Below are 57671 nucleotides of genomic sequence, written 5' to 3'. Positions count from 1 at the left end.
CCACGACGCCTATCATGAGCGGGTCGGCGCGCGGCTCGATATCGCGTTCTGTCAGCTTATTCTGTCGCTCCATAGCTTCACGCCTGCCATGAAAACGGGCGAAGCCGCGCGCCCTTGGGACTGCGGCGTTCTCTACGACCGCGATAATCGTGCACCAGAAATCGCCATACCCTGGCTGCGTGCGCAGGGCCTGACCGTCGGCGACAACGAACCCTATTCCGGTGCCAGCCACGGCTACACGATGCAGCGCCACGCCGAGCCCCGCAATCTCCCCTACCTGTTCTTCGAGATTCGCCAGGATCACCTGGAAACCGCCGACGGGCGAGAGCACTGGGCGGCGCTGTTGGATAAGCTGGTCGAGCACATGGTCGAGGCGCTTCCATGACCGCGGGCGCGATTCTTACTGCCAGTGAGATGAAAGGCTTCGAACAGGACGGGGCGCCAGGGGACGAGGGGGGCTGGTCGCTGATGTGCCGCGCCGGTCAGGCGGCTGCCGACCGCATTGCCATCCGCGCGGCGGGCCGCGAGATTCTGATTCTCTGCGGACCGGGAAACAACGGCGGCGACGGTTATGTGGCGGCCGCCCGGTTGCGTGACCTCGGTCTTCGGGTACGGGTTGCCGCGCTGATCGAGCCGGAAAGCGAACTGTGCCGCCGCGCGCGCGATTTGTGGGTTTCCGAGGTCGAATCGCCGGAGGTTGGGGCTCGGGCGGGCATATTCGTCGATGCCGTTTTTGGCAGCGGCCAGGACCGCCCGCTGTCCGACAAGATAGTGGCAGCGATAGGCCGTCTGGCGAACGCTGCTGAGCTGCGGATCGCGCTCGACCTCGTCAGCGGGTCAGGCTGCGATGATGGCGCCGACCTCGGTGCGCCGTACCATGCCGAGGAAACTCTGGTTTTTGCAGCGTGGAAACCGGCGCACGCGCTTTACCCGGCGGCCGGCTTCATGGGCCATCTCGACATGATCGATATCGGACTGGGGGAGCCGAAAGCCGAGCTTCGTTTCAATTCACCGCCCGAGGCGATCCCATCCCCCGCGACCTCACATAAATTCGATCGCGGCACCGTTCTCGTCGCGGCTGGCCATATGCCGGGTGCGGCGTGGCTGGCGGCGCGCGCCGCGCAGCGGGGAGGGGCGGGTTATGTCACCCTGGCCGGATATACCGACGCCTTTCCGCCCAGCTCCGTCGTTCAGATGGCTGCCGGCGAGATCGATGCGGACCGGCAGGACGCTGCGGTGATCGGCCCTGGACTGGGCCGCGGAGAGGAAAGCAGGGCCCTGGCGCAGCGGATCATCGACATCGGCTGCCCGCTGGTGCTCGACGGCGACATTCTGTCCTGGATGAAGCCCGACGACGTACCGCCTGCGAGCGTCCTAACCCCGCATGAGGGAGAGTTCAGGCGCATGTTCGGCAATCTGCCGGGCTCGAAGGTCGAGCGCGCGCGAACCGCGGCCAGCCGCTGCGGGGCGGTCGTCTGCCTGAAAGGCCGCGACACCGTCATCGCGTCTCCCGAAGGCGCGGCGGTCGTCAACGATCACGCCCACCCCCGATTGGGTACGGCAGGCTCGGGAGACGTTTTGGCGGGTCTTGTTGGCGCCGAACTGGCGCGCGGGCGTGCCCCTTTCGAGGCTGCCTGCGCCGGAGTCTGGCGCCATGGGGATGCGGGCTGCCGCGGCAGGGACGGACTGATCGCAGAGGATTTGCTGGACCTCATCCGATGACAGCCCGCCGCGTGGCCCGACTTGCCGCAAGAGGGGACGGGGTAACGGAGAGCGGCACGTTCGTACCCGGCGCCGTTCCGGGCGATCTCGTTCACGAGGATGGCCGGATCGAGCCCGGTCCGCATCGGCGGGAACCGCCTTGTCGCCATTTCGGAACATGCGGGGCCTGTCAGCTTCAACATGCCGATGACGAGGTGCTGGGCGCCTTCGCACGCGGTCGTATCGAAAGCGCACTCGCAAAGAGCGGCATCGCCCCGGGGGCGGTCGCTCGGACACACATCTCGCCTCCGCGAAGCCGCCGCCGCGCATCGCTGCGCGCGCAAACGCGCGGAGGCCGCCTGTCACTCGGTTTCAATGAGGAAAGCAGCCGCACCGTCGTCGATATCGAGGAATGCCATGTCCTGACGCCGGGACTTTTCTGTTTGCTCGGCGCCCTTCGCGAACCGCTGAGTGCGGCGCTTCCAGCGGACTGGATATCTTCCCTGACGCTGACCGAAACGCTCAACGGTTACGACATGCTGATGACCAATATGTCGCCAGAGCGCGCGCGCAGGGCTTTCAGCCCGGTTTGGATGGAACGCGCCGGAGTCGCGCGGATTTCCGTCGAGGACCGGGGGGCCGCAGAGCCGCTGTTCCAGCGAGACCTGCCCATGGTGGCATTCGACGGTCAGGGGGTCGCCTTTCCCGCCGGATCGTTCCTGCAGGCCACGGCGGACGGGGAAGCGGCACTGCAAGCCGCTGTCCTGGACTTCGCAAAAGGAGCGGGGCGTGTCGCGGACCTCTTCTGCGGCCTCGGCACGTTCGCACTGCCTCTCGCCAGACGTGCAAAGGTGACGGCGGCGGATGCGGCAGGGCCAGCGATCGAGGCCTTGAAGCAGGCCGCCGGGGCAGGCGGCTTCAATCTGGGCGCCGACCATCGCGATCTCTTCCGCCGTCCGTACACGGCGAAGGAGTTGAAATCCTTCGACTGCGTCGTGGTCGATCCCCCGCGCGCGGGGGCTCGTATCCAGTGCGAGACAGCCGCCGCGTCGAACCTGGAGAGGTTCGTCTACGTATCCTGCAATCCCAGCACCTTCGCGCGGGATGCCGAAATCCTGGTTGCCGGCGGCTTTCGCCTGGAGGAGCTGCGACCGGTCGCGCAGTTCCGCTGGTCCACACATGTGGAGCTTGCCGCCAATTTCGTCCGGTAGCGCACGCGGCCCCCACCGAGGCTTGCAACCGGCGCCGCGCTCGCTTATGTGCGCGCGCATCCCACAGATGCGGGCACATATCCGGTGGGCGGGGTTGTCTCGCCTTCCCTCCGCATCGAGGTCTAACCGGAAGGAGACTATCCATGGCTGCACCCAATGTGCAGATGTCGGCGCTGCTTGAAGCCGGCACCCACTTCGGCCACCAGACGCACCGCTGGAACCCGAAGATGAAGCCGTATATCTTCGGCGAGCGTAACAACGTCCACATCATCGATCTGTCGCAGACCGTGCCGCTGTTCCAGCGCGCGCTCGACTTCGTCCGCGCCACCGTCCAGGCCGGCGGCAAGGTGCTTTTCGTCGGCACGAAGCGCCAGGCGCAGGAACCGATCGCCGAGGCGGCACGCCGTGCGGGGCAGCATTATGTGAACGAGCGCTGGCTCGGCGGCATGCTGACCAACTGGAAGACGATTTCCAATTCCATCAAGAAGTTCAAGGAACTGGAAGAAACTCTTTCGGGCGACACGTCGGGCTTCACCAAGAAGGAAGTCCTTCAGATGACCCGCCAGCGCGACAAGTTCGAAAGCTCGCTGGGCGGCATTCGCGACATGGGCGGTCTGCCGGACCTGATGTTCGTGATCGACACGAACAAGGAAGACCTTGCGGTCAAGGAGGCCAACGTTCTTGGCATTCCGGTCATCGCGATCCTCGACTCCAATTCGGACCCGTCCGGCATCGCCTTTCCGGTTCCCGGCAATGACGATGCCAGCCGTGCCATCCGGCTCTATTGCGACCTGATCGCAGAGGCCTGCACCGGCGGCGAAGACATGCGCCAGGAAGATTTCGGCAGCGATCCCGGCGCGTCCGAGACTCCTCCGGCCGAACCGGCAGTCGCCGAAGCCGAGGAAGCGGGCGAGCAGCAGACGGCCGACGCGGCGGCCTGAGGGCCTCACGAAACTGTCATGGTCCGGTGGCAGGCGGCGCACGCAAGCGCTGCGCCCGCTGCCGGATCGCGCGCTCCCAGAGATGCGCTCCGATATATGGAAGGACGATAAGACATGGCCGAGATTACGGCGAAAATGGTGAAGGACCTGCGCGAACGTTCCGGCGCGGGCATGATGGACTGCAAGAAGGCGCTGAACGAGACCAACGGCGACATGGAAGCGGCGGTCGACTGGCTGCGCACAAAGGGTCTCGCCGCGGCGCAGAAAAAGTCCAGCCGCACCGCGGCTGAAGGCCTGATCGGCGTTGCCGCAGAGGGAACAACCGGCGCAGTCGTCGAGGTGAACTCGGAGACGGACTTCGTCGCCAAGAACGAGAAGTTCCAGCAGTTCGTCGCGAATGTGACGGCGATCGCGCTGGAAAAGAAGATCGAGGACGTCGAAGCGTTGAAGACGGAAAGCATGGCCGACGGCAAGACCGTGGCCGACCGGCTGACCGACAACATCGCGACGATTGGCGAGAACCAGCAGCTGCGCCGCGCGGCGGTCGTTAGCGTCTCCGAGGGCGTGGTATCGTCTTACGTCCATAACCAGATGGCGCCCGACCTCGGCAAGATCGGCGTTCTCGTCGCCCTGGAATCGACCGCTGACAAGGCCGAGCTCGAAGCTTTCGGCAAGCAGCTTGCGATGCACATCGCGGCAGCGGCGCCGCTCGCGCTGGACGAGAGCCGCGTCGACGACGAGACCATTGCTCGTGAGCGCGCCATCGCCACCGAGAAGGCGAAGGAAAGCGGCAAGCCCGACAACATCGTCGAGAAGATGGTCGAAGGTTCGGTCCGCAAGTTCCTCAGCGAGAACACGCTGCTCGGTCAGGTCTATGTCATCGACGGCAAGGCCAAGGTGTCCGACGTGGTGGCCGCGAAGGGCAAGGAGCTCGGCGCGGAGATTAAGATCTCCGACTATGCCCGCTTCCAGCTCGGCGAGGGTATCGAGCGCGAGGAAAGCGACTTCGCTGCCGAAGTGGCTGCCGCAGTCGGTCAGTAAGGACGAGCGGGGCCCGAATTTCCGCCTGGGAGTTCGGGCTCCGCGCGACAACCGCGTTGACACGCGGACGCGCGTGCGTTCTTGCCGCGCAGACGGGCGCTGCGTAAGGTCGCGCCATAATTTCCGAATAGTCGGCGGTCTGGGGAGACGGTGGCGCGCATGCCGCAGCGAAACTTCAAGCGTATTCTCCTGAAGCTGTCCGGCGAGGCCCTGATGGGCGATCAGCAGTTCGGTATCGATACGGAAACGGTCACCCGCGTTGCGGAAGAGGTGAAGCTGGCGCGCGAGGCGGGCTTCGAGCTCTGCCTCGTCGTCGGCGGCGGCAACATCTTTCGCGGCCTAGCGGCTGCGGACCAGGGCTTCGACCGGGCGAGTGCAGACTATATGGGCATGCTCGCGACCGTGATGAACGCGCTCGCGGTGCAGAACGCCCTCGAGCAGCAGGGCGTCGACACGCGTGTCCAGTCGGCCATTCCGATGGCCAGCGTGTGCGAGCCCTATATCCGGCGGCGCGCGATGCGCCACATGGAGCGCGAACGTATCGTCATCTTCGCCGCTGGCACAGGCAATCCCTTCTTTACCACCGACACCGCTGCGGCACTTCGCGCCGCCGAGATGCAGTGCGACGCGCTGTTCAAGGGAACAAGCGTAGACGGCGTCTACACGGCGGACCCGAAACAGGACCGCACCGCCAAACGCTATGACAGCCTGAGCTTCGACCGTGTGCTGTCGGACAATCTGAAGGTAATGGACGCCTCGGCAGTGGCGGTGTGCCGCGACAACGATATTCCCATCGTCGTCTTCAACATTCGCGAGCGCGGCAATCTGGCCCGCGTGCTCGCCGGCGAAGGCGTTTCCACGATCGTAGAGAACCAGAAGGACCAAGGGTAAAGGCTATGGCAGAAGGTTATGATCGCGGCGATATCGAACGCCGCATGGATGGTGCCGTCGAATCGCTGAAAAGTGACCTTTCGGGTCTTCGCACGGGCCGCGCGAATACGACGCTGCTCGATCCGGTACAGGTGGAGGTTTACGGGTCGAAGATGCCGCTGAACCAGGTTGCCACCGTCACCGCGCCGGAGCCGCGTCTGTTGTCGGTCAATGTCTGGGACAAGTCGAACGTGCAGCCGGTGGAAAAGGCAATCCGGTCGGCCGGGCTCGGCATCAACCCGGTCGTCGACGGACAGACTATCCGGCTGCCGATTCCGGACATGACCGAGGAGCGGCGCAAGGAGCTGGTGAAACTCGCGTCGCAATATGGCGAAAAGGCGAAGGTTGCCGTGCGCAATGTACGCCGCGACGGCATGGAGGCGCTGAAGGCCTCCGAGAAGGCCGGCGATATCAGTCAGGACGACCAAAAGCGCGGCGAAGGAGAGGTCCAGAAAATGACCGATGCCCGCATCGAGGAAATCGACAAGGTCATGGCGTCCAAGGAAAAGGAAATCATGGGGCAGTGACGGCCAGACCTGCCCCTGGCGGTCCGGCGGAGCAGTCGGCACCGCGGCACGTCGCCATTATCATGGACGGTAATGGCCGCTGGGCGACCGCGCGCCGACTGCCGCGGGCGGCAGGTCACAAGGCAGGTGCCGATGCGGTTCGGCGGGCGGTCGAGACCGCACCGCGGATCGGCATCGAAGTTCTGACGCTCTACGCTTTCTCCTCCGAAAACTGGAAGCGTCCGGAGGAAGAGGTCGGTTATCTGTTCGGCCTGCTAAAGCAATATTTGCGCAGCGAAATCGCCGAACTCGACCAGAACAATGTTCGGTTGCAGCTGATCGGCGACTGGCGCGCCTTGCCGGCCGACGCGGTGTCCCTCCTGGAAAGTGCGCTGGAGCGGCTTTCGGGCAATACCGGACTGACGCTGGTCATCGCGCTCAACTACGGCGCCCGCGACGAACTGGTTCGTGCGGCAAGACGCCTGGCCGAACGCAGCCGCGACGGCGAGCTCGACCCGGCGGACATCGACGAGGATGTCCTAGCCGCCGAACTGTTCACGGCGAGGCTTCCCGACCCCGATCTTGTCATCCGTACCTCCGGGGAGGAACGGCTGTCGAACTTCCTCCTTTGGCAGGCCGCCTATTCCGAACTCGTCTTCACACCGGTGCTTTGGCCCGACTTCGGCGCCGAGGACCTGAGACAGGCCTGCGCAGAGTTTACCGCGCGGGAGCGGCGTTATGGCGGCCTCTGAGAAACCCTCTCTTCGCGTTCGGTACAAGGATCTTCAGCCGCGCGTTATCGTAGGACTGGCGCTGATCGCGATCGCCCTGTTGGGCGGCTGGCAAGGCGGGCTGGTATTCAATTTCATGATCGGCCTCGCGGCGCTGCTGATGTTCCGCGAATGGACGCGAATGCATCTCCTCCGGCGCGCGCTGCGGCTGGGAGGGTTTGTCGGATTGGCGGGTGCGGTCGTGCTGGCGAACGAGGGCTTCTTCCTTTACGCCTTCGCGGCGGTCGGTGTGACCGCCCTTGGCTATTTCCGGCGGCCCGCGGCCGGCGTCGGCGCACTATACTGCGGTATTCCCGCCATCGCGCTGGTCTGGCTGCGCGCTCAGGACCAGGGCTACGAACTCCTCATCTGGACGCTTGCCATTGTCTGGGCGACCGACATCGGCGCTTATTTCGCCGGACGCACCATCGGCGGTCCAAAGCTTGCGCCCAAGATCAGCCCCTCGAAGACATGGGCGGGCCTGTTCGGCGGCATGGCGGCATCGGGTCTGACCGGAGCCTTGCTCGCCATCATCTTTCCGTTGCCATTCGCCGTCTCTCTGTCGGCGGCACTGGCAGCCGGCCTTGCCGTCGCCGCCCAGGTCGGCGACTTCTACGAAAGTCATGTGAAGCGGAAAGCCGGCGTGAAGGACTCCGGCAACCTGCTGCCAGGCCATGGCGGCATTCTCGACCGGCTCGACGGTCTGGTTCCGGTTTCGGTCCTGGTTGCTGGCGCAGTCTGGGCGGCGCAGCAGTGACGCGAAGCCTGTCGATCTTCGGTGCCACGGGGTCCGTTGGCACATCGGCGCTCGAACTGGTCGCGCATCAGCCTGAACTGTGGGCGGTCGAGGTCCTTACCGCGAACCGGAATGTGGACGCGCTGGCCAGTGCTGCGATCAGCGTTGGTGCCAGTCTCGCGGTCATTGCCGAAGAACATCGCTACGGCGAGCTGAAGGCGGCGCTTGCCGGTACCGGGATCGGCGTGGCCGCGGGCGCGGACGCACTGGTCGACGCGGCGGATCGCGAGGTGGATGTGACTCTGGCCGCCATCGTTGGCGCGGCGGGGCTGTTCCCGACGTTAAGGGCGGTCGAGCGCGGCGGGATCGTGGCCGTCGCCAACAAGGAAACGCTCGTGTGCGCCGGGCCTGTGATCCTGGCCGCTGCCAAGGCATCCGGCGCGACGCTGCTGCCCGTCGACAGCGAACACAATGCGATCTTCCAGGTTTTTGATTTCGAACAGGCGGATAGCGTCGAACGGATTATCCTTACGGCCAGCGGGGGGCCGTTCCGGCAGAAATCGCTGGAAGAAATGCGGACGATGACCGCTCGCGAAGCCGTGGCGCATCCGGTCTGGTCAATGGGCGCGAAAATCTCCGTCGACAGCGCCACCCTGATGAACAAGGGGCTGGAAATGATAGAGGCGGAGCGCCTGTTTCCGGTCGGGCCGGAGAAGATCGACGTAGTCGTGCATCCCCAGTCGATCGTGCACTCCTTCGTCGAATATCGTGACGGGTCGCTTCTGGCCCAGCTCGGGTCGCCCGACATGAAAACCCCGATTGCCTATGCCCTCGCCTATCCCGAACGGATCGAAACGCCCGCGCGCCGGCTCGACCTGGCCGAAGTCGCGCGGCTCGATTTCGAAGAAGCGGACCCGGTCCGCTTTCCCGCTCTCAGGCTGGCGAGGGAGGCCATGGAAGCAGGCGGTTCAGCTCCCATTATACTGAATGCCGCCAATGAGGAGGCCGTGGACTTCTTCCTGAACGACCGGATCGGATTTCTCGAGATTGCCGAGACCGCCGAGCGTGCTCTCGACGCCGAGCCGTGGTGCGCGGTCGATACGCTCGACGCAATTGTGGCCTGCGATGCGAGGGCGCGCCGTCGTAGCCGCAACCTGATGAGCGAGATGATCGACGCATGAGCGATACAGTGACCCAGCCCGGCTTCCTGTTCACGGTAGCCATGTTCTTCCTGATGATCGGCCCCCTCGTCACCATTCATGAGCTGGGCCATTATCTGGCGGGGCGGGCGTTCGGCACGCGCATCGACAGTTTTTCCATCGGGTTCGGGCGCCGCGTTGCCGGCTGGACCGACCGTCGCGGTACCACTTGGCAGCTCTCCTGGCTTCCACTCGGCGGCTATGTGAAGTTCGCCGGGGACGCCAATGAGGCCGGAGCCGGGAGCGAAGGACTCGACGAAATTCCCGAGGCCGAGCGTCGCCATTATTTCGCGTTCAAGCCGCTTTGGCAGAGGGCGTTGATCGTTGCTGCGGGGCCCGCCATCAACCTTGTTCTGGCGGTTTTCATCTTCGCCGGTCTCAATTTTGCCTATGGCCAGGTCGTGCGCCCGCCTGTCGTCGCAGCCGTAGGCGAGAGCACGGCGGCAGCCGAGGCAGGACTGCAGCCCGGCGACCGCTTCATTTCCGTCGACGGGAGTGACATCGAGGCCTGGGACGATCTGGTTTCCGAAGTGACGATGAATCCCGGCCTGCCGATGCGCGTCGAGATCGAACGCGGCGGTGAGGCGCGCACGCTTACGATTACGCCTGACGTGGTGGAAATCGAAGATCGCTTTGGCAATCGGGGCCGCATCGGCCGGCTCGGTGTCCAGTCCAGCCCCGAAGCCGAGGTTCGCGAAGCCGGTCCCCTTCGCGCGCTGGCGCTCGGCGTGAAGCAGACCGGCGATACCATAGAGTCCATGGTGAAGCTTATCGGGCACCTGATCGCGGGTTATCGGACGATCGACGAACTTGGCGGGCCGCTGAAGATCGGCAAAATTTCGGGCGAAGTCGCGACGTTGGGACCGCCGGCGTTCATCGGTCTGATGGCGCTCATTTCCATCAATCTCGGCTTCATCAACCTGCTGCCGATCCCTATGCTCGACGGCGGCCATCTTGCGCTCTATGCAGCCGAGGCTGTACGCGGGCGCCCGCTTCCCGAACAGGCGCAGCAATGGGCCTTCATGGCGGGGTTCGCACTCGTCGTCTCCTTCATGCTGGTTGTCACGATCAACGACCTGGCATCCTTTGGAGTGTTCGACCGTGCGGTGCAGATTTTCGGGTGATCGGCCTGCTGGCGGGCGTAGGGCAGTAAAAAGGGTTAAGGTCTCTTGAGTAACGGGTTTTCTGCAGCACGCCGCAGCGCGCGCACTTTCCTCCTTCTTGCCGGTTCGGTCAGCGGCTTGGCCGTGGCGGCCGGCGCGCAGGAGTTGCCCGAAGGTGCGCAGTCCGATCCGCTGTTCGGCGCCCAGTCCGAGGCGGAAGTGCCCGCCGCGGTCTCGCAGCCGGAGATTTCCGGCATCGTACGCTCGATCACGATCGAGGGGAACGAACGTCTCGAGCCGGAAACGATCGTGTCCTATCTCGGTCTGTCGGCCGGCCAGCAATATGACCGCTTGATCCTCGATCAGGCGCTGAAGTCGCTCTACGCCACATCGCTGTTCGCCGACGCGACGATCACCGATCGTGGGGACGGCGATCTTCTCGTGCGCGTGCAGGAAAACCCGGTGGTCAACCGGATCGTTCTGGAGGGCAACGAGCGGGTCAAGGACGACAAGATCGCTCCTGAAATCCGCTTGGCGCCCCGGCAGATCTTCACCCGCGCCAAGGCGCGCAGCGACGTCGAACGGATCGTCGAGCTTTATCGGCGTCAGGGACGCTTCGCCGCCTCGGTCGAGCCGTTGATCGTTCCGCTCGACCAGAACCGCGTCGATGTCGTGTTCGATATCGAGGAAGGGCCGAAGTCGAAGGTCCGGCGCATCAACATCGTCGGCAACGAGGAGTTTTCGGACGGCCAACTGCGCGGCGAAATCGCAACGCGTGAGGCCAAATGGTACCGTATTTTCACCTCGAACGACACCTACGACCCCGACCGCTCGGCTTACGACCAGCAGGTCCTGCGGCAGTTCTACCTGACTGAGGGCTTCGCCGATTTCCGCGTCGTGTCGTCCGTGGCGGAGCTTGCGCCGAACAAGGAAGACTTCCTGATCACCTACGTCATCGACGAGGGTGAGCGGTATAATTTCGGCGAAATCGAGCTTGAATCCGAGATTCGCGACATCAATGCCGATACCTTCCGCAGCCTGATCGGCATCAAGGAGGGCGATGTTTACAACGCCCGCCGCGTCGAGGACACGATCGAGCAGCTCCAGGAAACCGCCGGCTTGATCGGCTATGCCTTTGCCGACGTGCAGCCGCAGTTCACGCGCAACCGCGACGACCTGACGATGGACATCATCTTCGTCATCCGCGAGGCGCCGCGCGTCTATGTCGAACGGATCGACATCAACGGCAATGTGATTACGCGCGACAAGGTCGTGCGCCGCGAATTCCGCCTCGTCGAAGGCGATCCGTTCAACAGCTTCCTCGTCAGCCGGTCCGAGGCCCGTATCCGCTCGCTAGGCTTTTTCCAGGAAGACCTGTCGATCGAACAGCGGCCGGGTAGCGGGCCGGACAAGGTCGTTCTGGAGGTGAATGCGCAGGAGCAGGCAACGGGCGAGTTGCAGCTTTCGGCGGGCTTTTCCAGCTTCGAGCGCTTCCTGGTCTCCGGCTCCATCCGGCAGCGGAACTTCCGCGGGCTCGGGCAGGAACTGCGCGCCACGGTAAACTGGTCGAGCTATTCGCGCTCCGTCGATCTCGGCTTCACCGAGCCTTACCTGTTCAACCGTAACCTCGCGCTGGGCGCGGACATTTATCGCCGGGACATTAACAGCTTCTCGTTTACGTCCTCGGGCGATCGCCGCACGACCTACGAGCAGGTGTCGACCGGTGGGCAGATTCGCACCGGCTTCCCCATCACCGAATTCTGGTCCTCGTCGGTTCGTTATCTTCTCCAGTTCGACGAGATCTCGCTCGACCGGTCGACCTACTTCAGCGACACGAACGGAAATGGCGAATTCGACGACGACGAGTGTAATCCGCTCGCCGCCGGCCGCTTCCTTTGCGATGCAATCGGCGACCGCACCACGTCCGCCGTCGGCTTCAGCCTCGCCTACGACAATACCGATAACCGTATCCGCCCCAGCCGCGGTCACCGGTTCGTGCTGAGTCAGACGCTGGCGGGGCTCGGCGGCGTCAAATATATCCGCTCGCAGGTGGACGCCGATAAATATTGGCGGCTCTTCGGATCGAACTTCATCTTCAATGTCGGCGCCGAAGGCGGCTTCATCACCGGCTATGGCGGCGACGAGATCAGGATCAACGACCGTTTCTTCCTGGGCGAGCCGCGCATGCGCGGGTTCGACATTCGCGGTGTGGGACCGCGAGTGATCCGCCGCCGCTATGTGCGGGTCAGCGGAGACTATGAGGGCGAAGGCGAACTGATCCCGGTAACCGACCTGATTACGCAGAACTCGGATGGCTCGATCTCGCTCGAAGACGGCTTTGTTGTCGCCGACCTCGACGAGGATAACCGTCAGGACGACTCGCTCGGCGGCGAAGCCTATTATCTGGCGAAGGCCGAGTTGCAGCTACCGCTGAGCCAGGGCCTGTCGGAACTGGGTATCCGGCCCTCGATCTTCGTCGATGTTGGCGCGCTGTGGAATGTGGACTTCGACGAAGACAGCGATCTCATCGACTTGCCGACGATCGACAGCGCCGTCATCATCGACGGCGAAACGGTAACCGGCCAGGTCGCCGGCGTTCAGGAGCGTTTCCTCGGTGACACGCCGAAGCCGCGCGTTTCGATCGGTATCGGAACGAGCTGGAATTCGCCGTTCGGGCCGTTCCGGTTCGATCTGGCCAAGGCCATCGTCAGTCAGGATGGCGACGATGAGCAACTCTTTCAATTCAACGTAGGGACGAGCTTCTAACCATGTTCAAGACGATGACGACGGCAGCCGCGCTTGCGGCGCTGACCGCGGCAGCGGCGCCGGCATTTGCCCAGGCCAATACGGTGGGTGTTCTCGACGCGCAGGGCGCCATCCGCAGTAGCCAGGCCTATCAGGCGGCCGTGCAGCAGCTGCGGACGCAGTATGCGACGCAGATCCAGCAGCGCGAACAGCGTGCCCAGGCCCTGCAGACCGAGCTGCAGCAGCTTGCACAACAGCTGCAGACCGCCGCCCAGCAGCCCAACGCCGACCAGAACGCTCTGCGTCAGCAGCAGGCACAACTGCAGCAGCGCCAGCAGGCCGCACAGCAGGAACTGGCCCAGTACGACCAGCCGATCGCCCGCGCCGAGGCCTATATTGCGGAGCAGGTGCAGGTGCAGCTCGATGCGTCCGTTCGTGCAGCGATGCAGGCGACCGGCACCGAACTGGCCGTGCGTCCGGAAGCTGTGCTTCTTGCGCTTAACCCGGATGCGGCGAACATCACCGACGATACGGTTCTGCAGCTGAATCAGCGCATTCAGTCGGTACAGATCACGCCGCCGGAAGGCTGGCAGCCGGGCCAGACGCTGTCGGCGGCCCGGCAGGCGGCCCAGCCGCAGCAGCAGTAGCTCCGGGCATGGCTGACGATCAGCGGCAGGGCGCGGTTGCGCTCGACATAGCGGGCGTGCTCGCTGCCCTGCCGCACCGGTTCCCGATGCTGATGGTGGACCGGGTGGCAGAGCTCGCCCCCGGCGAGCAAATTCATGCCGTGAAAGCCGTCAGCATGAACGAGCCCTTCTTTCAGGGACACTTTCCCTCCCGGCCGATCATGCCGGGCGTCTTGCAGGTCGAGGCGCTGGCTCAGGCTGCGGGTATTCTGGCGATAAAGTCTCTGGGCGCGGAGGCCGAGGGGAAGCTCGTCTATTTCATGGCGATTGAGAATGCGAAGTTCCGCGCCCCTGTAGAGCCTGGCTGCCTTCTCGACCTGAACGTCGAATTCAAACAGCAGCGCGCCCGCGTCTCGAAGTTCAGCGGGCGCGCGTCTATCGATGGCAAGGTGACGGCAGAGGCGGACTTCACCGCCATGATCGCCGACAGCTAGGTGCTAGCGGAGCACCTGCGCTTAAACTGCTAGGCTACCTTGAAGCCCTCCCGGTTCATGCGGTTGGTCAGCTTCTGGTTCTGCTCGTCTGAGAGGCGGTCATGCAGGCGGGGGAGGATCTCTTCTTCCTCCTCACGCATGTGTGCCTCGATATGGCTGCGGAATTCGCGGACCTTGACGATCCATAACGGATCGGACTTGTCCATCTTCTCTAGGTCGTAGAGAAACTGCTTCACCACACCATGATCGTGCACCAGCTCGTCGGCATTCTCGTCGGCACCATGGTCGCGCACCGCGCAGTAGATCACATCCTCTTCCTCGACGGCGTGTTTGCCGAGCGCATGCTGCAACTGAAGCAGCAAAGCGGCACGCTTCTTAGGCTCGCTGGCGTCCGTTTCCTCAATGGCATCGAATAGTTCGAGCGCCATTTCATGCTCGCGTTTGATCCCGTCCAGCCAGTCGCCGGCGAAATATGTCGGGGCTTGAACGGCGGCGCGGCGGCCCGCCGCTGCCAGAATTCCGAGTCCGAAGCCGGCGGCGCCGGCAGCGATTACCGCGCCGCTCGTTCCGCTGAACAGGTCGCCGGCAGTCGAACGAATTTCACTGATATTATCGGTCATTAGGTTTAAGTCCTCCTTACCCCTATGAACGGGCGGGGAGGCTGACCGTTCCGACTAGGCGGTTTCGTCGAACAGTTCGCGGCCGATCAGGAAGCGCCGAATCTCGCTTGTGCCCGCTCCGATTTCGTAGAGCTTGGCGTCGCGCAGCAGGCGGCCGGTCGGATATTCGTTGATATAGCCATTGCCGCCCAGAGCCTGGATGGCCTCGAGCGCGCATTTCGTTGCCTGTTCGGCCGAATAGAGGATCGCGCCTGCCGCATCCTTGCGCGCGGTCTCTCCGCGGTCGCAGGCCGCCGCAACGGCGTAGACATAGGCGCGCGAGGTGTTGAGCGCGACGTACATGTCGGCGATTTTCGCCTGCATCAGCTGGAAGGTCCCGATCGGCTTCCCGAACTGTTCGCGCTCGTGAACATAGGGGAGCACCACATCGAGGCATGCCTGCATGATGCCCAGAGGACCGCCCGAAAGCACCACGCGTTCATAGTCGAGCCCGGACATCAGGACCTGTGCGCCGCGGCCTTCCTCGCCGAGGATGTTCTCATAGGGAACTTCGCAATCTTCGAACACGAGCTCACAGGTGTCGGATCCGCGCATACCGAGCTTGTCGAGCTTCTGTGCGGTCGAGAAGCCGCGCATCCCGCGTTCGATCAGGAAGGCGGTGATACCGCGCGGTCCGCCGTCGGGATCGGTTTTGGCATAAACGACCAGCGTATCGGCTTCGGGCCCGTTGGTAATCCACATCTTGTTACCGTTGAGAATGAAGCGGTCGTTGCGCTTTTCGGCGCGCAGTTTCATGCCGACGACATCGGAGCCCGCTCCCGGTTCCGACATGGCCAGAGAACCGACATGCTCACCCGACACGAGCTTCGGCAGATAGGTCTGCTTCTGTTCGTCGGTGCCCCAGCGATGGATCTGGTTCACGCACAGATTGGAATGCGCCCCGTAACTGAGGCCGACCGACGCGCTGGCGTGGCTGATCTCCTCCATGGCGACGGTGTGGGCCAGATAACCGAGTTCGGAGCCGCCATACTCTTCCGCCACGGTGATGCCGTGGAGGCCGAGCTCCCCCAGCTCGGTCCACAGCTCACGGGGGAAGCGGTTGCTCTCGTCGATGTCCGCAGCTCGCGGTGCCAGTCGGTCGGTCGCCCACGCACGCACGCTGTCGCGCAGCATGTCGATGGTTTCGCCGTGGGCGAACTGAAGCGTCTTCATTGCCTCGGTATCCTAGTCTTGCGGTTCGATAGTGAGGAGCACGGCGCCCTCGGCGACCTGGTCTCCCTCGGCAGCTGATAGGCCGGTGACCACCCCGCCGATCGCCGCGGTCAGCCGGTTTTCCATTTTCATCGCTTCCAGCACCAGAAGCGGCGCGCCGGCTTCGACAGACTGTCCGTCCTTGACGAGAAGAGAGAGAACGCGGCCGGGCATCGGCGCCACCACGGCGCCGTCGCTCGGTGACGCCGCCGCCGCCTCGGCCCGGCGCAGGAAGCGGTAGGCGGCACCGTGCAGGCGCACCTCAACGAGGTCGTCGGAGAGGATCGTGACTGCAGACAGGCGGCCCTCGGCGGTCACGATAGTCAGCTTACCGTCCTGCGACCATTGAACCGAGCGAAGGTCGGCCGAGGCTGCGCCCTCAAGCGTCCAGCCTTCGCCAGCGCGTGTCAGCGTAAACCGCAGGGCTTCGCCGTCTGCGCCGAACAGGTCTGCGAAGCGCGTCTCGGGAAGGTTCATGCGCCAACCCGAAAAACGCGCGAACATCGTTCCTCCGGCCTTCGTTTCGGGCGGGACGGCGCTCGCTACCGCCGCCAGAATGAGCGCGTTTGCGTCGGGCTGGGGCGTCTCGACCAGATTATCCAAGCGCGCCCCGATGAAGCCGGTCTCTACATCTCCTGCGCGGAAGGCAGGTTGGTCGATCAGGCGTGCGAGAAATTCGCGGTTCGTCTTCACACCGGTAACGACCGTCCGGTCGAGGGCGCCGATCAAGCGGTCGATTGCCGTTTCGCGGTCCGGACCGCAGGCGATCACCTTGGCGATCATGGGGTCGTAGTGAACGGTGACCTCACCGCCCTCCGCAACGCCGGAATCTATCCGGACGCCGCCCGTCTCGGCAGGAAAAGCGAGCGTCGTCAGCCTACCTGTGGATGGGAGGAAGCCGCTTTCCGGATCCTCGGCGTAAAGGCGGGCTTCGACGGCATGGCCCTGAACGGCCAACTCTGCCTGCGCCAGGGGCAGGGGTTCACCGCTCGCCACGCGAAACTGCCATTCGATCAAGTCCGTCCCGGTGACAAGTTCGGTGACCGGATGCTCGACCTGCAAACGGGTATTCATTTCCATGAAGTAGAAGGGCGGCTCGCCGTCCTTGTCCTTCGCTTCGGTATCGAGGATGAACTCGATGGTGCCGGCCCCGGTGTAGGAAATCGCCTGCGCGGCCCTGACCGCGGCGTCACCCAGTCGTTCCCGGGTGCGTTCGGACAGGTTCGGGGCGGGGGCCTCCTCGATCACCTTCTGGTGGCGGCGCTGCAGCGAGCAGTCACGTTCGAACAGATGCACGACATTTCCGTGCGTGTCGCCGAACACCTGCACCTCAACATGGCGAGGCCGGGTGATGAACTTCTCGATCAGAACCGAGCCATTGCCGAAGCTGTTCTCACCCTCGCGTTTCGCCGCGATCAGTTCGGCGGCGAAATCCTCAGGATCGTCGACCCGGCGCATGCCCTTGCCGCCGCCGCCCGCAACGGCCTTGATCAGGAGCGGGTAGCCGACCGCCTGCGCCGCCTTTTCGAGTCTCTGGAGCGACTGGTCGTCGCCCTGATAGCCGGGCGTTACAGGAACCCCGGCCTTCTTCATCAGCGCCTTCGCGGAGTCCTTCAGGCCCATTTTCTCGATCGAAGCCGCCGTCGGCCCGACGAAGACGATGCCTTCCTGCTCCAGGCGGCGCGCGAACGCGGCATTTTCCGACAGGAAACCATAGCCGGGATGAATTGCATCGGCGCCGGTGTCGCGTGCGGCCGCGACGATCCGGTCGATGTCGAGATAGGATTCGCGCGCAGCGGCAGCGCCGACGAACACGGCCTCGTCGGCAGCAGCGACATGCAGCGCGTCGCGGTCGGCTTCCGAATAGACGGCTACCGTTGCGATGCCCATGCGCCGCGCGGTGCGGATGACGCGGCAGGCGATCTCGCCGCGATTGGCGATGAGAAGCTTGTCCATCAGCGCTACATCCGGAACACGCCGAAGCGCGTTTCTTCAACGGGTGTCTGGAGGGCCGCTTCGAGGCCGAGGGCCACCACGGTCCTGGTTTCGGCGGGATCGATGATACCGTCGTCCCACAGGCGCGCGGACGAGTAATAGGGGTGGCCCTGCTCCTCATATTGCTCGCGGATGGGAGCCTTGAAGGCTTCACGGTCGGCGTCGGACTCGAACCCGCCGCGTTTCACCTCTGCAAGCACGCTCGCCGCCTGTTCGCCGCCCATGACGGAAATCCGGGCATTGGGCCACATCCAAAGGAAGCGCGGGTCATAGGCGCGGCCGCACATGCCGTAATTGCCTGCTCCGAAGCTTCCGCCGATGACGACGGTCAGCTTCGGCACGGCCGCGCAGGCGACCGCGGTCACCAGCTTTGCCCCGTGACGGGCGATGCCCTCATTCTCATAACGCTTACCGACCATGAAGCCGCTGATATTCTGCAGGAAAAGGAGCGGGATGCGGCGCTGGCAGCATAGCTCGATGAAGTGCGCGCCTTTCTGCGCGCTCTCGGAGAACAGAATGCCGTTATTGGCGATTATCCCCACGGGAAGGCCCTCGATATGGGCGAAGCCCGTCACCAGAGTTTCCCCGTAAAGCGGCTTGAATTCGTCGAAGGCGCTGTCATCGACGATGCGCGCGATGATTTCCCGCGCATCCATCTGTTTGCGCGAATCCTCGGGGATCAGGCCATAAATATCCTCGGTGGGAAAGCGCGGGGGCAGCGGCGTTCTGCGGTTTACCTCGGCAGGACTACGCGGCGGCAGGGTGGCGACGATGTCGCGCGCCAAACGCAGCGCATGCTCGTCGTCGGCGGCCAGATGATCCGCCACGCCGGAGAGGCGTGTATGGACGTCGCCGCCGCCAAGCTCTTCCGCCGTGACTTCCTCGCCGGTAGCGGCTTTCACCAGAGGCGGACCGCCCAGAAAGATCGTACCCTGTTCCTTTACGATGATCGTCTGGTCGGACATCGCGGGAACATAGGCGCCGCCTGCGGTGCAGGAGCCCATCACGACGGCAATCTGCGGAATTCCGTCCGCGCTCATCGTCGCTTGGTTGTAAAAGATACGACCGAAATGCTCGCGGTCGGGAAAGACCTCGTCCTGGTTGGGAAGGTTCGCGCCGCCGGAATCGACCAGGTAAATGCAGGGAAGGGCATTTTCGCGTGCGATCCGCTGTGCGCGCAGGTGCTTTTTCACGGTCAGAGGATAGTAGGTGCCGCCTTTCACCGTGGCGTCGTTGCAGACGATCACGCATAGCCGACCCTCGACCTGACCGAGGCCCGTGATGATGCCCGCTGCAGGTACGTCGTCGTCATACACATCGTGAGCGGCGAGAAGCGAAAGTTCGAGAAAGGCGGTGCCGGGGTCTAGCAGGCGTTCGACACGCCCGCGTGGCAGCAGCTTGCCGCGGCCCACATGCTTCTCCCTTGCGCGCTCAGAGCCGCCTGCCGCGATCTGCGCCGACAATTGCCGCAGGTTAGCCAGCTCAGCTTCGCGGGCGGCGATATTGGCTTTGACCTCGGGGTCCGATGCGGAAAGGGGTGTGCCGATATGGCGGGACATGGGCGCGCTATAGGGGAGGGGGGTCGCCCCCTCAAGCGGTTGCATTCGTTACGATCGCGCTTGGCGCGTCAGAAGGCTGGCTCATTGGCCCGGTGCGGCCTTGCGCCTATGACCGTTTTTCCCTATGTGCCCGGCACTTCGCGAACAGGCGATCCAATCCTCGCGCCGCCGGTCGGTAACCGGCGGAGCCCAAGAGGCAGTTTGAAAGACGATCCGATGAAGAACGAGATCCATCCCGACTACCACACCATCACCGTCGAGATGACCGATGGAACGACTTACCAGACGCGCTCCACCTGGGGCAGCGAAGGCGATACGCTGAAGCTGGAAATCGATTCCACGTCGCACCCGGCCTGGACGGGCGGCAACCAGAAGCTGATGGACGCCGGCGGACGCCTGGCGAAATTCAACAAGCGCTTCGGCAAGATTTCTCTCAAGAAATAGCCGGCTTGGGCAGGGTGCGGCTGACGTTGCGCCCGCGCCTACCTCAGCCTGCCTCCTCGAACAGTTCCTTGGCCGTCTTGTAGTCGGCCTTGCCATTCGGCGCGCGCGGCACACGCGGCACGATGACGATCCGTTTAGGTGCCTTGTAGGCGGCGAGGGTCGAGCGCACGTGCGCGGCGAGGTCGTCCTCGTCGACAGGAGCGTGCGCCTCTGCAATCGCCGAGACGGCGCTGCCCCATGTCTCGTCGGGAATTCCGAAGACCAGGGCATCGTCGATGGCTGCGTGCGTCTTCAGGGCCTCTTCAACCTCCTCGGGGAAAATCTTCTCGCCGCCCGAATTGATGCACTGATTCCCGCGGCCCATCAGCGTGAAGGTACCATCGGTTTCCATGCGCGCATGGTCGCCGGCCAGCGTATAGCGCTTGCCGTCAATTTCGAGGAAGGTCGCGGCGCTTTTCTCCGGATCCTTGTAATAGCCGATCGGTCCCAGACCGCCGCGTGCGATTCTGCCGGTCCGTTCGTCGCCGGGAGGGATCGGCTTCAGGTCTTCGTCGACGATGATCGTGTCCTCGTCATGCTCGAAACGGGTGGGAGCGCCGGCATTCTCCTTGGCCGTCACGGAAACCCCCATGCCGAGGCTTTCCGAGGACCCTAGCGAGTCCATCAGCATGAGTCCGTCGTTGTGGCGCAGCAGTCCGGCCTTCACTTCGGGCGACCACATGGTGCCGGATGAGATCATGATCTGCAGCGACGAGATATCGCCGCCCTTCGCGTCGAGCTGCTTGAGAAGAGGGCGGGCGAAGGCGTCGCCGACGATCACGGCCCAATTCGGGCGGTGCGTTTCGATCAGGCGCAGCGCTTCTTCGGGTTCGAAGCCGCCGCCTTCGCAAATCACCGTCGTGCCGCCGAGCGCGAGCGCGTAGATTCCCATGAGAAGGCCGGTGCCGTGCATGAGGGGCGGGAGGACGAGGACGCGGCGGACCGAGCCGTCCTCCTGCATCGAGCGCGCCTGCGCCGTCAGTGCGTCGTGGCTTTCAGCAGGCGCTGCGCCCACCATCGGCGCGCCGCCGCCCAGTAGCTGCCAAAGGTCGCCCTGACGCCAGATGACGCCCTTCGGATAGCCTGTCGTTCCGCCCGTATAGATGAACAGTTCGTCATCGGGCTGGTGATCGTCGGGAAGCTTGCCGGCCTCGCCCGACGCGGCCGTTTCGAAGTCCGCGGCGAAGTCTGGCGCCGAACCGCCCACCTGCAGGAACAGCTTCACCTTCGAAAGGCGCGGCCGGAGGCTGGCGATCGTCTCGGCAAAGGAGGCATCGTAGACGAGCGTGGTGGCATCCGAATTGTCCAGGATGTAGAGCAGCTCTTCGCCGGTATAGCGGTAGTTCACATTGACGTGGACCAGCCTCGCCTTGAACGCCGCCCAGCAGGTTTCGAGATATGCGGGCGAATTCCGCATCAGATGCGCGACTTTATCGCCCCGCTGGGCGCCGCCCGCGATCATCGCCGACGCCAGCGCATCGGTGCGGCGGTCGAAGTCGCGCCAAGTGGTGACCGCGTCACCGCAAATGATTGCGGGCGCGTCGCCATGGACGCCTTTCCCAAGGCGGGCGGCGACACTGCCGAAACTAAAGTCCATACCGGGCGGCCCCTTGATTGAAGGATGAGCCGCCATCCTGCCTGTTCTCGGCGCCGCCCGCGCCCGCTGCAAATAAGAGGGCGGCTAGTCTTCGCGCAATTTCGGAGCGATGAAGCCGATCGACTGCGCGGCCGCGGCGTCCTGCTTCAGACTGGACTGCATCTTTTCATATTCGCGCTCGGTCTCCGGGGTGATCGACGCGCGACTCTCGTCCAGCGCAATTTCGAAGTCTGCCATGGTGACGGAGGCATGGCCGGCGTCCCGGATCTCCCTGCGCAAGGCCTCAAGGCCCGCTCTGCGAACGAGATCGGAAAGGTCGGCGCCGGTATAGCGTTCCGTGCGTTTCGCAACCGATGCGAGGTCGACATCGTCGGCGAGCGGCATAGCCTTGGTCTGGATCCCGAGGATTTTCTCGCGGCCCTCCCGCTCGGGAACCGGGATATAGACGAGCTCGTCGAACCGGCCGGGACGAAGCAGCGCAGGGTCGAGTAGGGTGGGGCGGTTGGTGGCGCCGACGACGACCACCGACTGCAGCTCCTCCAGCCCGTCCATCTCGGCAAGGAGGGTATTCACGACCCGCTCGGTGACCTGCGGCTCACCCAGGCCGCCGCCGCGAGCAGGCGCGAGGCTGTCGATTTCGTCGATGAAAATGACAGCCGGGGCAACCTGGCGCGCGCGTGCGAACAGGCGGCTGACCTGCTGCTCGGATTCGCCGTACCATTTCGACAGGAGGTCCGAGGACTTGGTGGAAATGAAGTTCGCTTCCGATTCGCGGGCGACAGCCTTCGCGAGGAGCGTCTTACCGGTCCCGGGCGGCCCGTAGAACAGGAAGCCGGAGGCCGGACGAATACCGAGCCTGCGGAAGGCGGTGGGGTTTTTTAGCGGTAGCTCGATACCCTCGCTCAGCTGCTGGCGCACCTTGTCGAGACCGCCGATGTCGTCCCAGGAGACGTCGGGTGCCTGGATCATGATTTCACGCAAGGCGGACGGCTGGACGCGCTTCAGCGCGGACACGAAATCCTCCCGCCGCACATCCAGTTTCTCGAGCACTTCGGGTGCGATCTGATCGGCTTCCAGATCGATTTCGGGCAGCATCCGCCGCAGCGCCTCGATCGCGGCCTCACGAGCTAGCGCGGCCAGGTCGGCGCCAACGAAGCCATAGGCAGTGCGCGCCAGTTCCTCGAGATCGACATTCTCGGCCAGCGGCATGCCGCGTGTATGGATCTCCAGGATTTCCTGACGGCCGGCCTGGTCGGGGACGCCAATAATGATTTCGCGGTCGAACCGGCCAGGCCGACGGAGTGCTTCGTCGATTGCGTCGGGGCGGTTGGTGGCTGCGATCACCACGGTATTCTGGCGCGGTTTGATACCGTCCATCAGCGTCAGCAGCGTGGCGACCAGCCTGCGCTCCATCTCCCCGCGAACCTCGTCGCGTTTGGGCGCGATGGAATCGATCTCGTCGATGAAAATGATCGACGGTGCGTTCTGGTCCGCCTCCTCGAATATCTCACGAAGCTTCTTTTCGCTTTCGCCATATTGGCTTCCGATGATTTCCGGACCTGCGATCTGAAGGAAATGAGCGTCCGATTCGTTCGCGACAGCACGCGCCAAGCGTGTCTTCCCGGTGCCCGGCGGGCCGTAAAGCAGCACTCCCTTGGGCGGATCGACGCCCAGGCGCTGGAACAGCTCGGGATGGCGCAGCGGCAGCTCGACCATCTCGCGGACTTGGTCGATCGTCTGTCCAAGGCCACCGATATCGTCATAGGTAACGTCGATGCGCCGCCCTTCCTTGGGCGGTTCATACTCGCTGCGCAACTCGACTTCGGTATTCTCATCGATGGCAACGATGCCCTGAGGGGCGACGCTGACAACCGTCAGCCGGATTTCCTGAAGGCCATAGGCGCGGCGGGCGAGGTGCTGCTGCATCGCCGGCGGGATGCGCGGGTCGATGGGCGCCTGCTGTCGGCCTACGGTGGCGACGACATCGCCTGCGGTCAGCGGCCTGCCGGTGAAAAAGCGCTTCAAGCCGTCGGTCTGAGCCGAGAGGCGGACGTCCTGCTGTGCGGGCGCGAAGACGACCTTCGTCGCTGGCTTCACCTCGGCACGTGAGAGGGCGATATATTCGCCTGACGAAACGCCGGCGTTGGCGCGGAGCAGTCCGTCGAGGCGGATGACATCGAGCCCCTCGTCCTCGTCATAGGGGCCGACGGCGATGGCGGTCGTCAGGCGTTCGCCCTCGATGGCGACGGGCGCGCCTTCGCCGATGTTCAGTTCGGCGAGAAGCTGTCGCGGAATGCGAGCGATGCCGCGACCGGAATCCCCGCTTCTTGCATTGGCCACCTGCAGCTTGATCTTATTGTCTCCGCGTTCGGCCATGCCCGACATACTCCTTGAAACCTGTCTGCTGCGACAACGGGAAGGCGGCTGCAGCGTTCCGGCGTCAGTTGGGAAGGAGAGGTGCTCGTCACAAGGCGCGAAAGAACCGAAAATTCCGCGATTTCACCGCGGCGGCGAGCGGACATCCGCGGAATGTCGCGAACCGGGGATGGCGGGCAGGGTGGGATTCGAACCCACGAAGGGCATAAACCCTTGCCGGTTTTCAAGACCGGTGCTTTCAACCGCTCAGCCACCTGCCCAAACATCTGAAAAGCATAGCGTTTCTGGCCATTCACAACGAAACCGGACGCGGTGTGCCGGTTTGGTGACGGGCCCTTGCTTTGCTCTCGCTGACTGGTCCGGCGTTATAAACGCCAGATATTGCTCCATCTGCCTGATTGAGCCGTGCCCAGGCAAGCCTTGAAGGCGCAGGCTGTCGTTGTCTATCCAGATAGCGGATCGCATTCACGCGCCTGGCCCAAGCGTGTTCCGGGTGCCGCAGCCGCACGAAGGGTTTTGACCAGCGCTGTCCTCTTCGAGGATTCGGCACCACCAGCGGGTGTAGCTCAAGGGTAAAGCAACGGATTCCCAAAAGTCGGATCGGGATCGATTCCCTCAACGTTCCCGCGCTAGCTCTCCCACCCTCCGGAATTGGGTGTGCTGCTCCACCTAGGGGATGGAGCAGCGCAACAGAAGGCGTTCAAAGCGCGAGCAGCGTGCACGGTATCATGAAGGTTAAGATACCGAACATTTGTTGCCCAGCGGATCGTCGGGTGAGTCGTCGCCGCCCTCAGGTTTGGAACCCTTCATCCATTTGATCTTCTTGTGCCATTCGTTTTGCAGCGTTGTACCGTCGGTATATGCCTGTACCAGACATCCGGGCGTCAGAAAGACATCCCTGTCCTTCTTGGGCCCGCCGGAAATATTGATCTGCAACTTGTAGGCGCAGTCGGCCGGCAGAACGAAAGTATCATAGGTGTTAAGCTTGACGTCGGCCTTGAGCTTCCGGTTCACTGCCGCACATGCTGCATGCGTAGGAGGTGTGCTGAACGGCTGGCTCGATTTCGCCTTCACCGAAACACTGGTAACAGTATAGCCACCAGCGTTCGCATAGACGAGTACTCCGCATATTGGCTTCGCGCCCGCACATGCAGGATGGGTGTATCGCTTGACCTGTTTCGGCTTCGAAATCGCGTCGATGGCGAGATCGGTGAGGCCCACCGTAGGAATCACCCATTTGCCGATCTCATAAACGTCTTCTGCTGTGGAAGCGGACTGCGCGACGGCCGGTGAAGACAATGTCATCGATGCGGCCAGTGCAAGGCTGGCGGTTGCGAACAACGGCACATTACCCAGGGCGGTTTTGAGGTAGTTTCTCATCGTACAGAATCTCCTACTTGAGGGTTCGAGACCGGCTCACATGTTGAATTTCGGGGCAGACCGGTCGGAACCAGTTTAAGAAAAGCCGTCTGCCGAGAGAGGACGGGGGCTCCAACAAGCTGTGACCGCACCGGAGGACACGGCCGCTCCATCAAGGTCGACATCGAGATTGCTAAGCTTTCCGGTCGCCTAAGTTTCTTCATGGCAGCCTCTTCAGATCCGCTCAGTTCGGCACCAATTGGGTGTCGAGGGGAGCGGGGCAGGAGCCCTTGCCCTTATCGATCATATAGGTGAGCACCGCTGTGCCGTCGGGGTTCACGTAGAAGTCGCCGCTCTTGTCGGTCGCGTATTGCTCTATGACCTGATACTTCTTCCCGTCCTTCATAAAGCTCTTGGGTTTTAATCCGGCCTTCTGCGCCGCTTTCCTTACTTTGTTGCAGACCTCTCCATCCTTCCAGCCGTCCGCGATCTCAATCGCCGCTACGGCGCCGCCAGCCGCCACGGCGGCAACTGCTGTTGCGGCGGCGATCCCGGTCAGCGCCGTCACAGTCGATGCACCGACCACGGTGGTCGCGACTCCGGTCCCCGAAAGGGTGAAGACGGTTATCGTTTCAGCCGCCGCTGCCCCCGCAGTCACGGCCGCGCCACCGGAGACCCCGGCTGCAGCAACAGACCCGGCGCCAAGCGCAGCTTGCATTCCCGTTGACAGCGTCTTCGTCGTCTTCTTCTTGGAGACGCCAATGATGACCTTGCATTTGTTGAGCGAAGCGCAGCCGAATTCCTTCTTGTCTCCGGGCTGAATGCCCCGAGCCTTGTAGGGAATCTTCATCAAGCTGTCGGTCTTGTCGAAGCTGCACACGAACATCCGTTGCTGCGTGCAGTTCTTGACGTTGAAGTTGGTGATGTCGCCGCCGGCATTGGCCGGCGCGACCGGAAGGGCCATTGCGAGGGCTGCTCCCACGAATGAAACTGCGGTTCGCGTCAAACCGCTCTCTGCCGTGAAGAGGTTCATTTAAACATCCTTCCTGCCGTTGCCTCGATTTAGAAAAGCTGGGTCGGTAGGCTTTGCGGGCACGAGCGACCACTCTTCTCGACCGAGTAGGTGAGAACCGCCGAACCGTCGGGATTGATGAAGAAATTGCCGTTCTCGTCGAGTGCGTATTGCTCGATCGCCTGATAGGTCTTGCCGTTCTTCATGAACGATTTGGGCTTCAGCCCAGCCTTCTTCGCGGCTTTGCGCACCTGGTTGCAGACTTCGCCGTCCCCCCAGCCATCGGCTATCTCGAGCGCGGCAACGGTCCCGCCGGCCGCAACGGTGAGCACTGCTGCGCCCGCGCCGACGGCCGTCAGAGTCGCCAGTGTCGACGCCCCCGTCGCCATGGCAGAAGCCGAAGGCGCGATCGAGCCGGCGACCGCTGTCATGCCGGCGGAAGTTCCCACCGCGCCGACTGCGGAAAAACCCGCTACAGTGCCGGCAAGCACCGTGCCCGCCGACAGGCCCATCTCGACTCCCTCGGAAAGGGTTCTGTTCGGCTTCTTCTTCGAGACGCCGATAATCACCTTGCACTTCTTGAGCGAAGCGCAGCCGAATTCCCGCTTGTCGCCCGGCTGGATCCCCCGCGCCTTGTAAGGGATCTTCATCAGGCTGTCGGTCTTGTCGAAGCTGCATACGAACATCCGCTCCTGCGTGCAGTTCTTCACCTTGAAATTGGTGATGTCGCCGCCGGCGAGCGCGGGAGCGGCAGGCATTGCGAAGGCTAGCGACGCCGCGCTCAACAGCTTGGAAGCTCTGGTCATGCCAGCCTCCTCGAACCCGCTCAGTTCGGCACCAACTGCGTGTCGAGGGGAGCGGGGCAGGAGCCTTTCCCCCGATCGATCGAATAGGTGAGGATCGCTGTACCGTCGGGATTCACATAATAGTTGCCGTCGTCGTCGGTCGCATAATGCTCGATGACCTGATATTTTTTTCCGTCTTTCATGAAGACTTTCGGTTTCAATCCGGCCTTCTGCGCCGCTTTCCTCACACGATTGCAGACCTCGCCGTCCTTCCAGCCGTCCGCGATCTCGATCCCAGCCACGGCGCCCGCTGCGCCGAGAGCAAGAACCGCGCCGGCGCCCGCACCGCCAAGGCCCACCAATGCCACCGCAGTGCCCTCGGTCACCATGTCCGCGGTCAAAAGGAAGAGGCCCGTGGATCCGGCCGCGACTAGGCCGGAGCCGACACTGGCGGTAGACAGGCCTGCCTGCATGCCACTTGACAGTGTCGAACTCGATTTCTTCTTGGAGACGCCGATGATGACCTTGCATTTGTTCAGCGAGGCACAGCCGAATTCCTTCTTGTCACCCGGCTGCACGCCGCGTGCCTTGTAGGGAATCTTCATCAGACTGTCGGTCTTGTCGAAGCTGCACACGAACATCCGTTGCTGCGTGCAGTTCTTGACGTTGAAGTTGGTGATGTCCCCGCCCGCCTGCGCGGGAGTAGAGGTCAGGGCGAGGGCTATCGAGAGGGCGCCCAATAAGCCCGAAATGCGCTGCGCGGCCTGTTTTGTTGCGAAGTCGTTCATGGAGTCACTCCCTGATCCTGTTACCCAATAGCGTTCAGTCGGAGACCAGCTGTGTCTTCAAGGGCGTCGGACAGGCACCCTTTGCCTTGTCGATTTTGTAGGTGAGGATCGCATTGCCGCTGGCATCAACGTAGAAGTTGCCATCGCCATCGGTCGCGTACTGTTCGATTACCTGGTATTTCTTGCCGTCCTTCATGAAGCTCTTTGGCTTCAATCCAGCTTTTTGCGCTGCTTTCCTAACGCGATTGCAGACTTCGCCATCTTTCCAGCCGTCCGCGATCTCGATCCCCGCCACGGCGCCACCGACCGCGACAGCCATAATCGCCATTCCTGCGGCCGCACCGCCCACACCAGTCAGGATAGCCGCATCCGCGGCTGCGCCTGCAACGGTCAGGCCGGTCCCGGCAGCGAGTTCCCCAGCAACCGCCGCACTACCAAGGACATAGCCCAGCCCGGCCGCACCGGCGCCCGCCGCCGCGGACGCTGAGCCGGCGCTCAGCGCGGCTTGCATGCCGCTCGAAAGAGTATTCGTCGATTTCTTCTTGGAGACGCCGATGATCACCTTGCATTTGTTCAGCGAGGCACAGCCGAATTCCTTTTTGTCGCCCGGCTGAACTCCCCGTGCCTTGTAGGGGATTTTCATGAGGCTATCGGTCTTGTCGAAGCTACACACGAACATCCGTTGCTGCGTGCAGTTCTTGACGTTGAAGTTGGTGATATCGCCGCCGGCGTAAGCCGGAACAGTCGGAAGGACGAGCGCCGCCGCAGCAACGCCTGCCCAAATTGTCGGATGCCGCATGTGAACTTCTCCTGCCTTGTTCAATCGGATACGAGTTGATGGTCCAGAGACCTCGGACACGAGCCCTTTGCCTTTTGCGCGGCATAGGCGATGACCGCTGAGCCATCGGCGTAGACCAGAACGTTGCCCCGATCGTCGGTCGCATAGCGCTCAACCACCTGATAATTCTTGTTATTCTTTAGAAAGAATTTCGGCTTCAGGCCGGCTTTGCGCGCCGCTCTTCTGACCTGATTGCAGACCTCGCCGTCGCTCCAGCCATCAGAAATCTCGATTCCGGCCACTGCACCGCCGACGCCCACGGCGAACAATGCCCCCACCGTGCTTCCGGCGCCGAGCGCAACAAGCGTCCCAAATCCGTACGAAGACGAAGGGGCGACGGCGTATGCGACGGCAAGCCCGGTTCCGGTGGCCGAGGCTGCCGCGCCGCTGCTCAGAGCAGTTTGCATGCCACTTGACAGTGTCGAACTCGATTTCTTCTTGGAGACGCCGATGATGACCTTGCATTTGTTCAGCGAGGCACAGCCGAATTCCTTCTTGTCACCCGGCTGCACGCCGCGTGCCTTGTAGGGAATCTTCATCAGACTGTCGGTCTTGTCGAAGCTGCACACGAACATCCGTTGCTGCGTGCAGTTCTTGACGTTGAAGTTGGTGATGTCCCCGCCCGCCTGCGCGGCGGCAACGGGCGAGGTCGTCGCCAGCGTCGTCAAGACCAGCAGGCCCAAAGCCCGAGCCCCCAATTCGGGAAATCTGACGCCCTTCATCTGCCGATCTCCCCGCTCCACGCGGACGGAGAGTTGATCGTGACCAGAGAGCTGGGTCGCGGTCTGGGCCGCAACCCTAGTTCGGCCCGACGAAAGCATCGTACGCGTCAATATACAGTTCCAAATTTTTCAATAGATCGTAATAATTCTGCTGGTAACGATGTTATCCAACCGCGCACCGCCGTTCCATTCCCTCCCCGGTAATAAATCTCAGAGCCAAGAGGCATCCTTGAACTTTGCATCGATAAATTTGCCGAAATTCGGGAGTGCCGTCAGAGACTGGCGGCGGCTTCGGAGAATCTCGCAGGAAGGGCTGGGCGAACTCATCGGCCAGTCTCAACGCCATATCAGCTTTATAGAAAATGCCCGCACACGGCCGAGCAGCATGACAATCAAGCGGATTGTCCAGGCCTTGGGCATGTCGGCTCGGGACGGGAACCGCTTGCTCAATCTTGCGGGATATGCCGACGAGCTGGAAGAAATCGAGAGCGTCTCGACAAAGATGCCGTCCGAGTTGCTCGACTTCTCAAGCCTTCTGATCAGGGGGGGCGGCCGTATCCCGCGACAATTTCCGACGTGTATCGCCGAGCGGTGAGGATGAACCTGATGCAGGCGCTGCTATGGACGAAGCTTGCCGAATTGCCGGAAATATTCGACGATGACTACGTCTCCTTTCCGCGTGCGCTGTTCCACCCCAAAGGACTACGCATCTTCTTGTCGAACTGGGAGGATCTGGCGGAGAGCTTCATTCAGGTCATTCACCGCATGCGCCTGAACCGACCGGAAATCGGTGAGAAGATCTATGAAGTCATCCTGTCGCTAACGGATCTGCCGGACAGCTGGAGAGCGTTAAACGACGACAGGCTGGTGGGAACTGTGGGCCATCCCTTCCGCGCAGTGACCGGGAGTGAGGCATTAAACCTGCGCTTCATGACCTTTGAGGTCGGAACCCCGCCGGAACAACCCGACAACAAATTTCCCAATTTCCTCGTGAACGTGAACGTGCCCGAAGATGAGGCTTCTGAGCGCCGGCTTGCGCAGATATGGGAGAAGGCCAAAGTCGAAAACATTCACGAGAGACTGCGGCCCGCACTGATCCCGTTCGAGGAGTCTCCACCCATTAGCCTCGGCATATCCGAAACAGCACAGGAGCAGCTCTCGCACGCGGGTCCGTAACTGCTCCTGCAAACCAGCTCTGCCTTTGCAGCCAGCACCTTAGAAGTAGATATAGGCGAGAATCTCGTCCCAGAGCCGCTTCTCGGTTTCCAGCCCGTGCCAGATCTCCAGATTGAGATCGCCCCGCCGAAATTGCCGGAAGAAGTCACTTTCGCTGATGTGGAACATCAGGTGCTGGAAGTTGGTCGTCGGGGCGAACGTTTCTAGATAGGTGCGCCGCAGTTCCTCGATCTCCTTCGACCGAGCTTCCGTTCCCCCGAAATAGGGGGACTCCTCGCCGAGGACGTCCTCAAGCTTCGCCATGTCTATGACGCGGCGGGGGGTCAGCAGGATCATCGTTTCGGCGACCTTCTGCTCTACCTCCTTCCGCCGAAAAAGATTCTGGACCACCGGGATATCACCCAGAACCGGCACCTTGTCCGCGCGCTGACGTTCCTGGCGCTCGGTCAGGCCTGCCAGCATCACGGTTTGGCCGAGATGGACCCGGACGCTGACCGTCGTCTCGGCAGTGGAGACAGATACGGCCTGATCGAACGTGCCGGGGATCGCGCCAGTAGCAAAATCGGAGTCCCCCAGGGTGATGTTCAGCTGGAATTCCTCATCGGAGAGAAACGTCGGCGTTACTTCGACCGACACGCCGACCCTTTCAGTGAGCGCCGAGGCCTCCAGAGTACCCTCGAGCGATGCGATGAATAAATCGCCAGAGAAGAAGGAAGAGGTTTCGCCTTCCGTTGCCAGCAGGGAGGGTCTGGCGATGATCTCGTTGCGGTCTGTCGCCGTGTGAAAGATGTTCAGTGAATAGTTGAGTTCGGGAATGCCGATCGATCTCGTGATATTTCTGGTCACTTCCCTTTCTGAACCGGTCAAACGTTCGCTCATCCGCGTGTTGTCATAGCTGAATTGCAGGTTCAGGCCGTCGAACAGATTAATGCCCCTGCGCCTCAGCGCGGTTCGTGTGGAACGGATGACCGCGGCCTCGATGACGACTTGTCGCGGCCCCTCGACTTCGTCCGTCGGGGTGCCTTCCATCTCCGCCATGTCGGTTTCCGGCGCGACCTCCGAGGCAAGTTTTGCGGAGGAGGCTGTGGCGGCTGCTTCATCCGCTACGTAAGTCGCCGGCGCGACCATTGCCGAAGCAAGCTGCGGAGAGACGCCAGTGGGTCCCACTCGGTCTGCGGCGGAAGGAACCCGTGCGTAGAAGCGCTCCCACTCGTTCAAGCGCGTTTGCAGCCGCTTTACTTGCGACGGATGCGCCGACGTTTCGTACCCCTCCACAAACTTCGAGGCGTCTTCCGCCGCGCCCACAGCCGCGCTGATCAGCGCAGAAGCGCGTAACAACGGTGTTTCGTCGGGCGAAACGGCGCGGGCACGGCTTATTGTGGCCGCTGCCATTTCGACATCGCCAAGATAATAAGAGGAGATGGCAAGGCCTAGAAGAGGCTGGCTTTCATCTGGTTTGACCAAAACCGCCTGAGCCATCAATTCCTGTGCTTTGCTGTAGTTACGCCGCTCCAGTTCCATGGCGCCGTAGTAATAGGCGGCCCACCATGCGTGCGGATCGGACTGCAACGCTAATTCGTAACCGACGGCCGCGGCATCGTACTGTTGCGGATCGCCCATACTGCCAAGCTGGTGATAAGCAAATGCGTTGAGGAAATTGGCAGCCACGTTCTGCGGTTGCACCGCAAGCGCACGGCGGAACTCTTCACCCGCCAATTCGAACTGCCCCGCCCGAAGGTGCTGTAGACCGGCGGTTTCGAAGGGTTCGACAATCGACCTTGGCGAGCGTGCAGCCAGCGAAGGGTCGAGATCGAACAGGGGCTGTGGAGGAGGCGCGACGACCGCCGGCGTTCCTGCGAAAGCGGCCGGGGTAACGCCGTTCAGCGTGTACAGGACGATAACGGCAGCGATCGATCTCGACATCGACATAGGCATGGCTTTCGCGAAACGGGATCAACAGGTCAAAAGCACGCAATGCGCCCTTAGGGAGATCTTTCGGATGTGGTTTGTCGGCGACCGGCCAATGGATAATGGTCGGTGAGAGCGCTTACTATTACCTTCGAGGTAGTTATGCTGGACCACATGCCGCGCTAGGTGGGCTTACGCTGCCAACCTAGGAGAACCGGATGATCGACAGGAAGTTGTTGCTCGGAGCGGGTCTCGGCGGTGCTCTCGTGGTTGCGGGGGCGGGGATCACCTACCTGTTCATGCCGCCGGCGGCGCGACACGCTGCGTTTCAGACGCCCGAGTTCACTGCTTCCGCTGCGCTGGAATCTGAAAGGTCCCGGGCCGAGGGAGCGGCGGCGTCACAGCTCGACCATATCGGGAATGCCGTTCGGGACTATTTGAAAACGCACCCCGAAATCGTGATCGAAGCAATCAACACCTACAACGCTCGCCAATCGGCCGCCCAAGACAACCAGCTGGCCTCGGCCCTCTCTGAGAACCTGAACGCCCTGCTCAATCCGTCTACAAGCTTTGTGGCCGGGAAGAATACGGACAAAGCAACAGTCGCGGTTGTCGAGATGTACGACTATCACTGCGCCTACTGCAAGCAGGCCTCGGCTACAGTGAGAGAGCTGGCTAGTCGCGACGAGGCGGTGAAGGTGGTCTTCCGCGAACTGCCGGTCTTGCACGAGGAATCGGTATATGCGGCAAGAATGGCGCTCGCTTCGCGCGCCCAAGGCAAGTTTCTGGATATGCATTTCGCGATGATGGAGACCAAAGGCTTGCTGAGCGCGGAACGTGTCGATGAAATTGCGCGCGAGAACGGTGTCGATCTTGATCGCGCGCGAAAGGTGATCGGCGACAAGGCGATCACTTCCGCCTTGCAGACCAACCAAACCCTGGCGAGTTCTCTGGGTTTCGACGGAACACCTGCGTTCGTTGTGGCGACCACCAATGGTGAGTATGTCGCAATCGTCAGCGGCTTCAATCCCGCAGAACTCGCCGATGCGATAGAGACCGCCAAGGAGAACAGTTAGCCGAAGGGCGGGTTTACCTAGCTGCTCTGACCCCATTGGCTGGTGAGGCCATCAAATCCGTCCGGCTTTGGAGAGGGTAGGGGGCGAACGTCGGAGCGAACTTTCGGTCCAGTTTCGCATGCAAGTCCGGCGGGGTAAGCCGGTGCCCTCACTCCCTCAACCACCTGCCCGTTGTGCGGGAAATCAGCTCGCAGCCCTTAGCCCTCTTGTTCGTTGTCCGTAAAACCGGAATTGTAGGGTCTATGTTCATGCGTTTCGCCGCCGCCTCCTGTCTCCTTATGTCGAGTGCTCTCTCGGCTGCCTGTGCGCAGCCGGCCGAACCGCCACGCGCGTCGACAGCGGAGCAATTGTCGGAACGGGGGCAGAGTGCCAGCACGCCGGACGCGGCAGCGAGCGACACTGCAACCCCTGTAACTCCCCCCCCACGGATCGATCACAACCGTGCCGCGAAGCCCAATGCCGAGGCCGCATTCGAGGATTGGCTGCTCGACTTTCGCGCCCAGGCGCTCGCTTCCGGTGTGGACGCAGAGGTGGTCGACCGGGAGCTTGCCGGCCTGACGCTCGACGAACGCGCCATTCGTCTTGATCGGCGGCAGCCGGACGTCGGCCCCGGCCGCGCCCTGTTCGCCGACTATCTGCCGCGCCGCCTGACCCCGCAACGGATTTCCGCAGGGGTTCGCATGAAGCCTCAGGTCGCACCGGCGCTTGCCGAAGCCGAGCGCGAGTTCGGCGTGCCCGGCGATATCGTCCTCGCCATTTGGGGCATGGAAACCGCCTACGGCGCGGTCACGGGCGACTTCGATGTGATCCGCGCACTGGCGAGCCTTGCCTTCGACGGCAGGCGCGAGGCCCTGTTCACGCGCGAACTGATCGCGGCCCTGCGCATGATCGACGAGGGTCTGGCGACGCGCCAGAGCATGACGGGATCCTGGGCGGGCGCCATGGGAAATTCGCAGTTCCTCCCCACATCCTATCTCGAGCATGCTGTCGACCAGGACGGGGACGGGCGGCCGAACATTTGGGGCTCGGAGCCGGACACCATCGGGTCGATCGCAAATTACCTGAACCATTATGGCTGGCAGCGCGGCGAACCCTGGGCGATCCCTGTGACGATTCCGGAAGGGTTCGACCGCAGCCGCGTCGCCAATCCGCAGCGGCCGACCGAATGCGTCGCCCCGCTGGAGAAGCACAGCCGCTGGCTTCCGGTCTCGGCGTGGCGGGACATGGGTATCAAGTCCCAAGACGGTGAGAGCTGGCCGGACGGAGATATCGAGGCGACGCTCTTGGAAGTGGACGGCGAAGGAACCGGCGCGCACCTGACATTTCGCAACTACCGCGCACTTCTCGGCTATAATTGCTCGAACTTCTATGCCCTGTCGGTCGGCATGCTGGCGGACGAGATCGCGGCGCGAACCGAATAGTTCCTGCTCGAGAACGTCTCGGACCTTGCACTTCGAAGCCCGCCTGGCGCACCATGGCAACTACACCATGATGCGGGAGGACAGGTCGTGCGAGGAGCCGGCATCACAGCGCTTTCAATTCTGGCGCTGCTCGGCCTGTCCGGCTGTGGCGGCGGAAGTGGCTATGAGGCAGGTCTCGCGGGCGCTTCGCAGAACGCGCCCGCAGGCGTCAAAATCGGCAAGCCGTACAAGATTCGCGGTACCTGGTACTATCCCGAAGACGACCCGAGCTACCGCGAAACCGGCACGGCATCCTGGTATGGCCCGAACTTTCACGGCAAGCCTACGGCGAATGGCGAACGCTTCGACCAGAACGCGCTGACCGCAGCACATCGCACGCTTCCGATGCCGAGCTGGGTGCGGGTCGAGAATCTGGACAATGGCCGGGAAGTCACCGTTCGTGTGAACGACCGCGGGCCGTTCGCTCATAACCGTATCATCGACCTGTCCCGCCGCGCCGCGCAGCTTCTCGACATGCAAGCCGCAGGGGTGGCGCGGGTCCGCGTGACGCGCGTCTACCCCGGGGCAGCGGAACCTCCACGCAGGCGGGTGCCCGAACCGGTGATTGCAGGGCGCGGCGACTTGTTCATCCAGATCGCGGCGCTGTCGCAGCAGGCTCGCGCCCGCGACCTTGCAGCCTCGCTAGGGGACTATGGACCGGCCGCACTCGTGGACGGACCGAGCGGCTTGGTGCGCGTGCGGCTCGGTCCGTTCGCCGAACGGTCCGATGCAGAAAGGATGCTGGCACGTGTCCGACGCGGCGGCTATCCAGAGGCCAGGATCGTATCAGATCCACTCAGTTGATTGTTCGAGGACCTCCATGATCGTGAAGACCCGTTTCGCCGCCATCCTTGCCGCCAGCAGCCTTGCCCTTGGCGCCGCCCTTCCGGCGGGCGGGCAGAGTTTCGACAGCCGTGCGCCCTTTGCCTATCTGAAGGATATCGGCGCCGACATCGTGCTTTATTCGGACGGCGCCGACGAGCCCATGCCGCCGGCATCAATGGCGAAGATGATGACCGTGCTCGTCGCATTCGACCAGATCGATAAGGGACGTCTCGCTCTCGACGATACCTGCACAGTCCGTCCGGACACTTGGCGGCAATGGTCGAACCAGGGCTCTACCATGTTCCTGAAGGTGAACAGCGAACCGACCGTCGAACAGCTTCTCGACGGCATCGTGACCGCGTCCGGGAACGACGCGTCGGTCGTCCTTGCCGAGTGTATTGCCGGGACGGTCCCGGCCTTTGCGGACGCGATGAATTCGATGGGCGAGGAAATCGGCCTGACGGGCAGCAATTTCGCCACGGCGAACGGCTGGCCGGACGAGAATGAATATGTGACGGCGCATGACCTCGCGCGCATCGCTGAGGCGACCATCGAGCAGCACCCCGACCTGTACGAGCGCTTCTATACTCTCGACGAGTTCACCTATGGCGAGACCATGTCGGGCGAGCCGATCACCCAGTCGAACCGCAATCCGATTCTCGGCCGCGTTCAGGGCGCGGACGGGCTGAAGACCGGGCATACCGAGGCGGCGGGCTATGGTTTTACGGGCTCCGCCGAGCGCGACGGCCGCAGACTGGTCATGGTGATTGCGGGCCTTCAATCGCAGAGCGATCGCCGCGACGAAGCCACGCGGTTCATGGAATGGGGCTTCAACGCCTTCGAGGGTGTCCAGATTGAACCGGGCAAGATCATCGCCGCCGCGCCCGTGTTCGGCGGTGCCGAAAGCGAAGTCGGCCTGACGCTTCCTGAAGGGGCTTCGATCACCGTCCCAGCCGCTATCACCTCGGGCGTCGAAGCGCGGATAGTCTATGAGAGTCCGCTGCCGGCGCCGCTAGCGGCGGGCGATCAGGTCGGGGAACTGCACATCAAGGCCGGCTCTCTTCCCGAGCAGGTCGTGCCCGTCGTGGCAGCCGAGTCGGTGGACGAGGCCGGCTTTTTCAGCCGCGCCTTTGCCGGCATTCTCGGCCTGCTCGGTTGAGACGTGAGCGAGACGCCAACGGGTACCGAAGAGGAAATTCTGGCCGGCCTGGGTCTGTCGGGACGCGGGCGCTTCGTCTCGTTCGAAGGCGGCGAAGGCAGCGGCAAGAGCACTCAGGTCGAGCGGCTTGCCGTCATGCTCCGCGAACGGGGCCATGACGTCATCACGACGCGCGAACCCGGCGGAACCGACGGTGCCGAGGAAATTCGCGCGCTGCTTGTCGGTGGCGAACCCGGCCGCTGGTCCGGACGAACCGAAGCGCTGCTCATGAACGCCGCGCGCGCCGATCATGTGGAAAAGCTCATCCGCCCGGCGTTGGAGGAAGGCATCTGGGTGCTTTGCGACCGCTACGCGCATTCGACCCTTGCCTATCAGGGAGCCGCGCGCGGACTGGAGTCGGACGAACTCATCGCGCTCCATTTCATCGCTACCCAAGGTCTGTGGCCCGATCTAACGGTCCTGCTCGATATGGACGCCGAGGCTGGCCTCGCCCGTGCCGCGAGCCGCAAGGGCAATGAAACGCGGTTCGAGGAAGAAGGGCTCGCCTTTCATCGAGAGGTTTGCGCCGGGTTTCGCGCGATCGCGGAGGTGGACGAGCGGATGGCCGTGGTCGATGCCGGGCAGGCTGTCGATGCCGTAACGGCGGAGATTTTCGCGCTGGTGGAGGACCGGCTGGGGTGACGCGTCTCGTCGGTCATGACGACCAGCGGCAGGCCCTTGAAGCGGCCTGGCGCTCGGGAACGCCGCACCACGCCTGGCTCCTGACGGGGCCGCGCGGGGTCGGGAAGCGCACCTTCGCCCGCGCGGCGAGTTCTATGGTCCTGTCGGGGGCGACAAGTTTCACCGATGGCTATGACAGCGATGCGGCGACGAAACTCGAGGCAGGCTCGCATCCCGATTTCCGGGCGCTGGCGAGGAGCGAGAATCCTAACACCGGCAAGCTTCGCACCGAGATCGTGGTCGATGACGTGCGCGCAATCGGCGACATGCTCAGCCGGCATCCGTCGCTTTCGGACTGGCGGACGGTCATCATCGACAGCGCCTGCGAGATGAACCGCAATGCAGCCAATGCCCTTCTCAAGAATCTGGAGGAACCTCCCAAACGCACGGTATTTTTTCTTGTCTGCCACAATCCCGGCCGCCTTCTGCCGACAATACGCAGCCGGTGCCGTGCGCTTGCCTTCCGCCCTCTGGGAGACGACGATGTCAGGACCGTGTTGGCAGCCGAACTGGACGGTAAGGCAGACGATGCCCTGGTGGACATCGCACGAGGGTCGCCTGGCAGGGCTATCAGCTATGCGGGCCTCGATGTGACTGCGCTCATGACGTCTCTGACTGCCTTGCGGCGGGCGGGACCGCGGGATGCGGCCCAGCTGGCCGGCGCTCTGGCGAGTGAACTGGGCCGCAAGGGTGGATCCGCCCGCTATGAAGCCTTCCTCGACCTCGTTCCTAGCTATCTCGCGCAGGCGGCGAAGGAGGCGGATCCCGCCGAGCTTGAAGCGGCCCTGACAGTGTGGGAAGAGGCGCGTGACCTCGCGGGCATGGCGCTGTCCAAAGCGCTCGACCCCGCCACCATAATCTATCAGTTGGCCCGGCTCGTCAGCCGCGCCCCGAACCATCGTCAGGCGGCATGACCGAACGCTATTACATCACCACGGCGATCAACTATCCCAATGGCCGGCCGCATATGGGCCATGCTTATGAGGCGATCGCCACCGACTTCATCGCGCGCTTCCGACGGCTCGAGGGGCGCGAGGTCTTCTTTCTTACCGGAACTGACGAGCACGGGCTGAAGATTGCCCAGGCTGCGCGCGCCGCCGGACAGTCGCCGCGTGAATATGTTTCCGAAATGGTTCACCATTTCAAGGAAATGGATGAGGTTCTGAACATCAGCTATGACCGGTTCATCCGTACTACGGAGCCGGATCATTATGCCTGTGTGCAGGATCTCTGGACGCGGATGGAGGCCAGCGGCGACATCTATCTCGGTAAGTATGAAGGCTGGTACTCGGTTCGGGACGAGGCCTATTATGACGAGAAGGAGCTGATCGCCGGCGATGATGGCGAAAAGCTGTCGCCGGAGGGGACGCCGGTCGAGTGGACAGTTGAGGAGAGCTACTTCTTCCGCCTGAGCGCCTATCAGGAGAAGCTGCTCGCCCTTTATGAAGCGCAGCCCGACTTCATCCAGCCGGCGCACCGCCTCAATGAGATGAAGAGCTTCGTCTCGGGCGGGCTCCGCGATCTTTCGATCAGCCGGACCAGTTTCGACTGGGGCGTTCCCGTGCCCGGCACCACCGATCATGTCATGTATGTCTGGCTGGACGCGCTCAGCAATTATCTCAGCGGCGTCGGCTATCCCGATGAAAGCTATCGGGATTGGTGGCCATGCGATGTCCACGTCATTGGTAAGGACGTCGTGCGCTTTCACAGTGTCTACTGGCCGGCCTTCCTCATGTCGGCTGGGATCGAATTGCCGAAGGCGGTGTTCGGGCATGGGTTCGTCCTGTGGGACGGCAAGAAGATGTCGAAGTCGAGCGGCAATGTTGTGGAGCCGCTTGGGCTGGCGGCGCGCTACGGCACGGACCAGCTGCGCTATTTCCTGCTGCGCGAAGTGCCGTTCGGACATGACGGCGCCTATTCAGAGGACGCCATTGTCACGCGGGCGAATGCCGACCTCGCTAACGATCTCGGCAATCTCGCACAGCGCTGCCTGTCGATGATCGCGAAGAACTGCGAGGGCAGGGTTCCCGAACCCTCGACGCCAACGCCTGCAGACAAGGCGCTTGATATGGCGCTTTCCGACATCCTGAGCGAGATGCAGGATCATATGGGGCGGCTGCAGATCCACAGCGCGCTTGAGACCCTCTGGCGCCAGGTTGGCGAGACGAACGCCTATTTCGCGGGCCGCGAACCCTGGGCGCTCAAGAAAACCGACCCGGAGGCCATGGGCTCGGTTCTCTACCGCACTGCCGACGCCGTGCGGCAGCTGGCGATTCTGGCGCAGCCCGCCGTTCCCGAAGGTGCCGCGAAACTTCTCGATCTCCTTGCCGTTCCGGAAAACGAGCGGTCGTTCGATGCGCTTGGCAACAAGCTCAGGCCGGGGACCGAACTTCCGGCGCCGAAGGGCGTTTTTCCCAGACTGGAGCGTCAGACGGAGGAGACAGCGAGCTGAGATGGCCGTCGATAGTCACTGCCACCTGAACTATGAGGGCCTGGCCGAGCAGCAGGACGACGTAATCGCGCGTGCGCGCTCTGCCGGTGTGACCGGTATGTTGGGGATATCGACCAGAGCCTCCGAGTGGGATGAAGTGGTGGGACTGGCAGAACGCGAACCGGACATTTGGGCGTCCGTCGGAATCCACCCGCACGAGGCCGACAGCCATGAAGAGGTGTCCACCGAGCGGCTCGTCGAGCGCGCGGCGCACCCACGCGTTGTCGGGATCGGCGAGACCGGGCTCGACTTCTACTATGACAAGTCCGACAGGGACCGGCAGCGTGCGAGCTTCCGCCGCCATATCGCCGCATCCCGCGAGACGGGTCTGCCGCTGATCGTTCACACGCGCGAGGCTGAAGACGATACGCTTGCTATCATGCGCGAGGAAATGGAGGAGGGCGCCTTTCCCGGCGTCATCCATTGCTTCACCGCGAGCGAGACCTTCGGCTATGCGGCGCTCGACCTGGGTTTCTACATTTCGCTCTCCGGGATCGTCACCTTCAAGAATGCGAAGGATCTTGCCGAGACGGCCGCAAAGCTGCCGGCCGACCGAATTCTCATTGAAACAGACAGCCCGTTTCTCGCGCCCGTTCCGAAGCGTGGGAAGACGTGCGAACCGGCGTTCGTCATGCATACCGCCGCCTTCCTGGCGGAGCGGCGGGGTGTGAGTGTCGAGGACCTCGACGCGCAGACGACCGAGAATTTCTATCGCCTGTTCACGAAGGCCGTCCCGCCCTCATGAAGGTCACCATGCTGGGCTCGGGTACGTCATCGGGCGTCCCCCGCATCGGCAATCAGTGGGGCGCGTGCGATCCGACCGAACCGAAAAACCGCCGCCGCCGCGTGTCGGTCCTGGTGGAGGCCGGCGTTCACAAGCTGATTATCGACACCGGTCCGGACTTTCGCGAGCAGTGTCTTAGCGCCGGGCTCCTCAGGCTTGACGCGGTCCTTCTGACGCACAGCCATGCCGACCATACGCATGGCATCGACGACATTCGCCAGGTCATGCACCTGATGGGGACGCCGATCCCGGTCCACGCGGCGAAGGGCACCTGGGACCATCTCTACGCGCGGTTCGACTATCTGTTCGAAGGCCGCTCTCTCTATTCGCAAAGCGCGGTGGCGCACACGATCGATGGTCCCTTCGAGGTCGGGCCGCTGAGTATCCTGGCCTTTCCGCAGGTTCACGGGCCGATCACATCCTGGGGCTTTCGCATCGAGGCGGACGGGGCGGTCTTCTGCTATTCGACCGATCTTAACGACCTGACCCCCGAGGCCGAGGAGGCTGTCTCCGGCTGCGACCTGTGGATCGTCGATGCGCTTCGCCGGCGCCCGCATCCGACGCACAGCCATCTGCAACAGACGCTCGAATGGATCGAGCGTCTGCGCCCCGAACATGCGGTGCTGACGCACATGGACAACAGCATGGACTATGCCGTTCTTTCCGCTCAGCTACCTCCGCATGTCGAGGCGGGCTTCGACATGTGGTCTCGGGAGCTGTCCTCTTGAGCGGTCTTGGCGGATACAGCACAGCACAGGCTGCTTATCTGATCGGGTTTCTCGCCATCATCGTGATCGCCTTCATTCCGCGGATGAAATCGATCGGGTTCGGACGTACCGTCAAGATGGCGCTAAGCTGGGTTATCATCTTCGGGCTGCTCATCCTGCTGGTGGCCGAATGGCCGCGCCTGCGCTCGGCGCTCGACCCGGCGACGCCGCGCGTGGTGGGCGAAGAGCTACGCCTGCGCGCCCGGGAAGACGGCCACTATTATGTGCGCGGCGAAGTAAACGGTGAACCAACGACTTTCCTTGTCGACACTGGTGCGACGGATATCGTCCTCACCCGCGAAACGGCCGAGCGTGCCGGCTGGCCGGAAGAACGGCTGCAGTTCGACGGTATGGCGTCGACGGCGAATGGCCTCGTGCCGATTGCAGGCGCCCGGCTCGAAAGCCTGCAGGTGGGCTCGATCCTCCTCAGCGATGTGCCGGTGTCGGTGAATTCGGGCGCCCTCGACGCGAACCTCCTCGGCATGAGCTTCCTCAATCGCCTCGACGGCTGGCGGGTCGAACAGGGAGAACTGATCCTAGTGCCTTAGCGCGCTGGCGAGCGGTCTTGCGGCTCATTCTGCGGCGGCCCTTAGGCCCTCCCACTCGCCCATGTCGGCGAGAGCCCTCGCGGCATATCCCGCCTTCCGCTCCTTCTTCTTGTGCGGATAGTCGAGTGGCGGGAACAGGCCGAAATTGACGTTCATGGGCTGGAAGGTCTCGGCCTCGGCGTCGCCGGTGATATGGGCGAGAAGAGCGCCATGGGCGGTCGTGCGCGGCGGAAGCCGAGGCGCATCGCCCATGGCTTCTTCCCCCGTGAAGCGCCCCGCCATCAGGCCGACGGCTGCGCTTTCGATATAGCCTTCGCATCCCGTGATCTGGCCGGCGAAGCGGATGTTCGGACGGAGCTTCAGGCGCAGGCTTTCATCGAGTAGCGACGGCGATCTGATGAAGGTGTTGCGGTGGAGGCCGCCGAGCCGTGCGAACTCTGCCTTTTCCAGCCCTGGGATGGTGCGGAAGATGCGCGTCTGCTCGCCATATTTGAGCTTGGTTTGAAAGCCGACGATGTTCCAGAGCGTGCCGAGTGCGTTGTCCTGGCGTAACTGCACGACGGCCCAGGCCCGCTTACCGGTCGCTGGATTGGTGAGTCCCACCGGTTTCATCGGCCCGAACCGCAACGTGTCGCGTCCGCGTTCGGCCATCACCTCGATCGGCATGCAGCCATCGAAATATGGGGTGTTCTCCTCCCACTCGCGGAAGACCGTCTTTTCGCCTTCGATCAGCGCGTCGATGAACGCCTCATATTGGTCGCGGTCCATCGGGCAGTTGATATAGTCCTTGCCGTCACCCTTGTCCCAGCGCGACTGGTACCAGGCGGTCTCCAGATCGATGCTCTCATGGTGGACGATGGGCGCGATGGCATCGAAAAAGGCGAGCTGGTCTTCGCCGGTCAGCGTGCAGATATTCTCGGCGAGCGGTGTGGCGGTCAGCGGGCCAGTCGCGAAAATCCAGCGCCCGTCGTCTTCTCCCGGAAGGCGCTCGATACGTTCGCGGCGAATCTCGACCAGCGGTTCTTCTTCGAGGGCCTGGGTGACCTTGCCGGAGAAGACGTCACGATCCACGGCAAGCGCAGAGCCGGCGGGCACGCGCGCCTCGTCTCCGGAGCGCATGATCAGGGATCCGAGGCGGCGCATTTCCTCGTGCAGCACCCCGACTGCGTTTGCCGTCGCATCATCGGAGCGGAAACTGTTCGAGCAGACCAACTCGGCGAGGGCGTCCGTATGGTGGGCATCGGTGCCATGGGGGCCACGCATTTCGTGCAGGATTACCGGTACCCCGGCGCGCGCGAGCTGCCAGGCGGCTTCGGACCCGGCGAGGCCGCCGCCGACGATGTGAACTGGGTCGAAACGTGTCATCAGCGCCACATAGGGTGTGGTCTGGCGGAAAAACAGGCGAGATACGGGGGTGGGGGTGGTTCCCGCGCGCGCACGCGCGTAAGGAGGTAGGTGACAGTTTTTTGATAGACGGTAACTGGGGGTCCCTTGGACGCTGACAGCACGGTTCCCGGTGGCGGACCGGACGAAATCCGCCCGATTTCCATCACGGAGGAGATGAAGACCTCCTACCTCGATTACGCCATGAGCGTGATCGTCAGCCGCGCGCTTCCCGACGTGCGCGACGGGCTGAAGCCGGTACACCGGCGCATCCTCTACGCCTGCCAGGAGGCGGGCTATGTCTCCGGCAGGCCGTACCGGAAATCGAGCCGCATCGTCGGCGACGTCATGGGTAAATATCACCCGCACGGCGACAGCGCGATCTACGACGCATTGGCGCGCATGACGCAGGACTGGTCGATGCGCGTGCCGTTGATCGACGGCCAGGGCAATTTCGGCTCCATGGACCCCGATGCGCCTGCCGCGATGCGCTATACGGAGGCGCGCCTGGCCCGCGTTGCCGATGAGCTGCTGACCGACTTCGACAAGGATACGGTCGATTTCGTCGACAATTACGACGGCTCCGAAAGCGAACCGTCGGTCCTTCCCGCGCGCTTTCCGAACCTGCTGGTCAATGGTGCGGGCGGCATCGCCGTCGGCATGGCGACCAACATCCCGCCGCACAATCTGGGCGAGGTCGTCGATGCGGCGCTGGCCTATATCGAGAATCCGGCGGTCACTGCCGAGGAGTTGATGCAGCATGTCCCGGCGCCGGATTTCCCGACTGGTGCTCTCGTCATGGGGCAGGGCGGTCTTCAGTCGGCCTACACGACCGGGCGCGGCTCGGTCATCATGCGGTCGCGCCATAGGGTCGAGGAAAAGGGCGACCGCAAGGCGCTCATCCTGACGCAGATTCCCTTCCAGGTCGGTAAGGCGGGGCTGGTCGAGAAAATCGCCGAGGCGGTGAAGGACAAGCGCATCGAGGGCGTGGCCGACATGCGCGACGAGTCCAACCGCGACGGCGTCCGCATCGTCATGGACCTGAAGCGCGATGCCACGGCAGAGGTCGTTCTGAACCAGGTTTTCCGCCACACGCCTGCCCAGACGAGTTTCGCATTCAACATGCTGGCGATCCGCGGCGGGCGCCCGGAACTCCTCAACCTTCGCGACATCATCGAGGCGTTCATCCGCTTCCGCGAAGAAGTCATTACGCGGCGCTCCAAGTTCGAACTCGGCAAGGCCCGCGACCGCGCCCATATCCTGCTTGGCCTTGTGGTTGCCGTCACCAATGTTGACGAAGTCGTCGCGATGATCCGCGGCGCGTCCTCGCCTGCGGAAGCACGTGAAAAACTTCTCGCAAAGCATTGGCCTATCGAGGAGATCGCCGATTACATCGCGCTCGTCGAAGGCGACGGCGTACGCGGTGCGGCCGTAGACGGCGAGACTTACCGCCTGTCCGAACGCCAAGTGAAAGCGATCCTCGACCTGCGGCTCAATCGGCTGACCCAGCTCGGCCGGGAGGAGATCGCCGGCGAGCTGAAGGAGATCAGCTACACCATCGAGGACCTGCTCGATATCCTCTCGAACCGGGCGCGCATGTTCGAAGTCATGCGCGAGGAGCTGCTTCAGGTCCGCGAACGCTATGCCACCGACCGCAAGACCGAACTGATCCCCTATCTCGACGACATCGACGACGAGGACCTAATCGAGCGCGAGGATATGGTCGTAACCGTGACGCTGTCGGGGTACATCAAGCGTGTCCCCCTCGGCGTTTACCGCGCCCAGCGGCGCGGCGGGAAAGGCCGCTCGGGCCTCAACATGAAGGACGAGGATGTCGTCACGCAGCTTTTCGTTGCCTCGACACATACACCGGTCCTGTTCTTTTCCTCGCTCGGGCAGGTCTATCGTCTGAAAGTCTGGAAGCTTCCCGAGGGATCGCCCCAGTCACGCGGCCGCGCCATGGCGAATTTGCTGCCGTTGGAGGAGGGCGAGACCATCTCCACGGTGCTGCCGCTGCCCGAGGATGAGGAGGAGTGGAGCGACCTGAACGTCGTCTTCGCCACCCGCAACGGCAGCGCGCGCCGTAACTCGATGGATGCGTTCACGAATATCCCCACACGGGGCAAGATCGCCATGCGCTTCGAGGAGGGGGCCGACGACCGTCTGATCGGTGTGGCCCTTTGCACCGACGAGGACGATGTCTTCCTCGCCAGTCGCCAGGGCAAGGCGATCCGCTTTGCCTCGACCGACATTCGCGAGTTCCAGTCGCGCACGTCGACGGGGGTCAGGGCAATGAAGCTGGCGAAGGGCGACGAGGTCATGTCGCTTTCGGTCCTGCGCAGTTTCGATGTCTCTCCGGAAGAGCGCGACGCCTATTTCCGCGGCGAACTCAACGCCGAACGGCAGGAGGCTTATGAGGAAAGTGAGGAGTTCATCCTTACCGTCAGCGCGAACGGCTTCGGAAAGCGGACGTCGTCACACCATTATCGCCGTACCGGCCGCGGCGGACAGGGCGTTACGAACCTTGACGTCACCGACAAGACCGGACCCGTCGTTGCCAGCTTCCCGGTCGAGGAGGGGGCGGGGCTGATGCTGGTAACGGATCTTGGCAAGATGATCCGCACCCGGACCGAGAATGTGCGCGTCACGAGCCGGGCAACGCAGGGCGTGACACTCTTCAAGGTGGCGAAAAGCGAGAGTGTCGTATCGGCCGCAAAAATCCTCGAAGACGATGACGAAGAGGAAGAGGGCGAGGATCAGGTCGAGGGGGCCAACACCATCGAAGCGCCTACCGATGTGGTTGCTCAGGAACTTCCCGACGGTGGCGACGCCGAGGCCGAGGCCGAGGATCCGACGGACGAAGACTAGGGACGGCGAGGGCCGGCGAGCACTGGAGGAGGCTCCGGTTAGCCCGCCAGGCTTCCTTTGCCGCTTTCGCGTTCGACGGTCGCCTCTTCCAGCATGATCCCGCGGCGGCGACCTGCGGGGTTCGGCGGGCTCTCTCCCGCCGGCCACCCCTCGCGTTGCGCCGTGCGGTCGCCGTCGACATCTTCGGTCTGGTCGTGGAACAGCATGACCTGGGTTGGGAAGGGCAGGTCGATAGAGTTGTCCTTGGCCGCCCGATAGATCGCCGCTAGCACCCGAGCGCGGGTATGAACCACGTCGGTTCGCGTCGAGGAGACCCACCAGCGCGCCCGCAGATTGACCGTGCTTTCCGCCAGTTCCCATGGGAAGCATTCGGGAAGGGGGTCGTGCTGGACCCCCGGCACGTCGCGAATGGCCTGGCGGAAAACCTCCGCGGCCAGCATCGGATCGTCGCCATAACCGATCCCGACGTCATATTGGTCCCGCCGGCTGGCATAGGCAGTCAGCACGATGACCGCCTTCGTGTAGACATCGGCGTTGGGAATGACGACGCGGCGATTGTCATAGGTCCGGATCATCGTCGCCCGGCTTTCGATATGTTCGACCGTCCCCTCATAGCCGTCGACCACGATCTGATCGCCCACGGTATAGGGCCTTCGGACGAGGATCAGCAGGCCGGCAAGCAGGTTCTGGAGCACATCCTTGAACGCGAAGCCAATCGCGATCGAGCCGATCCCGAGCGTGGCGAGCACGTCCGCGGGCTGCACGCTGGGGAAGATGATCGCGGCGGCGACGAGAATGGCGGCGATCATGAACGCGCCCTGGGTCAGCGACCCGGCAACATTGCCTAGATCCGGTCGACCCCGGCGGGTCGCGATGAAGGCTATGAAGCGCCTGACGAGCTTTCCCAGAAGCCAGGCAATCAGAAGAAAAACCAGGCCAGCTATAATGTTGGGAAGGGACGTGAAGAAATCGCGCGAAATCGCAACAAGCTTGTCGTTGACGAGTTCGGCAGGCTGCAACACCGCCCGCTCCACCGCCGCATCGGTGAGTGCCCCGCTACTGTCCTGCACGCTGCCATGCTCCCTTGCGTCCGGTGCATCCTTTGCGGCGCCAAACCGTTATTGAAAAGGTTAAAGCAGGGTTCAGCCGCCGCGCATTAAGGTCGCGTAACACTTGACGGGGACGATGCACGGAAACAATCCGGCGCCCGCAGAGAACAAATGACAATCCGAACTGGGAGCCCGAACGATCATGAAATCCATTTCGCATATTGCCCTAGGAGCCGCTCTAGTCTTCGGCCTTGGCGCCGTCGCGCCGGTCGCGCTTCAGCCCGCGGCAGCGCAGGAGGCAGAGCAGGCCTATGAGCTCGACCTGTCCCGTGACGGTCGGCGCGCCCTCGGCGAAGTCAACGAGCTCTACAATGCCGGTGACTTTCCGGGCGCACTTGCGCGCATTCGCGAATTCGAGGCGTCCACGGATGCGCCCGACGAAGTCTATGTCGCCAACCAGCTGAAGCTGAACGCGGCGATCCAGACCGAAAATGACGCGCTTGTCGATGAGGCGCTGATCGGCATGCTCGACTCCGGCAGTCCGGCCTTGACGGCCGAGCAGGAGGCTCAGTTCCTGAACCGCCTCGGCGGCCAGGCCATCAACAATGACGATACGGCGGCGGCGCTGGGCTATTTTCAGCGCCTGATCGAGGCGCAGCCGAACAATGCCACCGCCCAGTATAATGTCGGCGTTTTGAATTCCCGGCTCGAGAATCATCGCGAGGCCTATGACGCCTATTCGCGGGCTATCGAGTTGGCGGAAGCCGACGGAAGCACTGCTGAGGAAGGCTGGTATCGCAACCGGTTCAATAAGGCCGTCGTGGAAGGCTATGACTTGGTCAAACCGGGTACGGCTTACCTGCAGGCCTATCCGTCGGGCGAGACGTGGCGTCACGTTCTGCTCGCATTCCGCGATGCCACGGATACGCGCAGTGACGACCAGAATCTCGATGTCTTCCGTCTGCTCGACGATGTGGACGCGCTTTCGGAAGAAGGCGACTTTTACGAATATGCCGATACGGCGCAGCGCCGCTTCTACTTTGTGGAAGCCGAGAATGCTCTCAACGAGGGCATCGAAGCGGGCGCGCTGGATACATCGCGGCCCTACGTCAGCGAGCTCAAGACACTGATCGAGAGTAAGATTGGCGACGAACGCAGCGAGATCGACTCGCTCGCTGCCGATGCGGAGAGCGCCGCCGACGGCGTTGACGCGGCGAGTACCGCGACGGCCTATCTGGGCGCGGGCAACAATGAGGAGGCCGTGCGCCTCTATCGTCTTGCCCTCGACAAGGGCGGCGTCGATGTGAAGGACACCAACCTCCGCCTCGGCATCGCGCTGACCCGTATGGGCGATTATGCGGCCGCGCGCGAAGCCTTCAACGCGGCTGATGGTACGGATGCCACGACGCTTGCCGACTTCTGGCTTGCCTATGTGGATAGCTTGGACGGCTAAGCCCACCGGCAGATGTTTCGGAGAAAGGCCGGGCCCTTTGGGGGGCTCGGCCTTTTTCATGCGGCTGTGCCAGACGCTTGACCGAACGCGGCGGCTAGGCGACTAGCGTGCGGAGGGGGGTAGATCCATGAATTCGATAGTCTTTCTGGGCGCGGCTGCGCTCATGCTGGCGACCGCTTGCAGCGCCGAGTCTGCCGCTCGTGATCCTGCACCGCGCGCAGCTTCCGGACATGTTTTGGGCGTGCCGGTGGACCTGCCCGCCGATCGCCTCTCGCGGCACGTCGCCTATCTCAGTCACGATGGACTCGGGGGTCGGGAACCGGGAACTCCCGGCGACGAAGCGGCCAGAGCCTATATCGCAGACGAGTTCTCGCATGCTGGACTAACCGAACTCTACGAGACGGGCTGGCAGCAGGCGTTCAAGTCGGAAACCGGGGACGGACCGGTTAGGACCGCCAATGTGGCCGGCCTGGTCCCGGGCCGGGAGTTGCCGGACGAATATATCGTAATCCTCGCGCACCATGACGGGCAGGGACTCTGCGCTCCGAAGGCGCGGGAAGACCGCATCTGCAACGGCGCCGTCGACAATGCATCGGGCGTCGCGCTCCTGATCGAACTGGCCCGTTACTTCGCAAAGGATCCCGCGCCTCGCTCGTTGATCTTCCTGGCGACGGGGGCGGAGGAAAGCGGCCTGACCGGAGCGCGTCATTTCGGAAAGAGCCCGCCGGTGCCCCTGCCGCAGATCGTCGCTGCCTTCGGGCTCGATACGGTTGCTGCGCGAGGCCGGGCGCCGGCCGTCGCCGTGCTGGGGGAGGGCCTGACCAACCTTGACGCTCTGGTTGTCGAGAGCGCGGCCCGCCAGGGAAGAACGGTGGACACCCCCGCAGAGGCGGCCGGCTTCTACCGCCGCTCCGATCATTTTGCTTTCGCCGAAGCCGGTATTCCCGCCCTGATCGTCACCGGCGTCCTGTCGCCCGGAGAGGATACGTTCCTGAAGGGAGACTACGGCCGCAATCGCTACCACCAGCCGAAGGACGAGGCAGACGGCACGATAGACTATTCCGGCGCCCAAGCCGACGGCGCCTTGCTGGCGGACCTGATCCGCGCACTTGGGCCGTCAGCGCCTCGCCCCGCATGGACGGAGAAGGCGCCATATGGGCGGGACATGTCGAAATAGGCTTAGCCCCTAGCGAGACCGGCAGGGCGGTCATATAAGGCGGCGCTCCCCGAATCCGCTGAGGAGCTTCGCGTTCGCCATGTCCGATATCCGTACCGCGCTAACATTTGACGATGTGCTGCTGGTTCCACAGGCGTCGGAAGTCATGCCGTCCGAAGTCGACCTGACGTCCCAGTTGACCAAGGAAATTCAGCTTACCGTCCCGATTCTTTCGGCGGCGATGGACACGGTTACCGAGGCCGACATGGCGATCGTCCTTGCGCAAATCGGCGGCATGGGCGTGCTGCACCGGAATATGACGGTCGAAGAGCAGGCGGCCATGGTTCGCCAGGTAAAGCGCTTCGAATCGGGCATGGTCGTGAACCCGTTGACCATGCGCGCGGACCAGACTCTCGGCGATGCTCTCGAACTCATGCGCCGTTACAAGATCGGCGGCATTCCCGTTACCGAGCGCGGGGGTTCGGAGCGGCCGGGCAAGCTGATCGGTATTCTAACCAATCGCGATGTGCGGTTCGCCGAAAATATGGACCAGCCCGTCAGCGAACTGATGACCAGGGACGATCTGGCGGTCGTGCCGCCCGGCGTCGGCCGGGAAGAGGCGCGCCGACTGCTGCATCAGCGCCGCATCGAGAAGCTTCTGGTCGTGAATGACGACTATGAGCTTCTCGGCCTGATCACGGTCAAGGATATCGAAAAGGCGGTCACCTACCCGAACGCTACGAAGGATGCCGGCGGGCGCCTGCGCGTGGCGGCGGCGACGACCGTCGGAGATGCCGGCTTCGAACGAACCGAGGCCCTGATCGATGCGGAATGCGACGTGATCGTGGTCGATACCGCGCATGGCCATTCCAGCCGCGTCGGCGAAGCGGTCTCGCGTATCAAGAAGCTGTCGAACACCGTTCAGATCATTGCCGGCAACGTCGCCACTGCCGACGCGGCACAGTCGCTGATCGACGCCGGGGCCGATTGTATCAAGGTCGGTATCGGCCCGGGGTCCATCTGCACCACACGCGTCGTGGCAGGTGTCGGGGTTCCCCAGTTTACTGCCGTTGCCGATGCGGCGGCCCAGGCGGCGAAGTCGGGTGTTCCGGTGATTGCCGATGGCGGCATCCGGACGTCCGGTGACATGGCGAAGGCCATTGCAGCGGGCGCCCAGGCGGCGATGATCGGGTCGCTTCTGGCGGGGACGGAGGAGGCGCCGGGCGAGACATTCCTTTACCAGGGGCGCAGCTACAAGGCGTATCGCGGCATGGGCTCCGTCGGCGCGATGGCGCGCGGGTCCGCCGATCGCTATTTCCAGCAGGACATCAAGGACCATATGAAGCTGGTCCCTGAGGGGATTGAGGGACAGGTTCCCTACAAGGGCCGCGCAGCCGATGTCCTTCACCAGCTCGCGGGCGGCCTCAAGGCGGCAATGGGCTACACCGGGTCGCGCACCATTCCAAACCTCCAGAAGCGGGCGACGTTCGTCCAGATTACGGGTGCCGGGCTGCAGGAAAGCCATGTTCACGATGTCAGCATCACCCGTGAGGCGCCGAACTATCCGTCTCGCTGACCCCGTATGAGGCCTGAGGGACGAACCCAAGCAGCGATCGAGATTCTCGATCTCGTCATAGAGGCCGCCCGCGACCAGGGCCCCTCCGCCGACGTCATTATCGCCGACTATTTCAGGGCGCGCCGCTACGCGGGCTCGAAAGACCGCCGCGCGGTTCGCGAGATCGTCTATGACTGCATTCGCGTGCTCGGTGAAAGGCCGGCAAGCGGGCGCGCCGCCATCCTCGGCGCTCGCCCCGATCTCACCGATCATTTTACCGGCGTCGGCGTCGCGCCTGCCACGCTCTCGCCAGAGGACGAACCGGCGGCTCCCGGACTCGCGCCTGCGTGGATCGTCGAACGACTTGGTGATGCGGCCGACCCGTCCCTATTGTCCCGCGCGCCCATCGACCTACGCGTCAATGCCCTGAAGGCGTGCCGCGAAGAATTGATGGGCCTGGGGACGCCGATCCACGACCTTCCCTACGGCCTGACGGGAGCGCCCGAGGACATCGCTCAGAGGGCCGAATATCGCGGTGGGCTGGTCGAAATCCAGGATTCCGGGAGCCAGCGGATCACGCAGATGGCGGCGGCGCGGCCGGGTATGACCGTGATCGACCTGTGCGCAGGGGCGGGCGGGAAGACGCTCGCACTTGCCGCCGACATGCGCAACGAAGGGCTTCTGATTGCCAGCGATAGCGACCGGCGCCGACTGGGGAATGTCGTCCCCAGAGCGGAACGGGCGGGAGCGTCCATCATCGAGACGCGGCTTCTCGATCCAGGCGAGGAAACAGGCGCGCTGGCCGACCTGACGGGACGCGCGGACCTCGTACTCGTCGACGCGCCCTGTTCGGGGACGGGGACCTGGCGGCGCAATCCGGAAGCGCGGTGGCGCCTGACACCCGATCGGCTGTCTCGGCTGGTAAGTCTGCAGGAACGCCTTCTTGCGGTTGCTGCGAGCCTCGTACGCCCCGGAGGCGCCTTGGTTTATGCGGTCTGTTCGCTCTTGCCGGAGGAGGGCGAGGCGCAGCTTCGCCGCTTCTCGGAAAACGGCTTTCTGCTGGCGGAGAAAAAGACCCTTCACCCGCGTACAGATGGATGTGACGGGTTCTTCATCGCCCGTTTCGAAAAGGCTTGCTAAGGACGGTCCCATGGGAGTTTTCGATATGAATAAACTGATCCTGGCGGGCGGCGCTGCCGTCATCCTCGGGGGCCTGTCCAGCGTTGCCTTCTGTGCGCCGACCGAACCCGAAATCGCCCCTCGTTCGGTAAGCTTTGCTTCGCAGGGTGAAGACCTTCTTGGTGCGAACCAGCCGGAGGAGGCGATCCTGCAGTTCGAGACCGCGCTTGCCGTCGATCCGAAGAATGTGAACGCCTATCTGGGCCTCGCACGCGCGCACAAGTCGCTCGGACTTCCGGGCAGGGCGGTGAAATTCTACCGTGAAGGCCTGACCATCGACCCAACCAACCTGACTGCACTCGAGGAACAGGGCGATGCCCTCGTTGAACGTGGAGCGATCGAGCGCGCCGAGGAGAATCTCGCCCGCATTCGCGAGATTTGCGAGGGCGAGTGCGATGCGGCGTCCCGTCTTGCGCGAAAGATCGAATCCGGGCCTCCTGCAGAAATGGCCGAAGCTGCGCCGGACGAGCGTCCGGCGACCAACTAGCGGTCGATTTCGCGGGCGACCGCGACGAATTCGGCAACCTCGAGCGTTTCCGGTCTCCGCTCCGGCTTGATCCCGCATGCGGCAACCGCATCGAGCGCTCCGGACAGGCCTTTGAGGCTTGCCCGCAGCATCTTGCGTCTTTGGCCGAAAGCGGCGGCCGTCAGGCGCGAGAGGGTAGCCGGGTTAACGCCCTCGGGCATGGCCCCGGGCACGATATGAACCACAGCCGAGTCGACTTTCGGCGGCGGCACGAACGCGGCGGCCGGCAGTCGTAGCGCGATCCGGGGCAGGGTCCGCCACTGCGCAAGGACCGAAAGGCGGCCATAGGCCGAGGTGCCTGGCTCGGCGACGATGCGCTGCGCCACTTCCTTCTGGAACATCAGAGTCAGGCTCGACCACCATGGCTGCCAGTCCGCCTCCAGCCAGCGGGTCAGCAGCAAAGTGCCGATATTGTAGGGCAGGTTCGCGACGACATGGGCCCCGCTTGCGACCTCTGCCTCGCGAACCTCGAGGGCATCGCCTGCAATCAGGGTGAGCCGGCCCTCCGGGGCCGCGTCGGCCAGCTCTTCGAGTGCGGGAAGGCAGCGGTCGTCCCGCTCCACCGCCACGACCGCGGCACCCTCTGCGAGCAACGCGCGGGTCAGTCCCCCCGGGCCGGGCCCGACTTCATAAGCAAGCTGCCCGTCGATGGCGCCGGGAATACGGGCGATCTTCTGCAGCAGATTTGGATCGAGCAGGAAATTCTGCCCAAGCGATTTTTTCGCAGACAGTCCATGAGCGGCAATGGTTTCGCGGAGGGGCGGAAGCCCCAGATGCAGGCTCACTCCGCATCCCGGTCGTACAGCTTGCGCTGCTGGGCGCAGTGGTCGGCCAGCGCGATGGCGGCGGCCATGGCATCGGGCCGCGCCGCGCCGGTACCCGCTATGTCGAAAGCGGTGCCGTGATCCGGGCTGGTTCGCACGATGGGAAGTCCCAGGGTAAGGTTCACGCCTTCGTCGAAATGCAGTGTCTTCACCGGGATCAAGGCCTGGTCGTGATACATGCAGACCACGGCGTCATACTTGGCCCGGGCCCGGGGGTGGAACAGCGTGTCGGCCGGCCAGGGTCCGCTGATATCATAGGGCTCGCCCGTCAGCTGTTCCAGCGCGGGAGCGATGATGCGGACTTCCTCATCACCCATCAACTGGTTCTCTCCGGCATGGGGATTGAGGCCGGAGACCGCGATGCGCGGATGCGTGATCCCGAAATTGCGCACCAGTCCCCTTGCGGTAGCGCGAATGCGCGCAGCGACGAGGTCAGCCGTAAGCAGTTCTGGCACCCGCGCGATGCCGACGTGCATCGTTACCGGCACACAGCGCAGCTCGGGGCCGGCCAACATCATGGCGATATTGCTTGTGGCGACGCCGCAGCGTTCGGCGACGAATTCGGTCTGGCCGGGATGATCAAAGCCGATGGCATGCAGCTGCGACTTGGAAATGGGCGCGGTGACGAGTGCGCCCGCCGCCCCCGACTTTACGAGCCCGGTGGCGAACTCGAGCGAATCGAGGGCGCAGCGCGCACCCTCCAGACTGGGCTCGCCAAAGCGGATTTCCTCGTCATGTTCGACTTCGATCAGGGGCAGCGCATCGTCGAAAACACGCGGGGCATCGCTCGGCGTCTCGATCGAGACGACCGGGCCCTTCCAAGCCGTCGTCAGGGCACGCCTGCTGCCGACGGCGAAGAAGCAGGGCAGGGCGCGCGCTTCGGCCTCGGCATAGGCCTTCGCCGTAACTTCCGCGCCGACGCCCGCCGGGTCGCCAAGGGCTACGGCGAGCGGCGCGATCATGACGATCGAAACGGCCTGGGTTCAGACATAGGCAGGACTTGGCCCAGTGCGCACGTCATGACAAGACCGCGCTCCGATCACCGATAGTCGATGATCGCGTTGCGCCGCAGGTCGCGGAGGTAGCGCTGAGCGCGTGAACTGACGCGCGACTGTTCCAGCTGCTGATACATGCTGTTGAAGTTGGGCGCCTGAGCCATCTGCGGCTGTTCGCGGCCGCACAGCGTCAACAAGCGCAGTTCCTCTTCGCCGGTCCCGAAGGGCGGCGTCGACTGGCCGACCTGCATTTGCTGAAGGAGCGACTTCAACTGAGGCGGCAGATCGCCGAGCCGGACCTGGTCGTTGACCGTAACTTCCGCGTCATATTCCGCCGCGACGCCTTCCACGCCGCCGCAGCCACCCATGGACGAAATGCTACCGCCCAATCGCTGCACGAAGGCATCGAGCGCGGCTTGAGTCTCCACGTCCGGGACGGGTACGGTCATCTGTTTCAGGCTGAGGACGGTATCGTCCTCGTCCGCCGTCAGGATCTGGCGCTTATCTACGAGCGCGAGCAGGACCACGGCACCCGGAATCTGAATCGGCTGGGTAATCTGGCCTTCATTTAACTGTTCGACCACGGGCTGCAGTTCCTCGGGCAGCTGCTCCAGCTGCACCCAGCCAAGTTCTCCGCCGACGGTGGCCGTGGAGCTTTCGGAATATTGCCGGGCATAGGCGGGGAAGGAGGCGCCCTGACGCAGCTGTTCGACGATCTGGTTTGCGCGTTGCAGGACCTGCTGCGCCGTGTTCGGCGTCGTGAAGAGAACCAGTTCCGCGATGCGGTATTCGTCGGTTCCCTTCGCCGCTTCCATGCGGCGGATCATGGCCTCGACTTCATCGTCGCCGACGTTGACGAACGGCTGGACCTGCCGGCGGATCAGCCGGCCCCAGGCCAGTTCTGCCCGGATCTGCTGCTTGATCGACATTTCGGACGTATCGCGTTCACGCAGATAAACGGCGAACTGCTCCGGCGTCATTTCGAAGTTCCGGGCAACGCGGGCGAATGCGCCGTCCAGTTCCTCGTCGCTGATGAAAACGTCGTTCTCGTTGCTCTCCTGAATCTGCAGCTTCTCGTCGATCAGATTGCTCATGACCTGCATGCGCAGCCGCCGGCGCTCCTCCGCCTCGACGGGCGTCGGGTTGCTCGCGAGCACCAGATTCAGCCGCTGGTCTACATCCGTGTCGGTGACCACATCGCCATTGACGACCGCGGTAGCCTTGCGCACCGCGGGGTCGGTCGGTTCAGCCAGAATCGTGATGTCCGGGTTGCGGTTCAGCTCTTCCAGGATCGGATTGGCCGCGTCCATATTTTGCGCGCCGGCCGGTATGGTGGCGGTGGCAAGCGACAGAATGGCGGCGCTTGCGGCTAAGCGTAGCGTCGTCGAAATCATAAGGGTCTCGTGCTCCAGATTGATCGGCCGCTTCAAGCAGGACGGCAAACCTCGCCGCGCGTTCTAGGCGGGCGCCTTCGAAATGCAACAATCCGCCTGAACGCAGGCTTAGCCGCCAATATTCTTCAGAGATACGGAAAAGGACAGGGTGTTCCCACGCTTAAGGTCGTCGGTTTCGACATAGTCGCGGCGCCAGGTGATGCCGAATTCGAAACATTCATCCTCATAGCCGATGCCGACCCTGTGGCGGATCGGCTCGAAGCCGTCGGAAAGGCTCAGCGCGGATTCCGCCTCGTCCGTTAGATCAACGATGATCGAGCCGAAGGCAGACCAGTACCGTGTGAGTGCAAAGCGGCCGCCAAGGCGGACCTCCTCTCGGTCCGCCAGATCCTCGACGCCGATGTCGCGGTTCAACTGCAGGTAGCCGGCAACCAGGTAGTCGCGTTCGCTGCCGACGGTCAGGTCGACCTCGTTGCGGCGCAGCTGGAACCCATCCTTGTCGAGGCGGTAGCGGTGCACGAGGTCGAGCCAGCTTCCGACGCGGAGTTCATTGCGCCCGACGAAGTCGGAAAACTGTTCGGTCAGGCCCGTCCCGGCCGGGGCGATCGAGGGATTGTCGTCCAGGCTGTACGACTGCCCCACCTCCGCTTCGAACAGAAAACGGGGTCGCTGCAACCTATAGGCCGCACCGTAAGTCACACGCATGCCGCCTTCCCAGCGGTCGTGACCGGGAAACCGGCTGATGTCGAACAGGTTGACGCTTTCAAGGTCGACTGCGCGGCTGTCCTCATTGGGGATGCCGTCATTGAGCCCGCGCGGACTCGCGGACAACTGGACACGGGGGGTGATCATCTGCGTGCCGCCGAGCGCGGGGCCGACCAGCGGCCATTTGACGTCGATGGCCGCGGCGGGAATCGCGCGGGCCTCCCATCCGTTTTCGGCCGAGTAGATTTCCAGCACCGCCTTGTCCTGTTCGTCGGTGCGGTA

Annotated in this window: 52 protein-coding genes and 1 tRNA gene (2 of these 53 cut by a window edge); 33 read left to right on the top strand and 20 right to left on the bottom strand. The window is 63.3% G+C overall.

Annotated features, from left to right (window positions below):
- The 14 genes from KCN53_RS08170 to fabZ all read left to right on the top strand — a co-directional run.
- A protein-coding gene (locus KCN53_RS08170; protein ID WP_088712815.1) for an N-formylglutamate amidohydrolase crosses the window boundary here: on the top strand, nt 1-385 show its 3' portion. 326 nt of this gene lie to the left of the window's left edge; only the last 385 of its 711 coding nucleotides appear in the window; its start codon lies beyond the left edge, outside the window; the stop codon is at nt 383-385.
- Nucleotides 382-1722 carry an NAD(P)H-hydrate dehydratase gene (locus tag KCN53_RS08165; protein WP_088712816.1) on the top strand — a complete coding sequence of 447 codons (1341 nt, stop codon included), beginning with the start codon at nt 382-384 and terminating at the stop codon, nt 1720-1722. The genes KCN53_RS08170 and KCN53_RS08165 overlap by 4 nt, the downstream gene beginning before the upstream one ends.
- Nucleotides 1723-1733: 11 nt before the next feature.
- Entirely contained in the window at nt 1734-2912 is a 1179-nt protein-coding gene (locus tag KCN53_RS08160) for a class I SAM-dependent RNA methyltransferase (protein WP_224199523.1), read from the top strand.
- Nucleotides 2913-3055: 143 nt separating this feature from the next.
- Entirely contained in the window at nt 3056-3853 is a 798-nt protein-coding gene (gene rpsB / locus KCN53_RS08155; protein WP_088712818.1) for a 30S ribosomal protein S2, read from the top strand.
- Nucleotides 3854-3967: 114 nt separating this feature from the next.
- A complete protein-coding gene (gene tsf / locus KCN53_RS08150) occupies nt 3968-4894 on the top strand; it encodes a translation elongation factor Ts (protein ID WP_088712819.1) in 927 nt (308 codons plus the stop codon).
- 159 nt (nt 4895-5053) lie between these two features.
- Complete coding sequence (gene pyrH, locus KCN53_RS08145) at nt 5054-5785, top strand: UMP kinase (protein WP_088712820.1); 732 nt, start codon at nt 5054-5056, stop codon at nt 5783-5785.
- A 5-nt stretch (nt 5786-5790) separates the two neighbouring features.
- Nucleotides 5791-6351: a ribosome recycling factor gene (frr, locus tag KCN53_RS08140; RefSeq protein WP_088712821.1), complete on the top strand. Its 561-nt coding sequence runs from the start codon at nt 5791-5793 to the stop codon at nt 6349-6351.
- A 62-nt stretch (nt 6352-6413) separates the two neighbouring features.
- The gene (locus tag KCN53_RS08135; protein WP_088712822.1) at nt 6414-7082 is read left to right on the top strand and encodes an isoprenyl transferase; all 669 of its coding nucleotides are present in this window, start codon (nt 6414-6416) and stop codon (nt 7080-7082) included.
- Nucleotides 7069-7857: a phosphatidate cytidylyltransferase gene (locus KCN53_RS08130; RefSeq protein ID WP_207790610.1), complete on the top strand. Its 789-nt coding sequence runs from the start codon at nt 7069-7071 to the stop codon at nt 7855-7857. Before KCN53_RS08135 ends, KCN53_RS08130 begins: the two co-directional genes overlap by 14 nt.
- Nucleotides 7854-9017 carry a 1-deoxy-D-xylulose-5-phosphate reductoisomerase gene (locus KCN53_RS08125; protein WP_207790611.1) on the top strand — a complete coding sequence of 388 codons (1164 nt, stop codon included), beginning with the start codon at nt 7854-7856 and terminating at the stop codon, nt 9015-9017. Before KCN53_RS08130 ends, KCN53_RS08125 begins: the two co-directional genes overlap by 4 nt.
- Nucleotides 9014-10159: an RIP metalloprotease RseP gene (rseP, locus tag KCN53_RS08120; protein WP_088712824.1), complete on the top strand. Its 1146-nt coding sequence runs from the start codon at nt 9014-9016 to the stop codon at nt 10157-10159. Before KCN53_RS08125 ends, rseP begins: the two co-directional genes overlap by 4 nt.
- A 45-nt stretch (nt 10160-10204) precedes the next feature.
- The gene (gene bamA / locus KCN53_RS08115) at nt 10205-12904 is read left to right on the top strand and encodes an outer membrane protein assembly factor BamA (protein ID WP_088712825.1); all 2700 of its coding nucleotides are present in this window, start codon (nt 10205-10207) and stop codon (nt 12902-12904) included.
- 2 nt (nt 12905-12906) lie between these two features.
- Nucleotides 12907-13530 carry an OmpH family outer membrane protein gene (locus KCN53_RS08110; protein ID WP_088712826.1) on the top strand — a complete coding sequence of 208 codons (624 nt, stop codon included), beginning with the start codon at nt 12907-12909 and terminating at the stop codon, nt 13528-13530.
- 8 nt (nt 13531-13538) lie between these two features.
- Entirely contained in the window at nt 13539-14003 is a 465-nt protein-coding gene (gene fabZ / locus KCN53_RS08105) for a 3-hydroxyacyl-ACP dehydratase FabZ (RefSeq protein ID WP_088712827.1), read from the top strand.
- Between the two features lie 29 nt (nt 14004-14032).
- Here fabZ and KCN53_RS08100 read toward each other — a convergent pair whose 3' ends face one another.
- Genes KCN53_RS08100 through KCN53_RS08085 form a run of 4 tightly spaced genes read right to left on the bottom strand, consistent with a single transcriptional unit; the run spans nt 14033 to nt 19428 of the window.
- On the bottom strand, nt 14033-14623 hold the full coding sequence (locus tag KCN53_RS08100) for a hemerythrin domain-containing protein (RefSeq protein WP_088712828.1): 591 nt from the start codon (nt 14621-14623) through the stop codon (nt 14033-14035).
- A 54-nt stretch (nt 14624-14677) separates the two neighbouring features.
- A complete protein-coding gene (locus KCN53_RS08095) occupies nt 14678-15835 on the bottom strand; it encodes an isovaleryl-CoA dehydrogenase (protein ID WP_088712829.1) in 1158 nt (385 codons plus the stop codon).
- A gap of 12 nt (nt 15836-15847) precedes the next feature.
- A complete protein-coding gene (locus KCN53_RS08090) occupies nt 15848-17830 on the bottom strand; it encodes an acetyl/propionyl/methylcrotonyl-CoA carboxylase subunit alpha (RefSeq protein WP_172406247.1) in 1983 nt (660 codons plus the stop codon).
- A 5-nt stretch (nt 17831-17835) separates the two neighbouring features.
- Nucleotides 17836-19428: a carboxyl transferase domain-containing protein gene (locus KCN53_RS08085; RefSeq protein WP_088712831.1), complete on the bottom strand. Its 1593-nt coding sequence runs from the start codon at nt 19426-19428 to the stop codon at nt 17836-17838.
- A 216-nt stretch (nt 19429-19644) separates the two neighbouring features.
- Between KCN53_RS08085 and rpmE the strand changes: the two genes are divergently transcribed.
- Entirely contained in the window at nt 19645-19872 is a 228-nt protein-coding gene (gene rpmE / locus KCN53_RS08080) for a 50S ribosomal protein L31 (protein WP_088712832.1), read from the top strand.
- Between the two features lie 43 nt (nt 19873-19915).
- Here rpmE and KCN53_RS08075 read toward each other — a convergent pair whose 3' ends face one another.
- The 9 genes from KCN53_RS08075 to KCN53_RS08035 form a co-directional block, all read right to left on the bottom strand.
- On the bottom strand, nt 19916-21508 hold the full coding sequence (locus KCN53_RS08075; RefSeq protein ID WP_088713468.1) for an AMP-binding protein: 1593 nt from the start codon (nt 21506-21508) through the stop codon (nt 19916-19918).
- Between the two features lie 84 nt (nt 21509-21592).
- Entirely contained in the window at nt 21593-23884 is a 2292-nt protein-coding gene (locus tag KCN53_RS08070; RefSeq protein ID WP_397333625.1) for a CDC48 family AAA ATPase, read from the bottom strand.
- A gap of 170 nt (nt 23885-24054) precedes the next feature.
- Nucleotides 24055-24144: transfer RNA gene (locus KCN53_RS08065), tRNA-Ser, on the bottom strand.
- Between the two features lie 475 nt (nt 24145-24619).
- The gene (locus tag KCN53_RS08060) at nt 24620-25264 is read right to left on the bottom strand and encodes a hypothetical protein (RefSeq protein WP_088712834.1); all 645 of its coding nucleotides are present in this window, start codon (nt 25262-25264) and stop codon (nt 24620-24622) included.
- Between the two features lie 223 nt (nt 25265-25487).
- Nucleotides 25488-26276, bottom strand: coding sequence for a hypothetical protein (locus KCN53_RS08055; protein ID WP_088712835.1), 789 nt, complete (start codon nt 26274-26276; stop codon nt 25488-25490).
- 29 nt (nt 26277-26305) lie between these two features.
- A complete protein-coding gene (locus KCN53_RS08050; protein WP_088712836.1) occupies nt 26306-27061 on the bottom strand; it encodes a hypothetical protein in 756 nt (251 codons plus the stop codon).
- A gap of 20 nt (nt 27062-27081) precedes the next feature.
- Nucleotides 27082-27828 carry a hypothetical protein gene (locus tag KCN53_RS08045; RefSeq protein WP_088712837.1) on the bottom strand — a complete coding sequence of 249 codons (747 nt, stop codon included), beginning with the start codon at nt 27826-27828 and terminating at the stop codon, nt 27082-27084.
- Nucleotides 27829-27862: 34 nt separating this feature from the next.
- Nucleotides 27863-28627: a hypothetical protein gene (locus KCN53_RS08040; protein WP_088712838.1), complete on the bottom strand. Its 765-nt coding sequence runs from the start codon at nt 28625-28627 to the stop codon at nt 27863-27865.
- Nucleotides 28628-28647: 20 nt separating this feature from the next.
- A complete protein-coding gene (locus KCN53_RS08035) occupies nt 28648-29349 on the bottom strand; it encodes a hypothetical protein (RefSeq protein WP_088712839.1) in 702 nt (233 codons plus the stop codon).
- 268 nt (nt 29350-29617) lie between these two features.
- On the opposite strand from KCN53_RS08035, the gene KCN53_RS08030 reads away from it, so the two are divergent.
- Entirely contained in the window at nt 29618-29983 is a 366-nt protein-coding gene (locus KCN53_RS08030; RefSeq protein ID WP_172406248.1) for a helix-turn-helix domain-containing protein, read from the top strand.
- A gap of 2 nt (nt 29984-29985) precedes the next feature.
- On the top strand, nt 29986-30564 hold the full coding sequence (locus KCN53_RS08025) for a hypothetical protein (RefSeq protein ID WP_088712841.1): 579 nt from the start codon (nt 29986-29988) through the stop codon (nt 30562-30564).
- A gap of 39 nt (nt 30565-30603) precedes the next feature.
- On the opposite strand, the gene KCN53_RS08020 is transcribed toward KCN53_RS08025, so the two are convergent.
- Nucleotides 30604-32487 carry a hypothetical protein gene (locus KCN53_RS08020; RefSeq protein WP_224199519.1) on the bottom strand — a complete coding sequence of 628 codons (1884 nt, stop codon included), beginning with the start codon at nt 32485-32487 and terminating at the stop codon, nt 30604-30606.
- Between the two features lie 203 nt (nt 32488-32690).
- Here KCN53_RS08020 and KCN53_RS08015 point away from each other — a divergent pair, with 203 nt between their 5' ends.
- The 10 genes from KCN53_RS08015 to KCN53_RS07965 all read left to right on the top strand — a co-directional run bounded on the left by KCN53_RS08015 (nt 32691) and on the right by KCN53_RS07965 (nt 42302).
- Nucleotides 32691-33548, top strand: a complete 858-nt coding sequence (locus KCN53_RS08015; protein ID WP_088712843.1) for a DsbA family protein — start codon at nt 32691-32693, stop codon at nt 33546-33548.
- Nucleotides 33549-33796: 248 nt separating this feature from the next.
- Nucleotides 33797-34969, top strand: a complete 1173-nt coding sequence (locus KCN53_RS08010; protein WP_172406250.1) for a lytic murein transglycosylase — start codon at nt 33797-33799, stop codon at nt 34967-34969.
- Nucleotides 34970-35056: 87 nt separating this feature from the next.
- Complete coding sequence (locus KCN53_RS16165; protein WP_088712845.1) at nt 35057-35812, top strand: septal ring lytic transglycosylase RlpA family protein; 756 nt, start codon at nt 35057-35059, stop codon at nt 35810-35812.
- Between the two features lie 16 nt (nt 35813-35828).
- On the top strand, nt 35829-36992 hold the full coding sequence (locus KCN53_RS07995) for a D-alanyl-D-alanine carboxypeptidase family protein (protein ID WP_088712846.1): 1164 nt from the start codon (nt 35829-35831) through the stop codon (nt 36990-36992).
- 3 nt (nt 36993-36995) lie between these two features.
- A complete protein-coding gene (gene tmk, locus KCN53_RS07990; protein WP_224199517.1) occupies nt 36996-37673 on the top strand; it encodes a dTMP kinase in 678 nt (225 codons plus the stop codon).
- Nucleotides 37670-38626 (top strand): DNA polymerase III subunit delta', encoded by a 957-nt coding sequence (locus KCN53_RS07985; RefSeq protein ID WP_088712847.1) that lies wholly within the window; start codon nt 37670-37672, stop codon nt 38624-38626. The genes tmk and KCN53_RS07985 overlap by 4 nt, the downstream gene beginning before the upstream one ends.
- Nucleotides 38623-40164, top strand: coding sequence for a methionine--tRNA ligase (metG, locus tag KCN53_RS07980; RefSeq protein ID WP_088712848.1), 1542 nt, complete (start codon nt 38623-38625; stop codon nt 40162-40164). The genes KCN53_RS07985 and metG overlap by 4 nt, the downstream gene beginning before the upstream one ends.
- A gap of 1 nt (nt 40165) precedes the next feature.
- Entirely contained in the window at nt 40166-40948 is a 783-nt protein-coding gene (locus tag KCN53_RS07975) for a TatD family hydrolase (protein ID WP_088712849.1), read from the top strand.
- On the top strand, nt 40945-41715 hold the full coding sequence (locus KCN53_RS07970; RefSeq protein WP_088712850.1) for an MBL fold metallo-hydrolase: 771 nt from the start codon (nt 40945-40947) through the stop codon (nt 41713-41715). The genes KCN53_RS07975 and KCN53_RS07970 overlap by 4 nt, the downstream gene beginning before the upstream one ends.
- Nucleotides 41712-42302 (top strand): retropepsin-like aspartic protease family protein, encoded by a 591-nt coding sequence (locus KCN53_RS07965; protein ID WP_088712851.1) that lies wholly within the window; start codon nt 41712-41714, stop codon nt 42300-42302. Before KCN53_RS07970 ends, KCN53_RS07965 begins: the two co-directional genes overlap by 4 nt.
- Nucleotides 42303-42326: 24 nt before the next feature.
- On the opposite strand, the gene trmFO is transcribed toward KCN53_RS07965, so the two are convergent.
- Nucleotides 42327-43667: a methylenetetrahydrofolate--tRNA-(uracil(54)-C(5))-methyltransferase (FADH(2)-oxidizing) TrmFO gene (trmFO, locus tag KCN53_RS07960; protein ID WP_088713470.1), complete on the bottom strand. Its 1341-nt coding sequence runs from the start codon at nt 43665-43667 to the stop codon at nt 42327-42329.
- Nucleotides 43668-43793: 126 nt separating this feature from the next.
- Between trmFO and gyrA the strand changes: the two genes are divergently transcribed.
- Complete coding sequence (gyrA, locus tag KCN53_RS07955) at nt 43794-46553, top strand: DNA gyrase subunit A (RefSeq protein WP_088712852.1); 2760 nt, start codon at nt 43794-43796, stop codon at nt 46551-46553.
- A gap of 38 nt (nt 46554-46591) precedes the next feature.
- Here gyrA and KCN53_RS07950 read toward each other — a convergent pair whose 3' ends face one another.
- Nucleotides 46592-47623, bottom strand: coding sequence for a mechanosensitive ion channel family protein (locus tag KCN53_RS07950; protein WP_207790612.1), 1032 nt, complete (start codon nt 47621-47623; stop codon nt 46592-46594).
- A gap of 181 nt (nt 47624-47804) precedes the next feature.
- Here KCN53_RS07950 and KCN53_RS07945 point away from each other — a divergent pair, with 181 nt between their 5' ends.
- The 5 genes from KCN53_RS07945 to KCN53_RS07925 all read left to right on the top strand — a co-directional run bounded on the left by KCN53_RS07945 (nt 47805) and on the right by KCN53_RS07925 (nt 53432).
- Nucleotides 47805-49055, top strand: coding sequence for a tetratricopeptide repeat protein (locus tag KCN53_RS07945; protein WP_088712853.1), 1251 nt, complete (start codon nt 47805-47807; stop codon nt 49053-49055).
- 127 nt (nt 49056-49182) lie between these two features.
- The gene (locus KCN53_RS07940) at nt 49183-50232 is read left to right on the top strand and encodes a M28 family peptidase (protein WP_088712854.1); all 1050 of its coding nucleotides are present in this window, start codon (nt 49183-49185) and stop codon (nt 50230-50232) included.
- A 79-nt stretch (nt 50233-50311) separates the two neighbouring features.
- Entirely contained in the window at nt 50312-51787 is a 1476-nt protein-coding gene (gene guaB / locus KCN53_RS07935; RefSeq protein ID WP_088712855.1) for an IMP dehydrogenase, read from the top strand.
- 6 nt (nt 51788-51793) lie between these two features.
- Nucleotides 51794-52906, top strand: a complete 1113-nt coding sequence (locus tag KCN53_RS07930; protein ID WP_088712856.1) for an RsmB/NOP family class I SAM-dependent RNA methyltransferase — start codon at nt 51794-51796, stop codon at nt 52904-52906.
- Between the two features lie 25 nt (nt 52907-52931).
- Nucleotides 52932-53432 (top strand): tetratricopeptide repeat protein, encoded by a 501-nt coding sequence (locus KCN53_RS07925; protein WP_172406251.1) that lies wholly within the window; start codon nt 52932-52934, stop codon nt 53430-53432.
- Here KCN53_RS07925 and rsmA read toward each other — a convergent pair.
- The 4 genes from rsmA to KCN53_RS07905 all read right to left on the bottom strand — a co-directional run.
- Nucleotides 53429-54256, bottom strand: coding sequence for a 16S rRNA (adenine(1518)-N(6)/adenine(1519)-N(6))-dimethyltransferase RsmA (gene rsmA, locus KCN53_RS07920; protein ID WP_088712857.1), 828 nt, complete (start codon nt 54254-54256; stop codon nt 53429-53431). The genes KCN53_RS07925 and rsmA overlap by 4 nt on opposite strands.
- Nucleotides 54253-55257 carry a 4-hydroxythreonine-4-phosphate dehydrogenase PdxA gene (pdxA, locus tag KCN53_RS07915; RefSeq protein ID WP_088712858.1) on the bottom strand — a complete coding sequence of 335 codons (1005 nt, stop codon included), beginning with the start codon at nt 55255-55257 and terminating at the stop codon, nt 54253-54255. Before pdxA ends, rsmA begins: the two co-directional genes overlap by 4 nt.
- 77 nt (nt 55258-55334) lie before the next feature.
- Entirely contained in the window at nt 55335-56720 is a 1386-nt protein-coding gene (locus KCN53_RS07910) for a peptidylprolyl isomerase (protein WP_224199515.1), read from the bottom strand.
- 72 nt (nt 56721-56792) lie between these two features.
- Nucleotides 56793-57671, bottom strand: partial view of an LPS-assembly protein LptD gene (locus KCN53_RS07905; RefSeq protein WP_088713474.1) — the end only. It continues 1308 nt past the right edge of the window; only the last 879 of its 2187 coding nucleotides appear in the window; its start codon lies beyond the right edge, outside the window; its stop codon occupies nt 56793-56795.

This window comes from Pacificimonas aurantium (assembly GCF_020092905.1).
GTDB classification, from domain to species: Bacteria; Pseudomonadota; Alphaproteobacteria; order Sphingomonadales; family Sphingomonadaceae; genus Pacificimonas; species Pacificimonas aurantium.
This window is presented reverse-complemented; position numbering and strand designations above follow the sequence as displayed.

Excerpts from the sequence above, each read along its gene's own strand:
- KCN53_RS08165 (WP_088712816.1), top strand. The coding sequence starts at position 382 with ATGACCGCGGGCGCGATTCTTACTGCCAGTGAGATGAAAGGCTTCGAA.
- rpsB (WP_088712818.1), top strand. The coding sequence starts at position 3,056 with ATGGCTGCACCCAATGTGCAGATGTCGGCGCTGCTTGAAGCCGGCACC.
- tsf (WP_088712819.1), top strand. The coding sequence starts at position 3,968 with ATGGCCGAGATTACGGCGAAAATGGTGAAGGACCTGCGCGAACGTTCC.
- pyrH (WP_088712820.1), top strand. The coding sequence starts at position 5,054 with ATGCCGCAGCGAAACTTCAAGCGTATTCTCCTGAAGCTGTCCGGCGAG.
- frr (WP_088712821.1), top strand. The coding sequence starts at position 5,791 with ATGGCAGAAGGTTATGATCGCGGCGATATCGAACGCCGCATGGATGGT.
- KCN53_RS08135 (WP_088712822.1), top strand. The coding sequence starts at position 6,414 with ATGGACGGTAATGGCCGCTGGGCGACCGCGCGCCGACTGCCGCGGGCG.
- KCN53_RS08130 (WP_207790610.1), top strand. The coding sequence starts at position 7,069 with ATGGCGGCCTCTGAGAAACCCTCTCTTCGCGTTCGGTACAAGGATCTT.
- rseP (WP_088712824.1), top strand. The coding sequence starts at position 9,014 with ATGAGCGATACAGTGACCCAGCCCGGCTTCCTGTTCACGGTAGCCATG.
- KCN53_RS08110 (WP_088712826.1), top strand. The coding sequence starts at position 12,907 with ATGTTCAAGACGATGACGACGGCAGCCGCGCTTGCGGCGCTGACCGCG.
- fabZ (WP_088712827.1), top strand. The coding sequence starts at position 13,539 with ATGGCTGACGATCAGCGGCAGGGCGCGGTTGCGCTCGACATAGCGGGC.
- KCN53_RS08100 (WP_088712828.1), bottom strand. The coding sequence starts at position 14,623 with ATGACCGATAATATCAGTGAAATTCGTTCGACTGCCGGCGACCTGTTC.
- KCN53_RS08095 (WP_088712829.1), bottom strand. The coding sequence starts at position 15,835 with ATGAAGACGCTTCAGTTCGCCCACGGCGAAACCATCGACATGCTGCGC.
- KCN53_RS08090 (WP_172406247.1), bottom strand. The coding sequence starts at position 17,830 with ATGGACAAGCTTCTCATCGCCAATCGCGGCGAGATCGCCTGCCGCGTC.
- KCN53_RS08085 (WP_088712831.1), bottom strand. The coding sequence starts at position 19,428 with ATGTCCCGCCATATCGGCACACCCCTTTCCGCATCGGACCCCGAGGTC.
- rpmE (WP_088712832.1), top strand. The coding sequence starts at position 19,645 with ATGAAGAACGAGATCCATCCCGACTACCACACCATCACCGTCGAGATG.
- KCN53_RS08075 (WP_088713468.1), bottom strand. The coding sequence starts at position 21,508 with ATGGACTTTAGTTTCGGCAGTGTCGCCGCCCGCCTTGGGAAAGGCGTC.
- KCN53_RS08070 (WP_397333625.1), bottom strand. The coding sequence starts at position 23,884 with ATGGCCGAACGCGGAGACAATAAGATCAAGCTGCAGGTGGCCAATGCA.
- KCN53_RS08060 (WP_088712834.1), bottom strand. The coding sequence starts at position 25,264 with ATGAGAAACTACCTCAAAACCGCCCTGGGTAATGTGCCGTTGTTCGCA.
- KCN53_RS08055 (WP_088712835.1), bottom strand. The coding sequence starts at position 26,276 with ATGAACCTCTTCACGGCAGAGAGCGGTTTGACGCGAACCGCAGTTTCA.
- KCN53_RS08050 (WP_088712836.1), bottom strand. The coding sequence starts at position 27,061 with ATGACCAGAGCTTCCAAGCTGTTGAGCGCGGCGTCGCTAGCCTTCGCA.
- KCN53_RS08045 (WP_088712837.1), bottom strand. The coding sequence starts at position 27,828 with ATGAACGACTTCGCAACAAAACAGGCCGCGCAGCGCATTTCGGGCTTA.
- KCN53_RS08040 (WP_088712838.1), bottom strand. The coding sequence starts at position 28,627 with ATGCGGCATCCGACAATTTGGGCAGGCGTTGCTGCGGCGGCGCTCGTC.
- KCN53_RS08025 (WP_088712841.1), top strand. The coding sequence starts at position 29,986 with ATGAACCTGATGCAGGCGCTGCTATGGACGAAGCTTGCCGAATTGCCG.
- KCN53_RS08020 (WP_224199519.1), bottom strand. The coding sequence starts at position 32,487 with ATGTCGAGATCGATCGCTGCCGTTATCGTCCTGTACACGCTGAACGGC.
- KCN53_RS08015 (WP_088712843.1), top strand. The coding sequence starts at position 32,691 with ATGATCGACAGGAAGTTGTTGCTCGGAGCGGGTCTCGGCGGTGCTCTC.
- KCN53_RS08010 (WP_172406250.1), top strand. The coding sequence starts at position 33,797 with ATGCGTTTCGCCGCCGCCTCCTGTCTCCTTATGTCGAGTGCTCTCTCG.
- KCN53_RS07995 (WP_088712846.1), top strand. The coding sequence starts at position 35,829 with ATGATCGTGAAGACCCGTTTCGCCGCCATCCTTGCCGCCAGCAGCCTT.
- metG (WP_088712848.1), top strand. The coding sequence starts at position 38,623 with ATGACCGAACGCTATTACATCACCACGGCGATCAACTATCCCAATGGC.
- KCN53_RS07975 (WP_088712849.1), top strand. The coding sequence starts at position 40,166 with ATGGCCGTCGATAGTCACTGCCACCTGAACTATGAGGGCCTGGCCGAG.
- KCN53_RS07970 (WP_088712850.1), top strand. The coding sequence starts at position 40,945 with ATGAAGGTCACCATGCTGGGCTCGGGTACGTCATCGGGCGTCCCCCGC.
- trmFO (WP_088713470.1), bottom strand. The coding sequence starts at position 43,667 with ATGACACGTTTCGACCCAGTTCACATCGTCGGCGGCGGCCTCGCCGGG.
- KCN53_RS07945 (WP_088712853.1), top strand. The coding sequence starts at position 47,805 with ATGAAATCCATTTCGCATATTGCCCTAGGAGCCGCTCTAGTCTTCGGC.
- KCN53_RS07940 (WP_088712854.1), top strand. The coding sequence starts at position 49,183 with ATGAATTCGATAGTCTTTCTGGGCGCGGCTGCGCTCATGCTGGCGACC.
- guaB (WP_088712855.1), top strand. The coding sequence starts at position 50,312 with ATGTCCGATATCCGTACCGCGCTAACATTTGACGATGTGCTGCTGGTT.
- KCN53_RS07930 (WP_088712856.1), top strand. The coding sequence starts at position 51,794 with ATGAGGCCTGAGGGACGAACCCAAGCAGCGATCGAGATTCTCGATCTC.
- KCN53_RS07925 (WP_172406251.1), top strand. The coding sequence starts at position 52,932 with ATGAATAAACTGATCCTGGCGGGCGGCGCTGCCGTCATCCTCGGGGGC.
- pdxA (WP_088712858.1), bottom strand. The coding sequence starts at position 55,257 with ATGATCGCGCCGCTCGCCGTAGCCCTTGGCGACCCGGCGGGCGTCGGC.